Below are 56,145 nucleotides of genomic sequence, written 5' to 3' on the forward strand. Positions count from 1 at the left end.
GCAGAAATATAGGTTTTTAAATGTTTTTATAGTATTTTATAAATTATCTAAATAATTATTTGTATCCAATAATTTTAAACAATGATATAATTTTGAAGAGGGGTAAAAAACAGATAAATTACAGTCATAGGGGTGAATTACATGGAACAATTAATGCGAAATTCGTTTCTTTTCTTATCTAAAAATAAAGCGCTAACAAAACTGGCTAAAAAGTACGGTTTACGCTTTGGTGCAGGTCGCTTCGTCGCAGGGGAGACGATTGAATTAGCGACAGCTGCCATTCAACAATTAAATAAGCAAGGTCTTTGTGTAACAATCGATTATTTAGGTGAATTCGTTGATAATGAAGCGGAAGCAAATGAAATGGCTAACCAATCGATTGAAGCGATCCGTGCAATTGGAAGAGAAGGTCTTGATTCACAGCTTTCTTTAAAGATGACTTCTATGGGATTAGATATCTCTGATGAAATCGTAATGAACAATATGCGCCGTATTTTAGAAGCTGCAAAAGAAAATGGTGTGTTCGTTACAATTGATATGGAAGATTATACACGCTGCGGAAAGACAATTGATATCTTTAAACAGTTAAAATCTGAGTACGATAATATTGGTACTGTTATTCAAGCTTACCTATATCGTACAGAAAAAGATATTGAGGATTTAAATGCTTATAAACCTAATTTACGTCTTGTAAAAGGAGCTTATAAAGAACCTGAAGAAGTGGCGTTCCCGGACAAGAAAGATGTAGATGACAATTATAAAAAGATTATTAAAATGCACTTATTAAATGGAAATTATACTGCAATTGCTTCACATGACGAAGCGATTATTGAATATACAAAAAAACTTGCTGAAGAACATAATATTCCAAGGGATCAATTTGAATTCCAAATGTTATATGGTATTCGTAATGAGCGTCAACTTGAGCTAGTAAAAGAAGGTTACAAAATGCGTGTTTACGTACCTTATGGAAACGATTGGTATGGATATTTCATGCGCCGTCTAGCAGAGCGTCCAGCAAACGTTGCGTTCGTATTAAAAGGTATGGTTAAAAAATAACCAAGGAGAAAATACTCCTTGGTTATTTTAATTGCTGAAATGCATAATGTGCCATTTTCTTCGTATCAGGATATAGTTGCGCGCGAGTAGAAGATAATACGACGTTAATGACGCGTTTACCGTCTTTTTCATCCACTGTTACGACTGTATATTTGCCAAGTGCTGATAGACCGCTTTTACTTCCAATCGCATATGGATCGTCATATAGTTCTTCTCGTCCGTAGTTTGCGATGTTTGGAGAGCGTTCTGAAGTATGTAGAGTTGTACGTGTTGAATTCATATATTCTAAAACAACTGGATACTTTAATGCTTCTTTCGTAATAATAGCAATGTCATATGGCGATACTTTATTTCCAAGTGCATCAGCACCACTTGCGTTCTTGAAAGTCGCATGCTTTGTACCGAGTTCCTTCGCTCTAGCATTCATCATTTTTACAAATTCATTTTTTGATCCTGCAATATGTTCTGCAATTGATTCAGCTATTGGATCTGCACTAATGATAAGCATCAGTTTTAATGCCTCATCACGTTTTAACTTTTCCCCAGCACGAAGTTTAATTTTCTTACTTTGACTTTCTGTTTTAATTGCGTTTTCTGTAACTGTAATTTCTTCATCCTCTTTTACATTCTCTAGTAAAAGAAGGGCTGTCATCATTTTGGCTATACTAGCCGGATAAGAGCGTTCGTCTTCGCGTTTTCCATACAAAACTTCACCTGTGTCTGCATCGATTGTAACTCCATATTGCCCAGTAATATTAGGTTGATCAGCTCTTACAGCTTGTTGCCTTTGTGCATAAGAGAAGAAAATCATCCCTGTAAATAGTGTGGCAATCATTACAATCATAACTATTGTTCGTTTCATTATAATTCCCTCATTTGTTACAAATAAATTGGGCAGAAAAAGCAGCCATTAATCATTATGCCACGTTCTCTGCCCAAAAATATAGCGTTATTTTTCGCCCATATTATGCTTTTTATATTGTTGGTTATTACCTTGACGTCCTTTTTCCACGCCGTGGTTATGCGGACCTGCGTTTCCAGTTACACTAGCTGCACTAATTCCAGCCTTTGAAGGGTTCTTCTTAAGTTTTGCCATATATATTCCTCCAGTTTCGTCAGATTATAAAAAGGGAAAGTGTATTTTAGTGAAGAAAATACATATATAGCATGGGCAAATAAAAGAAAAATATTTATTTCAGAAAATTTTATCAATAAATATATTGCGAAAATTTAAACAGTATCATATATTTATTAGTAGAGGCTCACTCATTGATTGCGACTTATGTCGAAAAATTGAATGAGCATTCATTCAAGAATAGGGGGAGAATTGGATGTTCCAAATTAAAAAGGCTGCTGTTCTAGGTTCAGGCGTAATGGGTTCGGGAATTGCGGCACACTTAGCTAATATTGGTATTCCGACATTATTGCTTGATATTGTACCACCTGCGCTTACGAAAGAAGAAGAAGCGAAGGGACTTACATTAGAACATAAAAGTGTGAGAAATCGTTTTAGTAATACGGCTGTGCAAAAACTATTAAAGCAAAAACCAGCTCCTCTGACAGTGAAAGGAAATTTAGCACTGATTGAAGCAGGTAACTTAGAAGATGACCTTGAGCGTCTAGCTGATGTAGATTGGATTATTGAAGTAGTAGTTGAAAACTTAGATATTAAAAAGAAACTATTTGAAAAAGTAGATGCGGTTCGTAAACCGGGTTCTATCGTAAGCTCGAATACGTCAGGTATTTCAGTTGAAAAAATGGCAGAAGGTCGTTCAGACGACTTCCAGAAACACTTCTTAGGCACACACTTTTTTAACCCACCACGATATTTAAAACTTCTAGAGGTAATACCGACGAAAGAAACAGATCCACAAGTATTAAGCTTCATGAAACTATTTGGCGAAGACGTTCTTGGAAAAGGCGTTGTTATCGCAAAAGATACACCAAACTTTATTGGAAACCGCATCGGTACGTACGGTTTACTTGTTACTCTTCAAGAGATGGTAAAACGCGGCTATAGCATTGGGGAAGTTGATTCTGTAACAGGCCCACTTATTGGTCGTCCGAAGAGCGCAACGTTCCGCACATTAGATGTTGTCGGTTTAGATACATTCGTACACGTTGCAAATAACGTATATGAAAATGTGCAAGAAGAAGAGCGTGATGTATTTAAAGTACCAGCTTTCATGCATGACATGCTGGAGAAAAAATGGCTTGGAAGTAAAACGGGTCAAGGCTTCTTCTTAAAACAAGGAAAAGAAATTTTAGAATTAAATCCTGAAACGATGGAATACGAAGCGCGTAAAAAATTAAAAGCTACATCCGTAGAGTTAAGTAAACAAGAAAAAGGATTAGCGAATAAATTGAAAGCGCTTGTATACGCAAAAGACCGTGCAGGAGAGTTATTATGGAACATCATTACACCAACTCTTTTATACTCTGCAAAACTTCATAAAGAAATTGCTGACGATATCGTTGCAATTGACCAAGCGATGAAGTGGGGCTTTGGATGGGAGCAAGGGCCATTTGAAGTGTGGGATGCAATCGGCGTTGAAAAATCTGTTCAAAAGATGGAAGAAAACGGCGTAGTTGTTCCTACTTGGGTGAAAGAAATGTTAGAGAAAGGTTTCACTACTTTCTATAAACATGATAACGGCGATAGCTACTATTACGATAATGGCGAATATAAACTAATCGAGCGTAATAAAAAAGCAATTTCTCTTAAGCAATTAAAAGCGAAAAATGGTGTATTAAAGAAAAATAGCGGAGCGAGCTTAATTGATTTAGGCGACGGCATCCTTTGCTTAGAGTTCCATTCGAAGAGCAATGCAATCGGTATGGATATTACGCAAATGATTAACTACGCTGTTGATGAAGTAGAAAAGAATTATAAAGGTCTTGTTATCGGTAACCAATCGAAGAACTTCTGCGTTGGTGCGAACCTAGCAATGATCTTAATGGAAGCACAAGACGACAACTACTTTGAAATTGAGTGGGTTGTGAAAAACTTCCAAGATGCAATGACGAAAATTAAGTACTCTTCTAAGCCAGTTGTAGCAGCACCATATGGTATGACGCTTGGCGGAGGTACAGAAGTTTGCTTACCAGCAGCGAGCATTCAAGCTTCTAGTGAAACGTATATGGGCTTAGTAGAAGTTGGTGTTGGCTTAATCCCTGGCGGAGGCGGTAATAAAGAGCTATACATTAAACACTTAAACAAAATGGCAAACGGTGTAGAGTTTGATCTGCAAAAAGTTGCAAATAAAGTGTTCGAAACAGTCGCAATGGCGAAAGTTTCAACTTCAGGACAAGAAGCAGTTTCTCATAACTTCTTAGGTGATAAAGATGGTATTAGTGTGAATGGTGATCACTTACTATACGATGCGAAACAGAAAGCACTTGCTTTATATGAAGCTGGTTATAAAGCGCCGATCCGCAAAAAGATACCAGTTGTTGGGGAAACAGGATATGCAACTCTTGCACTTGGTGCGGAAGCAATGCATTTATCTGGTTACATTTCAGAGTACGATCTTCACATTGCTAAGAAACTTGCATATGTCATTGCGGGCGGAAAAGTACCGTACGGAACAGAAGTTGATGAGCAATATTTATTAGATGTAGAACGTGAAGCATTTATTAGCTTAGTAAGTGAGATGAAATCACAAGCAAGAATGCAGCACATGCTTGTAAAAGGAAAGCCATTACGTAACTAATAACGAGGGGAGATATCGTTCATGAGAGAAGCTGTCATTGTTGCGGGAGCAAGAACACCAATTGGAAAAGCAAAGAGGGGTTCATTAAAAACAGTTCGTCCTGACGATCTAGGGGCGTTAGTAGTAAAGGAAACGTTAAAGCGTGCGAATTATGAAGGACCAATCGATGATTTAATTTTCGGTTGTGCGATGCCAGAAGCAGAGCAAGGTTTAAATATGGCTCGTAATATCGGCGGATTAGCAGGACTTTCTTACGATGTTCCAGCTATTACGATTAACCGTTACTGTTCTTCAGGTTTACAAAGTATCGCTTACGGAGCAGAGCGTATTATGCTTGGTCACTCTGAAGCTGTATTATCAGGCGGAGCAGAATCAATGAGTTTAGTTCCAATGATGGGACACGTTGTTCGTCCGAATAGTCGCCTTGTAGAAGCGGCTCCAGAATATTATATGGGTATGGGACATACAGCAGAGCAAGTTGCTGTGAAATATGGAATTTCTCGTGAAGAGCAAGATGCATTTGCAGTAAGAAGTCATCAACGTGCTGCGAAAGCATTAGCTGCAGGAAACTTTGCTGATGAAACAGTATCTGTAGATGTAACGTTACGTACTGTTGGATCAAATAACAAACTGCAAGAAGAAACAATCACTTTCGCACAAGACGAAGGTGTAAGAGCAGAAACAACGCTAGACATTTTAGGTAAATTACGTCCAGCATTTAACGTTCGCGGTTCTGTAACAGCTGGTAACTCTTCACAAATGAGTGACGGTGCAGCATCTGTACTATTAATGGATCGCGAAAAAGCAGTGAGCGATGGCATGAAGCCACTTGCGAAATTCCGTTCATTTGCAGTAGCTGGCGTACCACCAGAAGTAATGGGAATCGGCCCAATCGCTGCAATTCCAAAAGCGTTAAAACTAGCTGGCTTAGAGCTATCTGATATTGGCTTATTTGAACTAAATGAAGCATTCGCTTCTCAATCAATTCAAGTTATTCGTGAACTTGGTTTAGATGAAGAAAAAGTAAACGTAAACGGTGGTGCAATCGCACTTGGACATCCACTTGGCTGTACAGGAGCAAAACTAACACTATCTCTTATTCACGAAATGAAACGCCGCAACGAACAATTCGGTATCGTAACAATGTGTATCGGCGGCGGAATGGGAGCAGCGGGAGTATTTGAATTACTTTAAAAAAAGTGGAAGCGGCTCGCTCAGAATGAGAGGGGGATGGAGCTTCAGACGTAGAGGCGTTCTTTGCCTCGCAGGAAGAAGCGAAGCCACCGAACATTCTAGCCGCTGGAACTGGATTAGATAAAAAGTGCAGGTGGCTCGTTTAGAACAGGAGGGCGTTGGAAGCCCTGACGAAGAGGCGCTTTTTGCCTCACAGGAAGGGGTGAAACGACCGACTGTTCTAGCCACTGGAACTGGATTATAAAAAAAGTGGAAGCGGTTCGCTCAGAACGAGACGACGCTAAAGCAAAGAATGGAAGCAACAAAGGTTTATAAAAAAGGGGAGAGCCAGCTTCTTTCAAAAAGAGAGAAGCGGCTCATGAAAATATGAAGGAGGAAATTTTCATGGAAAAAACAGTAGGAAATGCGGTTAAAGGCGGTAGCTTTTTAGTAGATGAGATTACGATTGATCAAGTGTTTACGCCAGAAGATTTTTCATCTGAGCATAAAATGATTGCAAAAACGACAGAGGACTTTATTGTAAATGAAGTTCTTCCAGAGCTTGAATATTTAGAGCAACATGAGTTTGATCGTTCAGTTCGTCTTTTAAAAGAAGCTGGGGAACTTGGTTTATTAGGCGCTGACGTACCAGAAGAGTACGGCGGAATTGGTCTTGATAAAGTAAGCTCAGCGTTAATCGCAGAGAAATTCTCTCGCGCTGGTGGCTTTGCAATTACTCACGGTGCTCACGTAGGTATCGGATCTTTACCAATCGTATTATTCGGTAACGAAGAGCAAAAGAAAAAGTATTTACCATTACTTGCAACTGGTGAAAAATTAGCTGCATACGCATTAACAGAGCCAGGTTCAGGATCTGACGCATTAGGTGCAAAAACAACTGCACGTTTAAATGCAGAAGGTACACATTACGTATTAAACGGTGAAAAACAGTGGATTACAAACTCTGCATTCGCTGACGTATTTATTGTATATGCAAAAATCGATGGAGAGCACTTCTCAGCATTTATCGTAGAGAAAGACTACGCTGGCGTATCTACAAGCCCAGAAGAAAAGAAAATGGGTATTAAATGTTCTTCAACTCGTACGTTAATTTTAGAAGATGCGTTAGTACCGAAAGAAAACTTACTTGGTGAAATCGGTAAAGGTCATATTATCGCATTCAACATTTTAAATATCGGTCGTTATAAATTAGGTGTTGGTACAGTTGGATCTGCGAAACGTGCAGTAGAAATTTCAGCACAATATGCAAACCAACGTCAACAGTTCAAACAACCAATCGCTCGCTTCCCATTAATTCAAGAGAAACTTGCGAATATGGCAGCAAAAACATATGCAGCTGAAAGCTCTGTATATCGTACAGTAGGTTTATTCGAAAGCCGCATGAGCACATTATCTGAAGAAGAAGTAAAAGATGGTAAAGCAGTAGCAGCTTCTATCGCTGAATATGCAATCGAGTGCTCTTTAAACAAAGTATTCGGTTCTGAAGTATTAGACTATACAGTAGATGAAGGTGTTCAAATTCACGGTGGTTACGGATTTATGGCAGAGTACGAGATTGAAAGAATGTACCGTGATTCTCGTATTAACCGTATTTTCGAAGGAACGAACGAAATTAACCGCCTAATCGTACCAGGTACGTTCTTACGTAAAGCGATGAAAGGTGAATTACCACTTCTTCAAAAAGCACAAAAATTACAAGAAGAGTTAATGATGATGATGCCAGAAGAAGTAGGCGATGAGCCATTAGCACTTCAAAAGTATTTAGTAACTAATGCGAAGAAAATCGGCTTAATGGTAGCTGGATTAGCGGCTCAAAAATACGGTAAAGCATTAGATAAAGAGCAAGAAATTCTGGTAAATATCGCTGACATCGTAAGCAATCTATACGCAATGGAATCAGCTGTTCTTCGTACAGAAAAAGCAATCAAAACAACTGGTCTTGAAAAGAATAAACAAAAAGTGTTATACACTGAAGTATTCTGCCAAGAAGCATTTAACGAAATCGAAGCAGATGCGAAAGAAACACTTATCGCAGTTGAAAACGGCGACATGCTGCGCATGATGTTATCATCATTACGTAAATTAACTCGCCACACACCACTTAACGTAATTCCGAAGAAACGTGAAATCGCTGCGAAAATTTTAGAAGATGAGCGTTACACAGTTTAATATCTTTAAAGAACAGTAGTCGTTTATACGGCTACTGTTCTTTTTTTTGAAAAAAAGAAATTTTTAGTGACATAAAACTAATACCATTAGTATAATGAAACTAATGGTATTAGTTTTCGTGAAAAGGGAGATGGGACTATGAGGATGATACATGAAAAAACGTTATATCAATTGTCATTTTTGCCAAGAGCGTTTCCTGTAAATTGTTACTTTGTAGAGGAAGAAGATGGTTTAACTTTAATTGATGCGGCTTTGCCATATAGCGCAAAAGGTATTTTACAGGCGGCTGAGAAAATAGGAAAACCAATTACTAAAATTGTATTAACACATGCGCATGATGATCACATTGGTGCATTAGACGCATTAAAGGAAGTACTTCCTCATGTTCCAGTCTATATTTCTAAGCGGGACGCAAAGCTGTTAGAAGGAGATACGACGTTACAAAAGGATGAACCGAATATACCGATAAAAGGCGGTGTACCTAAAAAATTAAAAACGGTACCTGATGTTTTATTGGAAGATGGCGACCGAGTTGGATCGCTTCTTGCGATTATGACACCGGGACATACGCCGGGCTCCATGTCGTTTCTTGATGTAAGAAATAAAGCTCTTATTGTTGGGGATGCATTCCAAACAAGAGGAGGTATGGCTGTTTCGGGACAAATAAAATTTTGGTTTCCGTTTCCGGCGATGGCAACGTGGAGCAAAGAAATATCATTACAAAGTGCACAGAAGCTAAGCGAATATGAGCCTTCCTTGCTTGCAGCAGGGCACGGAAAAATGATAAAGGATCCAGGGGCTGTCATAGAGCTTGCTATTAAGGAAGCGAAGCGGAATATAGAAAGTAAGAAAGAGGGTTAATTTATGTCACCGAGAATCGGACTTACATTACAGAAAATTGTAGAAACAGCTGCAGAAATTGCAGATACAAATGGAATACAAGAAGTAACGTTAGCTTCATTAGCGCAAAGATTAGGGATACGTTCGCCCTCACTATATAATCATGTAAAAGGGTTACAAGATGTACGGAAACATCTTGGTATTTACGGAATAAAACAGCTGCATAACAAACTGGAAGAAGCAGCCGAGGATAAACGTATGGATGAAGCAATTCATGCATTAGGAGAAGCATATGTAGCATTTGTCCGAAAACATCCTGGACTATATGAAGCAACTTTTTTACGAGATGAAGAAGTAAGAAAAGCAGGTGACGGAATTGTAAAGCTTTGTCTTCGAGTTTTACAACAGTATGGCTTAGAAGGAGAGAATGCACTTCATGCGACACGCGGATTTAGAAGTATTTGTCATGGATTTGCTTCGATTGAACAACAGGGCGGATTTGGTTTGCCGTTAGATTTAGATATAAGTTTACATGTATTGTTGGAAACGTTTATTAAAGGGTTACGTGAATAAGAAGCGAGGCAAACAAAAACCTTAGAAGTGATTCTAAGGTTTTTTAGTGCATATAATTCGAAAAGAGCGGTAGGCTTTTTCTCATTACATGATATTATTTAGCAGGTTTGAAAAATGTGTATATGGCTAAGAAAAAGCAAACGAAACTGAATACGGTAGGATCTTGATATGGACTAGGCTCAGAGCCCTTCTGGATTTCTGTAAGGAAGTCATGTGTTTTCATGTTCATTGCTCCTTTAACTAATAAAATTTATATGATGCGAGGGTTATGGTGGATAGATAAGAAATTTTTGGAATTTCATCTAATAATTATTCTATAGTAATCTAATTCCAAAAACTATATAATACAAAGCTTTCATGATATGTAAAATTGCATATTATTCTTTTTGAAAAATTTGTTATATTATCTATATATTTGTATTAAAAGGTTTTTGTTAAGGTAATGAAAACAAATGGAGGAATAGTATGAGAAAAACAGTATTAGACGCGTATAATGCAGAAAGAGAAGTAGATAACATAACATATAAAAATCTAGTTGTAACGATTGCAAGCATTCTAGGGTTCTCACTCTTAGGGGGATTATTCCTTGCTTTAGCCCTTGGAATTTTTGGAGAAGAGGTATTACGTGCTAATTTAGAGGGCTATTATTTACTTCTATTTGATGCAGCTGTTGTTACTATTGTTTTATTTGCGTATAAACCAGTGCTTCATTTTATTAAGAACATATGGGATGTATCTATTTTAAAAAATGGGAAAACCTACTTGTATTTATTAATAGGTTTTATCATCATTGCATTAACTCAGTATGTAATGTTAGAGTTGTTTAGCTTTGAAAGTGCAGAGCAGCAACGAGATCAATTAGGGAGCTTAGGACTTCAAAATAGTCTACAAAGTATTATATATGTGTTAAGTGTTGCTATAATTACACCAATTAAAGAAGAAATTTTATATAGAGGTATTTTGTATCGATTTTTTGAAAAGAAATATAGTTTTCTAATTGGTATCATTATTTCTTCCTTTATCTTTGGGATTCTTCATGGTGGTTTTCCAGTTACGGCAATGATTATGGGGATTGTATTTGCTATGTTATATAAGAAAACACAATCTATTTTACCTAGCATCATTTTACATATTGTATGGAACCTACTTGTGAGTATAAGTATGATTGTTTCTTTATAAAATTGAATGAATATTTAGCATAAAAGATGAATGGCCTAGCTATTCATCTTTTATTTTGTTTATATGTGGGAAAAGTTGATGAATACAATCCAAAAAGAACCAAATACTAATGATGAATGAACAAAGAAAGGCGGGTATGTTATATGCAAAACTTAACAGAGCTTGAAGTAGAAAATTTACGTCATTTAATTGGTGGACACGCAACAATTATTAACAAGTTGGAGCAGTATGCACAGACGTGTACAGATCCACAACTGAAACAAATGCTACAAAAAGATGCGCAAGATGCACGAAATACGAAACAGCAATTAATGACTTTCCTAGGATAGGAGGAAGCGGAAAATGAATGAAAAAGATATGGTAAATGATTATTTAGCAGGATTAAATGCAAGTTTAACAAGCTATGCAAATTATATTGCTCAGTCTGATAATGAACAGTTACATCAAACGTTAATTCAAATTCGTAATCAAGACGAGGCGCGCCAACGTAATATGTATGAGTATGCAAAGCAAAAGAGTTATTACAAACCGGCAGCACCTGCTAATCCAATGATTGTACAGCAATTAAAAAGTCAATTAAGTGCGGAATAACAGGAAAAAGAAGACGAGCGAATTTATTCGCTCGTTTTCTTTTTGTATATGTCAATAAATACATAATAAATATTTTTCCAGTTGTAACAAATATGACGAAAATGGAATATAACAATTCACAAAAAGGACAAAAACTTTGTTCAATATTTCACAAAGTATCCATGGTTTCTATCGTGAGAACCTCTATAATTAGGATTGTAAAGAACAAAAGAAATAGATTATATGATCAATTAGGAGAGATTGCTATGAAAAGACATACAAGAAAAATTGCAATTATCGGTACTGGATTAGTTGGATCAAGTTGTGCGTATTCTATTGTGAATCAAGGTATTTGCGAAGAGCTATTATTAATTGATATAAATCATGAACGTGCAGTTGGGGAAGCAATGGATTTATCACATTGCATTAACTTTACAAATACAAGAACAAAAGTATATGCAGGAAGCTATGAAGACTGCAAAGATATGGACATTGTTATTATTACAGCAGGGCCAGCACCAAAACCTGGACAAAGTCGCTTAGATACTTTAGGAGCGAGTGCGAAGATTATGGAAAGTGTTGTTGGTGGTGTAATGGCAAGTGGATTTGATGGTATTTTCTTACTTGCATCGAACCCAGTTGATATTATTACATATCAAGTGTGGAAATTATCTGGATTACCTAGAAATCGCGTAATCGGTACTGGTACATCACTAGATTCTTCTCGCTTAAGAACAATTTTATCTGAAATGCTACATGTAGATCCTCGTAGTATTCATGGGTATTCATTAGGAGAACATGGTGATTCTCAAATGGTTGCTTGGTCTCATGTAACTGTTGGTGGAAAGCCAATTCTGCAAATTTTAGAAGAACAAAAAGAACGATTTGGTGAAATAGATTTAGATGAAATTGTTGAGAAGACTGCAAAAGCTGGCTGGGAAATTTATAAACGTAAAGGAACTACTTATTACGGGATTGGAAATTCTCTAGCATATATTGCGAGTTCAATCTTTAATGATGATCACCGTGTCATTGCTGTATCAGCCATTTTAGATGGTGAGTACGGTGAATATGATATTTGTACAGGAGTACCAGCTATTATTACTAGAGACGGTATAAGAGAAGTTGTAGAACTCAATTTAACAGAGGATGAAGAATCTCGATTCGCAAAATCAAACGATATTTTACGTGATTATATGAAAACAATTGGTTACTAACTTATAGGAGAAGGTGAAACAAATGAAGGAATATATAATGTCTCGTGTATTTAAAGCATCTGCTGGAATCGCACAAGGTATTTTCGTATCCCTCGGAATTGGTTTACTGATCGAAAATATAGGAAGAATTGTTGATATACCATTACTTATTACAATCGGAGTTGTTGCAAAATCACTAATGGCACCGGCAATTGGTGCCGGCATTGCTTTTATGCTCGGTGCAAACGGTCTTGTAATCTTCTCGGCGATGGTAGCCGGAGCGATTGGTGCCGGATCCATTTCAATTACTGAAGCTGGTCTAATTATTAAAACAGGTGAGCCAATCGGTGCATTATTAACAGCAACTTTAGCTGTATATATTGGTAAACGTTTAAGTGGAAAAACTGCGTTAGATATGATGCTCGTTCCATTTGCGGCCATATTAGGTTCTGGTTTAGTAGGCATTTGGTTATCTCATAATATTACTCCTGTTTTAAATGCAGTTGGAGCGTTTATTAAAGATAGCTCAGCTGGTAGCCCATTCATCGCTTCTATCGTCATTGCAGTAGTTTGGGGACTATTACTTATCTCTCCAGCTTCATCAGCTGCGTTAGCAATTGCACTTAGCTTAGACGGTGTTGCAGGTGGTGCTGCTCTTGCCGGCTGCGTTGCTCAGTTTATCGGATTCTCTGTCATCTCAGCGAAAGAAAACAATTTAGGTGGCATATTAGCTCAAGCACTTTGTACTCCGAAAGTACAATTGCCAAATATCACTAAAAATCCAATGATTCTCGTCCCAACTGTCGTCGCCAGTGCTATAGTCGGTCCAGTATCAGCATTAATTTTCCAACTGGAAGCAGGAAAGGAAATTGCAGGTCTTGGATTAAGTTCTCTTATCGCACCAATTAATTTAATTTCCAGCCAAGGATGGGAAGTTCTCCCGGCGATGGTAATTACTTATATCGTCATTCCAGTAGCTGTTTCTTATATACTTTACATTGCTCTTAAAAAAGCAGGTCGTATTCATTCTGGTGATATGACTGTACCGCAATCTTAAATTGAAAATCTCCTTAATAATAGATAAAAGCAGACTGAAGCCACAGTCTGCTTTTTTGTCATGCTACATTCTATGATTTTGTTTTACTGGAACTCTTATTGGTTCTTTGGCCAATAAGAGCTGAACGCCGAAGTAAAGTATGCTTGCAAGCGTCATTCCAGAAACGGCATCTACAAAGGCATGCTGCTTCGTAAATAGCGTTGATAAAATAATAAGTGTACCGAAGAAAGTAAGGATGTAATATTCAAAAACATGCTGTTCTCTACGCTTAAAGGCAGCTAACATAATTACAAATGTAGTAAGAACGTGAATGCTAGGGAAACAGTTTACTGGCTGGTCGATACTATAAATATAGCGAACTAGTTCAGAAAATACATCTGTTCCAACGACAGTCGGACGTGGTACAGTTGTTTGCCAAAAATAATAAATAGAAAAACAAGCAAGCTTTCCAAAAATAACACTACTTAAAGTAACATAATATTGCTTTCGGTCAGCAAAACAGTAATAAATAAGTGCGCCGTATAAGTATGGAAACCAAAGTAAATAAGGAATAATAAATGCTTTTACAAATGGAATCCAATCATCCACTACAGTTGTAACGTCTACTGCGTGAACAGTCGATTTATTTAATACGTCGTAAAGGGGACTTACGAGCACGAGTAGAAGTATATAACTTAACGGAAGAAAAGATGAAAGTTTAAATTTCTTCATGTTGATCTCCTATGTTTAGTAATGTAAGTAAATTCAATTGATTATAATATAGAAACGTGAATTGGGCTATCGATTTTACTTACATTTTCTTGAATTAACCTTACGTTTTTGTCACTTGACTAAAAAGAAGGGGAGGGTGCTAAATGAAGCGTTTATCGTATTTCTTATTTTTTATATTGATATGCCTAGTCGGTGCTGGGTGTGCAAAGGATAAAGAAGGAGAGAAATTAGAATATAACGGAAGAGCACTCGTAATTGGAGTTGTTGGAGAAAAACCGAAAGATACGTTTAGGAATATAAAGTTTGAGGAAATGAAGTTAGAGGAACTGGAAAAGAAATCTAAGGAAGTAGATGGTTTTCTAATAATGAAAGATCACTTTCAAGAAGCCTCAACAGAGCAATATAAAAATGTATTTTCATCACTAAAGAAACCAGTGTTTTTTATCGGTTTACAAGATAAATCATATTCGATTTTTATTACAAAAGGGATAGAGTATAACAGTGCCCGAAAAGATGTAAATGCTATGTATACGCAAGGGTTTGCGAATATCGGAAGTGGTGAAGGACAACAATGGGCAGTTGGTTTATCGAATGGTGGAAATACAGAAGAAAGTATTCATAATATGTATATCGTCGTATTTCAAACAATTGCAGATTATTTAAATAGATAATGAAGGAGCCTGCAAAAGAGGCTTCTTGTTTTTTTAAACAAACGTTTGTTTAAGCTGTATGTTCGGTAGGAAGAAACCGATGTAACTCAAGGGTTAACAAAGAAAAATAGAGAATTAATCAAACGTTTGTTTAAGCTGTATGTTCGGTAGAAAGAAACTCCTGTAGTTCAAAGGTTAAGAAAGAAAATGGAGAATTAATCAAACGCTTGTTTAAGATATATGTTTGGTGCAGAATCTAAAAAATTTATATATTTATTTTTTTCTTAACAAATGGCGGAAAAATAAGAAAAATTCGCAGGATTATTAAAAATTATCACGAAATAAGTAAAAGTTTAGCGAATAATGGTTTGAAATAATAAAACGTTTTCTATATGATAAAGGTAAAGGTTAGTAAAAAAGTAGGTGAATTTATGACAGTAACATTTTATTCATATCCAAAGTGTGGCACATGTCAAAAGGCAAAGAAATGGTTTGAGGCAAACGATGTAGCATATGAGATGATTCATATTGTTGAAAATCCACCATCAAAAGAAGATTTACGTAATTTACATGAAAAAAGTGAATTACCATTAAAAAAATTCTTTAATACAAGTGGAATGCGTTACCGTGAACTTGGTCTAAAAGATAAGTTGAAAGATGCAAGCGAAGACGAAATGTATGAGCTTTTAGCATCTGATGGCATGTTGATTAAACGTCCAATTGTAACAGATGGAACGAATGTAACACTTGGTTTTAACGAAGAGCAGTTTGAAAGTGTGTGGAAAAAGTACCAATAAGGTATTTTTACATAATTAATACATTCACTGGAGGTACAGTCATGAGCATTCCAAATAATTTACGTTACTCTGAAGAACACGAATGGGTAAAAACTGAAGGTAATGAAGTTGTTATCGGTATCACTCACTTTGCACAAGGTGAGCTAGGCGATATCGTATTCGTTGAACTTCCTGAAGTAGGTGCAACAATCGAAGCTAACGAGCCATTCGGAAGCGTAGAATCTGTTAAAACAGTTTCTGAGTTATACGCACCTGTAAGCGGTAAAGTTGTAGCAGTAAACGAAGAATTAAGTGACCAACCAGAACTTGTTAACGAATCTCCATACGAGGGTGCATGGATGGTTAAAGTTGAACTTTCTGATGCAAGCCAAGTTGAGAAGTTATTAACTGCAGAAAAATATGCAGAAATGACAAACCAAGACTAATTATAGTCGACTAAAGGACAGCCTTTGTGCTGTCCTTTTTTATTTTTTGTGAAATAATGAAATTCAAGTTATATGTAAATAAATAAGCTATTATGAGAAAAACTGTTTTGTGGTAAGGTTTCATAAGTCTTCACAATCTAAACGAGCCGCTTGCGCTTTTCATTGTCTAGCTCCAGCGGCTAGATTGTTCGGTGGCTTCGCTTCTTCCTGCAAGGCCAAAAGCGCCTTTACGTCAGAAGCTCCATCCCCCTCACAATCTGAATGAGCCGCTTGCGCTTTTCTTTTGCAAAAATAAACAGGAAACAACATGAAAATAACGAATATACTATATACTAAGTTCAAGGTTATATAGTATATGGTGATCGGGTGATGACATATGATTTATGTAGAAAAAGTCATTATTGTAGAAGGTACATCAGATAGAAGAAAGATTGAATCTATTATTCGTGAACCGGTGGAAATTGTTTGTACAAATGGTACAATTGGTTTGTCGAAAATGGATGAGCTCGTTGATCAGTTTTTTGATAAGGAAGTGTATGTGCTAGTGGATGCTGATGATGCTGGAGAAAAGTTAAGGAAACAATTTCGAAAAGAATTCCCGCAAGCCGAGCATATCTATATTGATCGCTCGTACCGAGAAGTGGCAACTGCGCCATCTACACACTTAGCAAATGTATTATGGGGAGCCGACATTGACGTTTATACAGAATATTTACGGTAAGGAATGATAGAAGTGATTGATTGGACAGGAGCCGAAGCTACAGCCCTAATAGAGAACGAAGAAAAAACAGTATTATATGTATATACTCCAATGTGTGGAACATGCCAATTAGCAAAAAAGATGTTAACAGTCGTTGAGATGACAATTGAAGGCCTCAAAATTGGGATGTTAGATTTAAATTATGCTCCGCATTTAGCGAAAGAGTATGGGATTGAAAGTGTACCTTGTTTACTTGTTTTTGAAAATGGGACACTGATGAAGAAGATATACGCATTTCATTCGGTTGAATATTTATATACGGAATTAAAGTAGGCGGCAAAATTTTTGCCGCCTCGACATATTTCTTGGGAAATATGTCGAGATGCAGGGTGGATACAGTATTTGTCGAGCGAAAATAACAGGATTGCTCTTTAGTGAGAGGGAATGGTATGTAATAGAAAGTGATATGAAGGATGTGATTTAGGGTGAGATTATATTCTTTGCTTCAATCATTTGTAAATTACGCTAATGCTCAATATCATTTAGAACCGCTTTTAAGACGAGAGGAGAAAACTGTTAATTTCCGCTTTAGAGATGAAAGTTGTTCGTTACAAATTTCAAGAGATTATATAGAGCTGCTACAAGAGGAAAGAGGAACGGAACAAATCATTTGCTTAGATGAAAAAGATATAGAGCAATTGGTGAATGGAAATGTACGATTGCAAATGTTAATGAACGATGGGCGTGTACAATATTCGGGAACGTACCAAACGATGTTATTAGTGGAATCGATGTTTCATATATGTAAACCGATGTCAGTAGGTGCTTAAAATTCTGAAGTTTCATTTTTTACGAAAATTTCTGTTGACATGGTAAGTGTATATTGATACAATTCAAGTCATAAAATATAGACAATTTCATAAATTTCAAATCAGACGAAAATTGAATCTGATTTCTCTTATCAAGAGAGGTGGAGGGACTGTGCCCTGTGAAGCCCGGCAACCGTCAACTTATGTTGAAATGGTGCCAATTCCTGCAAAGCGAATGCTTTGAGAGATGAGAGAGAGGGATAATGTTGTTATATACGCATATAAACCTTTCTGCTTCTCTAAAGCAGAAAGGTTTTTTTATTGTTTGAATGTGGAGGACATTCAAATAATAAAAGTAATGATAACAGTGGACTACACGCATTAAAAATAAAAAATTGCGGAGTCGACCTAAACAAAAAAGGGGTGAACATCATGATTCTATTAGAGAACGTAAAGAAAATATATAAGGCGAAAAGCGGTGATGTCACTGCTGTAGATAATGCCAATTTAAAAATAGATAAAGGTGAAATATTTGGTGTTATCGGATATAGTGGCGCTGGAAAAAGTTCTTTAATTAGATTGTTCAATCAGTTGGAGAAACCAACTTCTGGCCAAATTACAATTGCAAATCGTGTCATTTCAGCAATTACAGGAAGCGAACTTCGTAAGGCAAGGCAAGAAATCGGAATGATTTTTCAGCACTTCAACTTACTTTGGTCACGAACTGTACGTGAAAATATAGAGTTTCCACTTGAAATTGCAGGTGTTGATAAAGCGAAGAGAAGAAAACGTGTTGATGAATTAATTCATCTTGTTGGATTAGAAGGAAGAGGAGACGCGTACCCATCTCAGCTGAGCGGGGGACAAAAGCAACGCGTTGGGATTGCAAGAGCATTAGCTAACAATCCACAAGTGCTTTTATGTGACGAAGCAACGTCAGCTCTTGATCCGGAAACGACAGATCAAATTTTGGATTTACTATTAGACATTAATAAGCGCCTTGGTTTAACAATTGTACTCATTACACATGAGATGCACGTAATTCGAAAGATTTGTAATCGTGTTGCGGTAATGGAGAAAGGAAAGATTGTAGAAACAGGTCCAGTACTTGATGTATTCCGTAATCCGAAGCAAGATATTACGAAACGATTTGTACAGCAGTTAACGGATTCTGAAGATACAAATGAAACGATTGAAAGTTTAATTGAAAAATATCCAGATGGAAAAGTAATTCGTTTGCAGTTTATCGGTGAGGCTGTAGAAAGACCAGTGCTTCAACGATTGATGCAACGCAGTGACATAGAAGTTAGCATTTTGCAAGGAAATATCGCACAAACGAATAACGGTTCTTACGGTAGTTTAGTTGTTCATTTAAATGGTGAGGAAACAGCGATCCAGCAAGCAATAGAAGGAATTCATCAAGATCAAGTAGAGCTGGAGGTGATTGCACATGGATAAGTTACTCACAAATGTTGATTGGAATCAAATGTTAGAAGCAACTGGTGAAACGTTATATATGACGGCAATCGCAGCTCTTGCGACATTTGTTTTAGGACTCATTTTAGGATTGTTACTCTTCATGACAGCAAAAGATAATTTATGGGAAAACAAATCAATTAATACGGTGATTGGAGCATTCGTAAATATATTCCGTTCTATACCATTCATCATTTTAATTATTTTATTAATCCCATTCACAAAGATTCTTCTTGGAACAATTCTTGGAGCAAGTGCAGCTTTGCCGGCTTTAATTATTGGAGCGGCACCATTCTACGCGAGAATGGTTGAAATTGCACTTCGCGAAATTGATAAAGGTGTAATTGAAGCTTCAAAAGCAATGGGAGCAAAAACAAGCACAATTATTTTGAAAGTGTTAATTCCAGAATCGTTACCAGCATTAGTATCTGGTATTACGGTTACGACAATTGCTTTAGTAGGCTATACAGCAATGGCAGGAGTTGTTGGTGCTGGTGGCCTTGGAACACTTGCTTACTTAGAAGGATTCCAAAGAGGGAATAACGATGTAACAATCGTTGCGACAATTTGTGTATTACTAGTTGTATTTTTAATTCAGTGGATTGGTGATAGTTTAACGACTCGAATAGATAAACGATAATGAAAAACGGGAGGATGTTTCAAATGAAAAAATTGTTACTTACGGCACTTATTTCAACTTCAATTTTTGGATTAGCTGCTTGTGGCGGGAAAGATAAAGATGAAAAGAAACTTGTTGTTGGTGCTTCTAACGTACCGCACGCTGTTATTTTAGAAAAGGCAAAACCGTTACTTGAGAAAAAAGGAATTGAATTAGAAATTAAAAAATTCCAAGACTACGTATTACCAAATAAATCGTTAGCGGATAAGGAATTAGATGCAAACTACTTCCAGCATATTCCGTATTTAGAAAAAGAAATTAAAGATAAAAAGTATGACTTTGAAGTAGCAGGAAAGATTCATTTAGAACCAATTGGTGTGTACTCTCAAAAGTATAAGAGTTTAAAAGAGCTTCCAGATGGTGCGACAATTATTATGAGTAATTCAGTTGCTGACCACGGACGTGGTTTAGCAATTTTACAAAAAGAAGGTATTTTAAAAATTAAAGACGGAATAGATCCAGTTAAAGCAACTACAAAAGATATTGCAGATAATCCGAAAAATCTAAAATTCAAAACGGATATCGAGCCTGGTTTATTGCCACAAGTGTATAACAATAAAGAAGGCGACGCTGTTTTAATTAACTCTAACTATGCAATTGATGCAAAGTTAAATCCGGAAAAAGATGCAATTGCAATTGAAGGAAATGATTCACCATACGCAAACATAGTAGCTGTTCGTAAAGGCGATAAAGATAAGAAAGAGATTAAAGCTCTTGTAGAAGTATTGCATTCTAAAGAAATTGAAGACTTCATTAATAAAGAATATAAAGGGGCAGTTGTTCCTGTAAAAGAATAATTGCTGAAAAGGGCTGGTGTATGCCGGCTCTTTTTATAACTACATAACCATTGGGGAGAAGGGGAAATCATATGAAAAAGGTTCTACTGTCAGTTGTTACAGCGTTGTCTGTATTTACATTAGCTGCTTGCGGGAGCAAAGAGGAGAATAAGCTTGTTGTGGGAGCTTCTAACGTGCCACACGCTGTTATTTTAGAAAAGGCACAGCCGATATTAGAGAAAAAAGGCATTAAGTTAGAGATTAAAAAGTTCCAGGATTATGTACTGCCAAATAAAGCGTTAGCGGATAAAGAAATTGATGCGAACTACTTCCAGCATATTCCTTACTTAGATAAAGAAATTCAAGAAAAGGGATATAAAATTGTAAACGCAGGAAAAATCCATTTAGAGCCAATGGGTATTTATTCTAAGAAATATAAAAGCTTAAAAGACTTACCAGATGGCGGGACAGTGATTATGAGTAATAACGTAGCGGAGCGTGGCCGCATGCTAGCGCTGTTACAAAAAGGCGGCGTTATTAAATTAAAAGACGGAGTAGATGTTGTTAAAGCAACAGTAAAAGATGTTGTAGAAAACCCGAAAAACTTAAAATTTAAAACAGATGTTGAACCTGGACTTTCACCGAAATTGTATGAAAATAATGAGGGAGATGCTTTATTTATTAATTCAAACTATGCAATTGATGCAAAATTAAATCCAACAAAGGATGCAATTGCGATTGAAGGATCAGACTCTCCGTATGCAAACATCATTGCAGTTCGTAAAGGTGATGAGAAGAAAAAAGAAATTAAAGAGCTAGTAGAAGTGCTACATTCAAAAGAAATTCAAGATTTTATTAATAAAGAATATAAAGGTGCTGTACTTCCGGTAAGTGAATAAATATAAGGAAAGGGCTGGAAAATTACCAGTCCTTTTTTCTTTATATAAATAAGAAGAAAGGTGTATCATAGAAAGATGTGAAGGAAATACTTATATACATTTGTGAAAAAACGGTTACTTTTTTTCGTCGTTTGCGATATCATTTTATTTGATATAAAATTAGAATGAGAATAAAATGAGAATATGAACGTTTTAGGAATTTTTAAAATGTATATATAGGATTAATGGAGGTATTGAGATGGCTGGTTCTACATTAACGGTTAAAGACTTACACGTATCAATTGATGGCAAAGAAATTTTAAAGGGTGTAAACCTTGAAGTAAAAGGTGGAGAAATCCACGCAATTATGGGACCTAACGGAACAGGTAAATCAACTTTATCTTCTGCAATTATGGGTCACCCAAAGTATGAAGTAACAGAAGGTAGCATCATCATCGACGGTGAAGATGTATTAGAAATGGAAGTAGACGAGCGCGCACAAGCGGGTCTATTCCTAGCAATGCAATATCCAAGTGAAATTAGCGGAGTAACAAACGCTGACTTCTTACGTTCTGCAATTAATGCACGTCGTGAAGAAGGCGATGAAATTTCTCTTATGAAATTTATCCGTACATTAGATAAAAACATGGAATTCCTAGAAATGGATCCAGAAATGGCACAACGTTACTTAAACGAAGGTTTCTCTGGTGGAGAGAAAAAACGTAACGAAATTCTTCAATTAATGATGATTGAGCCAAAAATCGCAATCTTAGATGAAATTGACTCAGGTCTTGATATCGATGCATTAAAAGTTGTATCTAAAGGTATTAACGAAATGCGCGGCGAAGAGTTCGGTTGCCTAATGATTACGCATTACCAACGTTTATTAAACTACATCACTCCAGACTTCGTTCACGTTATGATGAACGGTCGTATCGTTAAATCTGGTGGCCCTGAGCTTGCACAACGTCTAGAAGCTGAAGGTTACGACTGGATTAAAAAAGAATTAGGTATTGAAGACGAAACAACAGAGCAAGAAGCGTAAGAGAGGAGCATAAACATGACAATCGGTACATTACCTTTCGATCAAGAAACAATCCGTCAACGCGCAAGCGAAGTAAACGAAGCAGCTTGGTTGACTGAGTTCCGCTTACAAGCTCTTGCACAAGCAACTGAACTTCCAATGCCAACGCCTGATAAAACGAAAATTGACAAATGGGACTTTATCGGAAAAGGCGACGCTGCTAAGCAAGAGCCTGTAAGTTCTTTAACTGAACTTCCAGAAGCAGTGAAAAACTTAATCGATGAAAATAACAGCGTATTAGTGCAACGTACTGGTACAACTGCATTCGTTTCTTTAGCAGACGAAGCAAAAGAAAAAGGTGTTATTTTTACAGACATCGTAACAGCAGCAACTGAGCACGCTGAACTAGTACAAAAGTACTTAATGAAAGACGGCGTGAAAGTAGACGAGCATCGTCTAACTGCACTTCATGCTGCATTAATCAACGGCGGTGCATTCGTATATGTTCCGAAAAACGTTGTTCTTGAAACTCCACTTCAAGCTGTATTTTTAGTAGACGGCGAAGAAGCTAACGTATATAACCACGTATTATTCGTAGCTGATGCGAACAGTACTGCAACTTATGTAGAAAACTACGTTGCAAATGAAAATGCTAAAGGTATTGCAAATATCGTAGCAGAAGTAATCGTGGAACAAGGCGCACAAGTGAAATTCGGTGCGGTTGATCTATTAGCAAAAGACGTAACAACTTACGTTAACCGCCGCGGCGTTGTAGGACGCGACGGCCGTATTGATTGGGCTCTAGGCCTTATGAATGACGGAAACACAATTTCAGAGAATGTTACGAACTTAATGGGCGACGGTTCATATGCTGATACGAAAACAGTAACAATTGGCCGTGGTAACCAAACACAAAACTTTACAACTAAAGTTGTTCACTTCGGTAAACACTCTGAAGGTTGGATTTTAAAACACGGTGTACAAAAAGATAGTGCAACATCTATCTTTAACGGAATTGGTAAGATTGAACACGGTGCATCTAAATCAAATGCACAACAATCTTCTCGCGTTCTTATGTTAGATGAAAAAGCACGCGGTGATGCAAACCCAATTCTTTTAATCGACGAAGATGATGTAATGGCAGGTCACGCAGCTTCAGTAGGTCGCGTAGATCCAGTCCAACTATACTACTTGATGAGCCGTGGTATTCCAAAACGCGAAGCAGAACGTTTAGTCATCCATGGATTCTTAGCACCTGTAGTTAATGAGCTTCCAATTGAAGGAGTAAAGGCACAGCTTGTTGAGGTAATTGAAAGGAAAGTTCGCTAATGAATATTCATGAAATACGCAAACAGTTTCCAATTCTTGATCAAAAAGTGAACGGCAAACAACTTGTTTATTTCGATAGTGCAGCAACTTCTCAAAAACCAATTCAAGTCATTGAAACGTTAGAACGTTACTATAAAGAATATAATTCTAACGTGCATCGCGGTGTTCATACGCTCGGTACGAAAGCTACCGACGCGTATGAAGGTGCACGTGAGAAAGTTCGCAAGTTTATTAACGCGAAATCAATGGAAGAGATTATTTTCACACGCGGAACGACAACTGCATTAAATACAGTAGCAGCTAGCTATGGTCTTGAAAATGTAAAAGAGGGCGATGAAATCGTTATTTCTTACATGGAGCACCATAGTAATATCATTCCGTGGCAACAAGTTGCGAAGAAAACTGGTGCAACTTTAAAATATCTTCCGCTTCAACCAGACGGTACAATTTCTTTAGAAGATGTTCGTCAAACAGTTACACCGAATACAAAAATCGTTTCTATTATGCAAGTATCAAACGTACTTGGAACGATTAACCCTGTAAAAGAAATCGGAGCAATCGCACACGAAAATGGCGCAATTATGGTCGTTGATGGTGCACAAAGTACACCTCACATGAAAGTGGATGTACAAGATTTAAACTGTGATTTCTACGCATTATCTGCTCATAAGATGTGCGGACCTACAGGTATCGGCGTATTATATGGTAAAAAAGAATTGCTGAACAATATGGAGCCAATTGAATTTGGCGGTGAAATGATTGATTTCGTAGATTTACAAGAATCTACGTGGAAAGAGCTTCCGTGGAAGTTTGAAGCAGGTACACCGATTATCGGTAATGCAATCGGACTTGGTGCGGCAATTGATTTCCTAGAAGAAATCGGTCTTGATAATATTGAAAAGCATGAGCATGAATTAGCGCGATACGCTTTAGAAAGACTATCAGAAGTAGATGGCGTTACAATTTATGGTCCAAAGCATCGCGCTGGTCTTGTTACATTTAATATTGAAGACGTACATCCTCACGATGTAGCGACTGTATTAGATGTAGAAGGCATTGCAGTTCGCGCAGGACATCACTGTGCACAACCGCTTATGAAGTGGCTAAAAGCTTCTTCAACAGCACGTGCGAGCTTCTATTTATATAATACAAAAGAAGAAATTGATACATTTGTTGAATCGCTAATCAAGACAAAGGAGTATTTCACAAATGTCATTTAATAATTTAGATACGTTATATCGTCAAGTTATTATGGATCATTACAAAAATCCTCGTAACCATGGCGTGTTAGAAGATAGTGTTACCGTTAACTTGAACAATCCAACTTGCGGCGATCGTATTCAACTTACGATGAAAGTAGAAGAAGGTATTGTGCAAGAGGCGAAGTTTGAAGGTGAAGGATGTTCAATCTCAATGTCTTCAGCTTCAATGATGACACAAGCAGTAAAAGGTAAGAAAATTGAAGAAGCACTTCAGCTTTCGAAAATTTTCTCTGACATGATGCTAGGAAAAGAGTACGATGACAGCATCGATTTAGGAGATATTGAAGCATTACAAGGCGTATGCAAGTTCCCTGCACGTATTAAATGTGCAACATTAGCGTGGAAAGCGTTAGAAAAGGGCTTAAACGAAGATAAGTAATGTTAAAGGTTCCTAAAAACGAGGTTATCTAAGGAGGGACACACCAACATGGCGAAGCAACTGCCAGATATCGGCGATTATAAATATGGTTTCAAAGACAAAGACGTTTCGATTTTCCGTGCTGGACGCGGTTTAACAAAAGAAATCGTTGAAGAAATTTCACGTATGAAAGAAGAACCACAGTGGATGTTAGACTTCCGTTTAAAATCACTGGATAAGTTCTACGAAATGCCAATGCCACAATGGGGCGGCGACTTAAACGACTTAGATTTCGATGAAATTACGTACTACGTAAAACCATCTGAGAAATCTGAGAAGTCTTGGGATGAAGTACCTGATGAAATTAAAGCAACATTTGATAAATTAGGTATTCCAGAAGCTGAGCAAAAATATTTAGCTGGTGTATCTGCACAGTACGAATCTGAAGTTGTATACCACAACATGAAAGAAGACCTAGAAGCTCTAGGAATCGTCTTCAAAGATACAGATAGCGCATTAAAAGAGAACGAAGATATTTTCCGTGAGCATTTCGGAAAAGTAATCCCACCAACAGACAACAAATTCTCTGCATTAAACTCTGCAGTTTGGTCTGGTGGATCATTCATCTACGTTCCAAAAGGTGTTAAAGTTGATACACCACTTCAAGCGTATTTCCGTATTAACTCTGAAAATATGGGACAATTCGAGCGTACGCTTATCATCGTAGACGAAGGCGCACACGTACACTACGTAGAAGGTTGTACAGCACCTGTTTACACGACTAACTCACTTCACAGTGCGGTAGTAGAAATCATCATTAAGAAAGATGCATATTGCCGTTATACAACAATCCAAAACTGGGCGAACAACGTATACAACCTAGTTACAAAACGTGCGGTTTGTGAAGAAAACGCAACGATGGAATGGATTGACGGTAACATCGGATCTAAATTAACGATGAAATACCCAGCAGTTATCTTAAAAGGCGAAGGCGCTCGTGGTTTAACATTATCTATCGCGATTGCTGGTAAAGGCCAACACCAAGATGCTGGTGCGAAAATGATTCACTTAGCACCAAACACGTCTTCAACAATCGTTTCTAAATCGATTGCGAAGCATGGTGGTAAAGTAACTTACCGTGGTATCGTACACTTCGGACCAAAAGCGAAAAACTCTCGCTCTAACATCGAGTGTGACACGTTAATCATGGATAACCAATCTACATCTGATACAATTCCTTACAACGAAATCAAAAACGATTACGTTTCACTTGAGCACGAAGCGAAAGTATCGAAAGTATCAGAAGAACAATTATTCTACCTAATGAGCCGCGGTATTTCTGAGCAAGAAGCTACAGAAATGATCGTAATGGGCTTCATCGAGCCATTCACTCGCGAACTTCCAATGGAATACGCAGTTGAAATGAACCGCCTAATCAAGTTTGAGATGGAAGGTTCTATTGGTTAAATAGAAATGCGGAGCCGACTGTTCAGACCCGTTGGCTAAGGTTCTTTCGCACAGAAGATGCTTTTTATCTTCTCGTGCGGAAGGTTCTTAGACATGAAGGTCTAGGAGGCGAAGCTGGACAATATTTAAAAGTGGCAGCGGCTTATTCTAGCCGCTGGAACTGGATAATATATGTATGAAGAAAGCGTCCTGCTGTGCAGGGCGCTTTTTTGTTTTGCGGATTTGGCTCGGCTTGGCTCGGGAGAGGATACCCGGGTGGGTGTTCAGCTAAATATATCAACGATTTTTCAAATATATCGATCATAAACGGGAATATATCAACGATTATTTCAATATATCAACGTTTCGACAAGGAATATCGATTTGTCGACAAGATAAGACAAAAGAAAATCCTCACATACCCCAAACATTTTATAAGAACAGAGAACGACTAGGTTTAAGACAAAGATACTGACAAATCCACTTGAACAACCACCCACTGAATTCTCTATTAAACTTTTTGACAAATCCACCCCCCTCCCTCCATTATCTGGAATTCTTTCCTGCATTAGCAAAAGTTTCTCATATAAAAAGGACAATCTTTTGCTTTTTCTCACAATGCGAGTACAATGTAAAATAGCAAGAAAAGACGAAAAGTATTTACAGGATTATTGTGTGCGCATAGCGTAAATGGCAGTAAGGAACTGAGAGGAGGTTTTTTCTCTGAATACAAATAAAGAAACAATCATCCACCTTTATCATACAAACGATATACATAGTCATTTTGAAAATTGGCCGCAAATTTCTCGGTTTGTTCTAGGGGAGAAAAAGCGAAGACAGGAAGCGGGAGAGACTGTTTTGACGATTGATATCGGCGATCATGTGGATCGTTTTCATAGTATTTCGGAAGCGACAAATGGGCTTGGGAATACGAAGCTTTTAAATGAGGCGTTATATGATTATGTAACGATCGGAAATAATGAAGGAATTACGTTAGCGAAAGAGCATTTAAATCGGCTCTATGATGATGCTGGGTTTGAAGTGCTTGTCGCAAATTTATTTGAAAAAGAAGGTGTACGTCCATCATGGGCAAAGCCTTATAAATTACATACAACGACAGATGGGATTACGATTGCTTTTATCGGGTTAACTGTTGCGTATCCAGAGTTTTATCAAATGCTCGATTGGCATATTGAAGATCCGCTTATCCATTTAGAGTCTATTTTAGAAGAAGTGAGAGATGAGGCTCATATAACAGTTGTCCTTTCTCACCTTGGAAAAAGTATGGATGAGTATATGGCAGAGCATTATGATATAGATGTTATTTTAGGGGCACATACGCATCATTTATTTGAGCGTGGTGTTCTAATGAATAATACTTTACTTTGTTGCTGTGAAAAGTGGGGACGTTACGTTGGGCACGTGCAGCTTACTGTGGATAAAGAGACGAAGAAGCTGTTGAAAAAGGACGGTAGAGCGATTAAGACGGAACGGTTAGGTGCTTATAGCGAGCCGTTATCCACAATTGAAATACTGCAGGAAGAAAGTAAGCATATAATGGCAGAGCCTGTCGTTCATTTAAAAGAGTCATTACAGGTTGATTGGTTTCATGAGACGCCGTTTTCTCATATGTTAGCAAGTGCGCTGAAAACATGGTGCGGTGCAGAAATTGGCATGGTGAATGCTGGTGTACTTCTTGAAGGGTTAGAAGAGGGTGTCGTAACGCGCGGAGATATTCACAGAATTTGTCCACATCCAATTAATCCGTGTGCTTTGAAAGTTCCAGGAAAGATATTAAGAGAAGTTATTTTGAAAGCACGTAAGCCGAATATGGAGAATCTTGAGGTGAAAGGATTCGGATTTCGTGGGAAAGTGATGGGGAAAATGATTTACGCGGGTGTAGAAGTAATTCCAGATACGATTCCTGGGAATAAAATTTTACTCGAAGATGTATTAATTAACGGGGAATCGCTGGAATTAGATCGTATATATACAGTAGGAACAATTGATATGTTTACATTTGGCTACTTATACCCAGAGCTATCCACACTTTCTGACAAACAATATTATATGCCAGAACTACTTAGAGATGTGTTAACAGATATGTTAATAACTTATACATCTTCCGTTAAACTATAGGCTAGTTAACTTGTAACACTCATTTTTCTCTTGTCATACAGATAAGAAAGAGAGGAGTGTGAACTATGGTTAATGTGGAGCCAATTATAATTGATAATTATACGTTTATTGCGGTTAGCGTGAAACTTCCAAAGACAAATTTGCTAGCTGTAATGAGCGATAAAGGATATATTATGTGTGGTGCATTAGATGTAGGTCTTTTAAATGAGAAGTTAGGTGATCGAGGAATTATTGCTGGCCGTGCGGTTGGTGTAAGAACGATTGAACAACTTCTTGAAGCGCCGCTAGAATCGGTAACGACTGGAGCTGAAGCATTAGGCATTCCAGCAGGAACGATTGGAAAAGAAGCATTATTAAAAATGAGATAAGCATATATCGTCCCTCCTTCTTGCATAGAAATGATATAAGAAGGAGGTTTTTTTATGAGTATATTTCGCTCGAAAAACTCGCGGTTTCGAAGGGGACCTATTGCCTTTCGGTATATACTGCTTATGTCGTTTATTCTTTTTATTATATTACTTACGCAAGGGTTGTGGATTGTGAATAATAGTATTCAGCCGACCTTAATTAAATATGGGGAAGTAGAGACGCATAAAATGGCGACGGCAATTATGACGAAGGCAGTAAAGGATCGAATTAAGGAAGGATTCGATGTAGATTCATTAATGAAAGTACAGAATGATAAAAACGGAAAAGTATCTACAATTAATTTAAATACAAAGCAAGTAAATGAAATCGTAACGTCAACGACCACGTACATAGAAAAATATTTGCAGCAAGTAGAACAAGGGAAGTTGAAGGAGCTAGGTATTTCTGAAAAAAACGGGGCGACTATGGCAGTTCCTTTTGGGCGTGTAACTGATAATGCACTTCTTGGTAATATAGGACCGGATATTCCGATTCATTTCACGCCAATTGGGCATGTGAATACAGATATTAAACAAAAAATTGAGCCGCATGGGATTAATACTACAGCAATTCAAATTGTTATGGAAATGGAAGTAACATTGCAAGTAATTATTCCATTTCATACGAAAGAGATAACGGTGAAACAAAATGTTCCGATTGCGACGCGTATCGTTCAAGGGGAAGTGCCTACGTATTATGGAAGTGGAAGTGTTGCTGTACCTGATAAAAAGAAAACAGATAGTTAGTTGTAAATACAGTGAAACCCGGCTCAGCCAGGCTTTTAATGGATAAAAAATAACCGTAGCAATGCAGCTACGGTTATCTTTTTGTATTTGCTCGTTCTTTGCGTTCCCAAAGGCTTAAATGCATGTATGGATCGAAGGCCCATTCTGTATAGCCATTGTCTTTATATATGCCAAAATGTAAGTGGGGTGGGAATTTTCCGGCTGTACCAGGAGGTCCATAACCAGTGCTACCAACAAATCCGATTACTTTCCCTGGCTCAACAATTTGTCCAAGCTGTATTTCTTTTGAGAACCCGCCTAAATGAGCGTAATAATGGTAATTGTTATGAAGGTCGCGAATACCAATGCGCCATCCACCAAGGCGGTTCCAACCTTTCGTTTCAATAATGCCATAGCAAGTCGATCTTACTGGCACTCCATATCCGGCGAAAATATCGGTTCCTTCATGAATTCGTCTTCCGCCAAAACTTCTTCCAGCGCCGAAAGTACTACGGTAGCTATGGTCACTACGAATCGGGAGAGGAAAAGCATTTCCTTCTAAATTAATACGTCCATAATGTTTATAAATTTGGGCGTACTCGCTAATTAAATCAACTGTTTTTGCACGTCTATAATATTCCCAAAGCATAATTTTAATACGGTCTTCTGACGTTCCTTGTTTCCTTAAAATAGTCGCTGCGGTATGCAGAAGATCACGGTCGCTATTTGCATTTGCAAATCCATCTTTGTCACCATCTAAACCTATTCCGCCAAATAGAGAAATTGTATGGGGGAGAGTATCGTTACTATTAACAGGTCCAGCCCATATTTCTGGTTTGAAATAAAGGGAAATGATGGCATCTGGTTTTTTTGGAATATCTTTTCTTACGCTCCGTATATTTCTTTCATATTGATCCATTGCAGCTAAGTAATACCATGGAATGCCTGAAGACTGCTCGGTTTCTTTATATAGTGCCATGCGCTTTTCGTATATGCTTTGCTGATTATCTTCACCGTAAGCGATGTTTTGGTGGAGAAGAAAACAAATAGAAAGCAAAAGAGAAATTTTTCGAAGCATGAAATAGACTCCTTTCACAACATCACTCTTTTTAGTGTGGGATATACGGAGTATTTCATTATAGGGAACGATTGGAAAAAATCTTAGAATCTTCATTTGAGCAAATCGCTTTCATACGTTAGAATAGATATGTTACATTGAAAGAAGCGAACACGGTAAACTATTTCATATTGTGCGGAGTTGATAACCATGACAAAACAAACAGAATATAAGCGCAAGCCCGAATGGTTGAAAATTAAGTTAAACACGAATGAAAACTATACAGGCTTAAAGAAAATGATGCGTTCTAAGAATCTTCATACCGTTTGTGAAGAGGCAAAATGTCCGAATATTCATGAATGCTGGGCTGTAAGAAAAACAGCAACATTTATGATTTTAGGTGCGGTTTGTACACGTGCTTGTCGTTTTTGTGCGGTTAAAACAGGCTTACCAACTGAGCTTGATTTACAAGAACCAGAACGCGTAGCAGATTCAGTAGTACAAATGGGCTTAAAGCACGTTGTTATAACAGCGGTTGCACGTGATGATTTAAAGGACGGGGGAGCAGCTGTTTTTGCTGAAACAGTACGCGCAGTACGTCGTAAAAACCCATTCACGTCTATCGAAGTATTACCATCTGATATGGGTGGAGTAGAAGAAAACTTAAAAATGTTAATGGATGCAAAACCAGATATTTTAAACCATAACATTGAAACAGTACGTCGATTATCTGACCGAGTTCGCGCTAGAGCAAAATATGAACGTTCATTAGAGTTTTTACGTCGAGCGAAAGAAATGCAGCCTGATATTCCAACTAAATCGAGCATTATGGTGGGCTTAGGTGAAACGAGAGAAGATTTAATTGAAGCAATGGATGACTTACGTGCAAACAATGTGGATATTTTAACTCTTGGGCAATACCTACAACCATCTAAGAAGCATTTACCAGTTCTTAAATATTACCCACCAGCAGAATTTGCAGAGCTTAAAGAAATTGCACTTAGCAAAGGATTTAGCCACTGTGAAGCTGGCCCACTTGTGCGTTCTTCTTACCATGCGGACGAGCAAGTACGTTCTGCAAAAGAAAAAACAGCAGAAGCTAAATAATGAAAAAAAGAGAGCTAATGATTAGCTCTCTTTTTGTTTGTACTCTAAAACGGTATTTGGACATGTTAATAAAATCTTTTTTAATTCTTCTGTGGATAATTCAATTGTAAATTCAGGAACACCAGGTGTAATTAAAATTTTATCGTACGTATAAATAGCGTTATCCACAATAATTGTTACATCGTGTGAATATCCGAAAGGAGCCACACATCCCGGCGTACAACCAGTTTTGTCTCGCAGTTCATCAGGAGAACAGAGAGATAAGCGTTCTCCTGATAGTTCTTTCATCTCGCCCCGGTTGAGCCTTGTGCCCTCTAACGTAAAAAATACGTAATAATCTCCAGACTTTGATTTTAAAAATAAGCTTTTACTTGGAGTGCCTTGTAAGCCAAGTCTCTCACGTACGATCCGATCGGTCTCATAATCGAGTACTGGTTCGTGTTCGAATTTTTCATAAGAAACATTTGTTTTATGTAGTAAAGCAAGTACGTCTTCGTACATATGAAATGATACCCCTTTCTATTGTTAGAACAGTCTCTTCTCGTGGCGTCAACTGAATGTTTTGGAAAGGGATATTACTTGGACGATGCTTCCCATAAGCGTTTTATGATACATTGTTCGTCGATTGTAATTTCGTAAATATCAGGATTCGTTAAAGTTCTCCATTCATTAAAGCCAATCGTATGATCAAAATGCTTTAAAATGAGTGTAAGTAAATTGCCATGTGTAACAAGTAGTGTTGTCGTATGGTTTAATTGTAAAACGTCTTGAATAAGCGATAGGGCCCGGTCTGTTGCTTGTTTTGTTGACTCTCCGCCTGAAAAGGCAATATCTATATTTGTAAAAGTAGATTCTAGTTTTTGCATCCAATCATCCATTGGAATGTTGCTCAATATGCGTTCAGTTAATCGTTCATCTTCTTGGATAGATAAGTTAGCTTGGAGCGCATAGGGCCGAATGGAATCGATAGCTCGGACAAATGGGCTTGAAATAATATGATCGATTTGTAGATGATTTTCTAAGAGGAATGTAGCAAGGGTGTTAGCTTGGTCTTTTCCATCGGTCGTTAATTCATCATCACGTTTTTGCCCAATTGCTGAACAATGTCGTATTACAATAATTTTCTTCATAATTCATCCCCATCTTTCAAGTTGACGCTATATACTTCGACAAATGTAGAAATAATTCCTTTTTATTGGAAACAGCATATTGATTTAAATATGTGGAAAAGTAATGTGGATAATGAACATTTGAGGTGCAATGATGAAAAAAATGATATGTATCGTATTCATTATTTGTTTTCTTGCGCAATTGTCCACAACATATGCAGAATCCAACCGAAAACTAAATTATCCAAGCAATCAAAATAAGTCATTTGTGAGTGAGGATTTTTTTTATAAACAGTTAGATAAGAAAATCTATAAAGAGTACAAAAATGCAGCATATAGTGTTCGTAAAAAAATTTCATTTAAAGAAGTGGCTGATGAGGAATTTTCTTTCCTGCAAAAAACAGCTGTCGGTTGTCGAAGTAGAGTGGTGCTTCAAGATTTTTTTGTTCACCCTGATCGCCAAGTTTATTTTTTCGCTTCTTTTACTCAAAATGAAGTAGAAGAGTTCCATAAGTACATCGTTATAGATGCAGAAACAAAGAGGGAGCTGCAAGAAGGAAAAAGCTATCACCATTGCGACAATCCATAAAAAATAACCCACCAATCGGTGGGTTATTTTTTACTCCGGCACACTCATTAATTTCGCTTTCATCTTGCGAATAAGAACGACAGCCCCAATTGTGAAGAGAAGGGTAATTCCTTCGGCAACAAAGATATTGATTGTTTTTGTTTGGTAAAGTGCCGCGAAAAAGTCTACAAATGCGTGGAATAGTATAGCGTATACTAGGAAGATATATTTCTTCTGTTTGACTGCGTATAAAACAAGCATTGTAAAGGCGATTTGAAGCACGAGTGCCATAATTCTTTCTAAGCTACCAAGGAAGTATAAGTAGGCAGGTTGCTGAATTAACATGTCCTGTAAAATGCTAAGCTCGGGTTTTTGTTCAATCAGTCGAGCGAAGCTACCATCGTTAATAGAATTAGCAAAGATTAATGCTTGTAATGCAGAAAAACCGCCAATTAAAATAGATTCAATTCCGCCGTGACCAATTCCATAAGCGAAGCCATCTTTATATTCTAGATATTTTTTTAGTAAGAAGAAGAAGGCAACGAAGCGTCCTAATTCTTCAAAAATACCAGCAGTCAATCCGCCATAAATTGCGAAGACAAACGGATTTTCTAAAAATGGAGCGATTGTTGGATTACCGCGCATAAATAGGTGGAATGGTGTTTCAAGAATTTGGGTGAATCCGATAAAGATAAGAACACCAACGCCGACCACTTTCCAATTCATATTATATTTTTTACGGAAATAAACGAGTACGATAATTGGGACCAGAATCGAGACAATAAGTTGAAAAATGATGCTGGCAATTACAGTATTTGAAACCATACTTTCACCGCTTTCTAATATATGTACATATCTATTATGCATGAAATATGGGAGAGATGAAACTTTTAGAAAGAAAATGAATTTACTTATTGACTCTAACGTTGCGTCATACTTTATCGTATGTACTAAGGGGGAGATACAAATGACAATGAGAGTAAAAGAAGTAGCTGATTTAGTTGGAATTAGTGTGCGCACACTGCATCATTACGATGAAATTGGGTTGTTAACCCCAGACGAGACGACAGAGTCTGGATATCGTCTGTATTCCAATGAAAATTTAGAGACATTGCAGCAAATTTTGTTTTTTAAAGAGCTTGGCTTCCCTTTGAAGAAAATTAAAGAGATTATCATGAGTCCATCATTTGATCGTGAAGAGGCACTACAGCTTCATAAGAAAATGCTTCTTGAAAAGCGTGCCAGATTAGATAAGGTGATTGCGACGATTGATAAAACAATTCAGCATACAAAAGGAGAGATTGAAATGACGAATAAAGAGAAATTTGAAGGATTCGATTTCAGCCATAACCCATATGAAGAAGAAGCACGTGAAAAATGGGGAGATGCAGCTGTAGATAAAGCGAACGAATATGCAAAAGGTATGTCAAAAGAGAACCAAGAAGAGTTTAATACTATTTATAGAAATTTAGCAACGCTTAGACACGATGCACCAGATTCTAAAGAGGCGCAGGCAGCTATTAAAGTATGGTACGATTACTTGCAAAACTTCGGTGAATATTCATTAGATGCTTTTAAAGGACTCGGTCAAATGTACGTCGCTGATGAGCGCTTTACGAAAAATATCGATAAGTTTGGTGAGGGGTTAGCGCAGTTTATGTGTGATGCGATGGAGGTTTATGCGGATCGTAATAAAAAATAAAAAGTAAAACAGATGGAGATTTTCTCCACCTGTTTTACTTTTTAATCATATCATTCAAAGTCTGATCTCCCGTATTGTTCAAATGAGGATTTTTACTCATTTCTCGTTTTAACATATCGAGGCTTTGTGTATATTCTGTATCATTTAATGCGCCAGATTGAAGCCCTTGAATTTGAGAAATCAACTTTTGGTCTGTTGATACATATGCTTTATAATAGCGAGGAACGATGGACAAAGCAGCTCTATATACTTGATCCGCTACGAGTTTTGGATCCGTTGTGTTTGCACGGTATACAACGAACACTTCATCATCAGTAACGAGTGTAGCAGCGTTTGTAACGTCAGGAAGTTTGACTGTCATGCTTGTAATCATTTCAGCGACCTTCTCGCGATTAATGGCCCCTACTTGTTTGTTAGATACTTCATGCTTTTGTTTAGAAGAATAACCGACTCTTGTGAGTCTTGTATTTGTATTTTCCGTATGATACATGTCGTTTTTATTGGAAACAAGAACACGGCTTCCTTCTTCACGTTCCATTTCAGCTTTGTTCGCTGATTGGCAGCCTGCAAATAAGGAAAGAGTGAGAAGGGAAAGTAAAATTTGTTTTTTCACGATGTATCACCTCCTTCTCCATAGCATGTACTAATTTGCAATTTTTTGTATTTGAAATTGTTGGTTGTTATGCTTTGTGATACGATAAAAAGAAGAATGCTTAGAGAGGAAGTTAATGATGGAGCAAAAGCAAGAGATTCATGCTACGGTGAGCATTAATAATGTTCAGTACGAAGTAATTAAAAACTTTCGTGACGGTTTTAGTGAAGAAGCATTTAAAGAGCGCTATGCAGAAATTTTAAATAAATATGATTACATCGTTGGGGACTGGGGATATGAGCAACTTAGATTGCGCGGATTCTTTGATGATAGTAACCAACGTGCGACATATGATACGAAAATTAGTACGTTAACGGAGTATTTATACGAGTACTGTAACTTCGGTTGCGCACATTTTGTATTACGAAAAGTGAAGAAATAAAAAAATCCTCTTACAATTGTAAGAGGATTTTTTCATAGCAGTTATACCAATTGTGAGGAGGCTGTTTACTTGAAAAGTAAACAGCACCTCGGCAAATATAATGATTCTTTTCATACAAACGTAATGAGACAGGATTGCCAGTGAAAGCATCTAATCGTATGCCGGTATAGTTTTTTCGTTTCGCTTCACTTTCCCAAAAGGATAAAAGTACTTTGCTATATCCTTTTCCTTGGGCGAAAGGATGGATGACGAAAGAATGGACGATAAGAAAGCGACCGTGTGTTTCTGACCAATCAATTAGCTCATATTCTGGAGATTGCCACTCATTCAACACAACAGCACCAACGAGCGAATCATGCTCAAATAGGCAGTAGAGTTCACCTTGTTCTAAGTGATAGGCAATATGTTCTCGAGTCGGATATGAATCATCCCATTGATAAATTTTCTTTTGTAAGAGCGCTTTTTTACATTCTGTATACATTGCATCTAATTCGTCTAATAAATTCATCGTACCTTTTCTCACATTTAGCATGAGACTCCCCCTTATAAACAAATTGAAATAGAATCGCCTTCAGAAAGTATTGTATTTGGCTTCATTTGTTGTCCGTTCAATTGAATATCCCCATTTTTAATTTTATCCACAATGCGTGTACGGCTCCAGTCGGAAATATATGTGGATAAGGCTTTATCGATGCGGTGGGAACCGAAAACGATATCTAATACGATCGTGATTTCGGTTATGCCGCTTTCTTGATGTTGCGTAATGGAAATGGTAGTAGTTGTTTCTGGCTGATCCTGCTGCGTCATATCGACTGTTTCAACGTGATCAGTAAATGCTTTATAAATACGAAGTTTTTGATTCCACGTATGGTCTTTCGGACATTTATAAATGGCAAAGCGGTATATGTTTTTTCCGTTGGCGTTATGCCTACGAATATTTGTATCGGTAAATAGGGTAGTACGTCTGCAATTTTTACAATATTTTTCGATTGTGTTTTGCTCGTTTTCATATAAACTCCAAGAAAGTTGTACTTTCTGCATTTTCCTTCACCTCTTATAGTAGTGGTAAAGGAACGTAATACAGCTATTTGGATGTCTTGTAGTATGAAGGCATGAGAAAAAGACAAAAATAAAAGGAGGTTCCCCAAAGAGGAACCTCCGTAAACATCATACTACAGATGCAATACGTTCCTTTGTAATGGGAATGGGCAGACTACTCCCTTGAAAAAGCACGGTGCTTTTTTGAGAGTAATGCTATCCAATTGCTGGTCCATTACAAAGTAGTTGTTGGCATACGTAGATAACGTCCTTTCTATCCAAATAGATTTATTCTTCATTATAACACAAAAGATTGAAAATTCAAAACTCTGTTAATGAAAAAACACCAGCTAAAATAGCTGGTGCATACGATAAATTATATAAGTTCAAATAAAAATGAGCGTAATTCTTCTGCAATTTCTTCAGTCATAGAAAATGCATGCTCTAAGTAGCCTGGTTCGTTTAAATCGTCAGCACCGATGATTGCAAATTTATTGCGTTGCATATCAAGGACAATTGTTTTACCGTAATGACGATCGGAGTATAATAGCGCTAAATCGTGACGCTCATTTTCTCCCATAAAGCTAACGAAACGAGTTTTTGTAGCGACAGTATCGTCGTACAGAAAGAAACGTTCTTCCATACACATGGCTCCTTTATTAAATATCTAAGTTTAAGTGTGGTTTATGATCTAAATGGTGATGTGTTTTAATGAATCGTACTGTTCTTGTTTTGTAACGCATTACGATAGAGTATGTTTCAGCTAAGTCTCCGCCAAGGAATTTAACACCGTCTAATAACTCACCAGCAGATACACCAGTTGCTGAGAAGATTGCATCATCCCCAGATACTAAGTCATCTAACATAAGAAGTTGACGAGGATCTTCTAATCCCATTTCACGACAACGAGCTTCTTCTTCTTCGTTCATTGGAACTAAGCGAGCTTGCATTTCACCTTCAAGGCACTTTAATGCTGCTGCAGAAATAACACCTTCTGGAGCTCCGCCAATACCTACGAATAAGTCGATACCCGTTCCAGGTAGTGCTGTTGCGATTGACGCACCAACATCACCGTCACCAAATAATTTTACGCGTGCACCTTTTGCACGAACACGGTCAATAATATCTTGATGACGTTCACGTTCTTGAACGATAACTGTTAGATCGCGAATCTTTTTATTGTTAGCTTCTGCTACAATTTCAATTGTTTTTTCAATTGGATCATCTAAGCTAATTTTACCAGCTGCTTTTGGACCAACCGCGATTTTTTCCATGTACATATCAGGAGCATGAAGAAGGTTCCCTTTGTCTGCGATTGCAATAACTGCCATTGCATTTGCAAGACCTTTTGCAACGATGTTTGTACCTTCTAATGGATCAACGGCGATGTCTACTTCTGGACCGTTACCTGTTCCTAGTTCTTCACCAATATACAACATCGGTGCTTCATCAAGTTCTCCTTCACCAATTACAACTGTACCTGCCATGTTTACTGAATCGAACATATCACGCATTGCTGTAGTTGCTGCATCATCTGCTTCATTTTTCTTTCCGCGGCCCATCCACTGTGCGGATGCTAAGGCTGCTGCTTCTGTTACACGGACAATTTCTAGTGCGAGTTCACGTTCCAAGATTCCATTCCTCCAATTTCAAAAATCATACAAATATAACTATAACAAATAACGGAGAAAAGGTGAATTCGAAAAATTGTCGATTTTTTCAGAAGAAAGCGTTACAATTAAAATGTAAATGCTTTAATTTCCAGGTAGGTGACATTCATGTATTTTGTAGACAGAAAGAAAATAGAACAAATGCTAGTATGTTTAGAACGAGCAACAAGTACATTTCAAGAGAAAAAGATATATGAAACCGAGTTTGAATTTTACGCATTAGAGCGCATAGCCCATCTTATTATTGATACTGTATTAGATGTAGGAAATGCGATGATTGATGGATTTATTATGCGCGATCCAGGAAGCTATGAAGATATTATTGATATTTTAATGGACGAGCGAGTGATAAGTGAAGAAGATGGACAAGGGATGAAAGAAATTATCCTTCTTCGAAAAATGCTTACGCAAGACTATATTCAAATGAATCATGATGAATTATATAAGACGATTCAAAAACATATTGCAGTGGTAGAGAAATACCCAGCAAATATTCGCAGTTATTTAGAAAAGGAATTAGGACCTGTATCTGCATTTGTACCAGAATAATTATGCTTATAAGATCCCCAGAGAATGCCTTTTGGGGATCTTATATTGTATGTGAGAAAGAAAAGGGAGAAGGGTGAAGTATGGGGGAAGCACGTACTACGAAAGACGAGATTGTACAATTGTTGAAAGTAAAGGGAGAGCACACGGTAGCGGAACTAGCTGACGTTTTAGAGATTACAGAAATGGCGATTCGAAGACATTTAAGTAATCTTGAGAAAGACGGACTCATTTATTCTAAGATGGTAAGGCAACATGTCGGAAGACCAACTTATTTGTATGGATTAAGCGAAAAGGGAGAAGATACATTCCCGAAAGAGTATAAGCAATTTGCGATTGATATGCTAGAAGATTTAGCTCGAATGGGGGATGAAAAAATACTTCGTTACGTTTTAAAAGAGAGAACGAAGCGAATGGAAGAACAGTTACAAAAGAGAGTGAGTAATCAAAAGAATTTAGCATATAAAGTGCAAGAGATAGCAGCTATGCAAGAGAAAAATGGTTATATGGTTCAAATAAAGAGAGATGGAGAGAAATCTTTCGTAATTGAAAAACAAAACTGTCCGTTAAAGGAAATTGCCGAGAGATTCCCGCAAGTGTGTGCAGATGAAAAAGAAATGTATAAGCGTTTATTTACGAACGCAGAAGTGAAAACGCTAGCAAATATGTGCGAGGGCGATTGTAGTTGTTCTTACCAAATAAAAGAGAAAAAATGAACGTTATGGGGCGCTTTAAGGTAAAGCGTTTTTTTCTTTTGGAAAAGCGGGTAATATAAGAGTGGTATGATAAGGTGAGAACGTTAGCATAGAAGGAGAGACATAATCGATGTATAAAGGTTACTTAATTGACTTAGACGGTACGATGTATCGCGGAGAAGAACAAATTGAAGAAGCAAGCGACTTCGTAAAAGCATTAGGAGAGCGCGGCATTCCATATTTATTCGTTACGAATAACTCAACTCGCAAACCGGAACAGGTGGCAGAAAAGCTTGTTCGTTTCGATATTCCAGCGAAAGCAGAGCAAGTATTCACAACGAGTATGGCGACTGCGAACTTCATTTATGAACGTAAACAAGACGCAACTGTATATATGATTGGTGAAGAAGGCTTACACGATGCACTTGTGGAAAAAGGATTTGAACTTGTGGATGAAAATCCTGATTTCGTTGTTGTGGGTTTAGATCGTGACATCACATATGAAAAATTAGCAAAAGCGTGTCTTGCTGTGCGTAATGGCGCGACGTTTATTTCTACAAATGGGGATATTGCCATTCCAACTGAGCGAGGATTATTACCAGGTAACGGCTCATTAACATCAGTTGTAGCAGTATCAACAGGTGTGGATCCAATCTTTATCGGAAAACCAGAATCAATCATTATGGAACAAGCTTTGAAAGTGCTTGGCATAGAAAAAAATGAAGCATTAATGGTTGGGGATAACTACGATACAGACATTTTAGCAGGAATAAATGCTGGTATGCATACCCTTCTTGTCCACACTGGAGTCACAACTGTGGAGAAGTTAACAGAATATGAAGTACAACCAACGCAAGTTGTGCATAACTTGACGGAGTGGATTGAGAAGATGTAATGAAGAAAGCTGTTCCAAACTTTGGAACAGCTTTTTTTCTGATATTTGCTGGCAGCCCGATTGGTGTGGGCTAACATTCAGTTGTGACTAGTGTTGATTTTTATCGGTAAGTCGATATATTTGAAAAATCGCCGATATAATCTGAGTTGCGCCGATATATTTAGAAAATCGCTGATATAATCTGAGTTGCGCTGATATATTTAGAAAATCGCTGATATAATTTTATTAGAACGCACGATTCACAACGTCTTTAACCTCTTCAAGATATTGTTTACGCACACTGTCATCCACAGAAGGAACACTTGTATAGAATGTATGCTCAATTGTTTCAATGCCTGTAAATTCAAAAATACCAACATCCGCTGTTTTTTTCATTGCATCAAACATGCCGCCTGCTGTGTATGCTTCTTTCGTATTGCCCATTGTAGATAATAACAATCCTTTTTTACCGCTTAATAACTTTTTAATGCCGTTTTCACCGTAAGCATAAGCAAATCCATGGCTAAATACACGGTCAACGTATCCTTTTAAAATAGCAGGAAGTCCCGCCCACCACACTGGATAAATGAATGTAATGCTGTCAGCCCAAGAGATATGTTCTTGTTCTTCTTTAATATCTTCTGGTGTATTTCCTTGAGAAAATGAGATGAAATCGGAAGCGCCTAATACTGGATTAAAGTTTAATTCGTATAGATCGCGAACGCGTACTTCGTGACCTTTTCCTTCTAATTCACTTTTTACCGTTTCTAAAATCGCATGGTTGAAGCTTTCTGTATTCGGGTGTGCATAAACGATTACATGTTTCATTTTTCTTCCTCCTATTTGTGGATATGTGAATAGCTATTTGTATTTCTGTAACTATTATGGTTACTGCCTTTGTAGAAGTCAAGTAATACATATGTATGTATAAAAAGACGCTCGAAAATCGCCTTTTTATACCCCGCTCATACAAAGTACAAAGAAGACGAATAAAATGATAACAATACCAATGCCAAAGTTAAATACGAGAGTACTATCCATATATGTAGCCTCCTTGTTTGAAAGTAAAAAGCACTCTAGTTAAGAGTGCTTTTTTATTTTGAATCTATTTTATAACTTTTAGAAAGTGATTCATGCGTGTCATGATTTACATTATTTTATGTATTTATACTTTGAAATGAGTAAGTCCTTGTTGGATATAGAAAAAAAGACACTCGTTGGAGTGTCTTTTAAGATGACAAAATGTGCCAATTGCTTGAGGTTGATAAGACGCTAATTTCCGTTTTAACGCCTTTTCTCTAATCAAGAAGTGTAGCAACAGCGATTCAAATAAATTGTACCATCTGTTTAATAGCTGTGCGTATGCAATTGTGCATATGATGATCATGAGGTAGGTAATGAACTGTGAATAATTTGAAGTGATTTATTTACGATTTCTTCTGCGGCATATATGCCGATTGCGTCTGTTTTTAAAATATGGGGTTGTAAGCTATCATGCATTGCCCCTAACTCACCATGAAGTGGTGCGAAGGCATGGTTCGCCTTTTCAAGCATGCATAAATCAAGTAAAGAATCCCCAGCTGTAATAATCGTATCTATTTGCAAAATTTCTTTTATATATTGCACGGCGTCCCATTTATTAATTGGTTTTGGTACAAAGTATAGCTTTCTACCTTGAAGTGAATGATTCCAGCCTTGTTTGTCTAACCAGGAAGTGAAGGATGATAATTCATCATAAGGAATGTTCTCCCGTTTAATAATGCAATAATGGAATAGATCATCAGCTGTTTTTTGCGATATAACCCAATCTTTATGAGCTATTTGTCCAAATTCCTTTAGTATGTCGTTTCTCTCTATACATTCAACCGATAGTCTTTCTTTTACTGTCCTGTTCCAAGTCCCATCTTGTTTCCCATTATGAAGGATATTGCCGCCGTTACTTGTAATGGCGTATTCGGGAATGATTTCGTTTTGGAATAAAGCAATACGCTGAAACTGCTTAATAGTTCTTGTTGTAACTGGGATGAAATGTGAGTGCAGTTGTAATTTTTTTAGTAGTGAAATGGTTTTATGTGATATGAAAGAAATTTCTTTCCCATCTAAAGTTTCAATGAGTTGAATTGATTCATCTTCTATAGGGGCACGAAACGATTTCCGGGAATAAATAAGCGTCTGATCAAGATCACTGGCGAAAATCATATTGTTTCCTTCCTAAGAGGCTTAATGAGCCCGCAACATGAATAAGCCATATTCTCATAGATTTCAATTGGGACATTCTTTTCTTTAGCGAGAAGTAAAATATGCTTTAAATCGGGATTGTTTTGCTTACGTATTAAAATTTTCCACGGTATTCTCCGGAGTAATACACGAGTTGTTTCACCGACTCCTGGTTTAATTAAGTTAATATCGTCAATTTCAAAGTGATTTTGGATAGACTGTATATCTTTTAATCCTTGCCAAGAGGGATCAGTGTAAGTTGAAGTAATATAACGTAATTGATTATCTATATGAGAATGAACAGAAGGGAATAACTCTGTTACCTCATCAACGAAGAAATTTGATAAGTCTTCTTGTTCTAGCTCTTTATAATATTTAACACCATGAAAATCATTTGGACCGATATAGGTGTCATTTAGTACAGTGCGGCTAATTAGTCCAGAGACTGTTGCATTTAAGCAAGCGCTAGGAATAAGAAAATCTTCACGTGTACCGTAAATTGAAGTACAGTAACCAGGATCAGCAAGCACAGCCATACAATGAGAAATGTGTGTATTATTTCGTTCGTTAAATGTGTGTACTGCATATTCTAATTCTTTTTTTATTGCACCTTTTCCAGTCCACCCATCAATGAATTGAATTGTTTCTTTAGGGTGATGTTCCAAAATATAATGGAGTGCATTTTCATCAATACCGCGTCCGCGAACAATAGAAATACAATAGTGAGGTACATCAAGGTTGTATTGATAGCGTATGTAGCGTTTGATAAGAATGCCAATAGGTGTACCAGCACGAGCTAATGAAACGAAGACAAGGTTAGTTCCTTTAGTTTGTATAATCTGTTCGGCGACAACTCCAACAGCGATGGCTAGTTTGTGTTTATATTGTTGCAGGGAAGAAAAGAATAAATCCATATACGCTTTAGATGGTTTATATTCCATTGGTAACATTTCGGAATAATGTGTGCCAGCTTGAATTGATTGTTCTCTAGTTTCCGTGGAACTTTCTTTCATTAAATCACTAATATCTTTTAATAGAAAAATAGCATCATTTGGATTGTAACTACTAATATGAGAATTTACTTTTACCATAATTATCAACCTTCCTTTTCTATGCTATTTGAAAATGAGACGATATGAATAAAAGGAATAACTGTTTGTAACTGCTGTAGAAGAGGAAACAGGGCTTCTTCTCCTAAATCACGCTCAATAAAAACAAATACTTCATCGTAATCATGAGGTGAAATATTATAAAAGTAATTTGTAATAGTAGAATTTTCAGGACTTGGATATGAGAAATGATTATGAATGGCGTAGTTCACATCATTTGAAACAGGATGGATAGGGCTTCTTGTTGTAGATTGATATAAAATATTTTCACCCATTTCAGCAGCAATTTTCATTGGGATATACATAAATTCACCCGTTCCGAGACAGAGTGTTCGTTTTCCCATTCTTTCTCTTTTTAAAGTTTTTCCTGCTTCTTGAGCGAAAGAATGAATGTGCTTTTGTTCATATGCTGAAATGCCAAATCGCCCAGTATATTTTATATAATTTGATGTATAGGGTGATTTTGGACAGGTAAGGGTATGCTTTTTGAAATCAGGTTTTGTTTCTTTAATTTGAATATCTGTTTTTGCAATATTTAATGGTTGGCCAGTTGTATGAATACTGCCTTCTAATAAAGAAATAACATGAATCTTAATTTGAAGTTCTTCTTCTAATTGTTTAAATTGTTTTCTATTAGTATGAGAACGCCAGTCTAATAAAGAAGCAATTATATATTCTTCTCGTGGGAATTTATTTTGAATAGATCTAATAATATTTAATGCTGTTTTTCCTGTTGTCATCTCATCATCTACGAGAACAATCGGGTTGTTGTTTTGAAAAAAGCTTTCATCTACATAACAACGGTGCGATGTTGCATGAGAATGTTCTTCCTCAAATGTAATGACAGATTCTAGGTGGGGTATCGATTCCCTAGTTGTATGCACATACTTTGCATTTTGAAAGCATTGAAACATAGAATGACCAAGTGCTGTCGCTGTTTCAGCGAATCCGATGAACAAAACTTCTTCTTGCAGAGGATATTGATAACGAAATACTTCCTCTGGGATTTCATCAATTTCTAATGAAATGAGATTTAAAATTTCTTTTTGAAATGGATGAGAAATATTATGTAGTATTTCCAAATATCTTGCAGCGAGAGCAACTCCACTTGATAGAGAGACTGCAGGTTTAATAGGAAGATGCTTTCCAAGGATTGTACTCACAAATAAAAAACTACGTTTCTTATTTATTCTCGCAGCCATTTGAAAAAGATTGTCTAGCGCTAAATTATATGGATTATCACGTACTTCTACATGGACTTGTATATTATTTAAAACGTTATACGTGTTGCTTTGCGTTTGTAATAAGGAGATCGGTGAATTGTTTGTTTTCATGTAGCACCCCGTAAATATTAGATTTTAAAATGGTTTTGCGAGCCCAGCTATAATGAGGTTTTACTTCATTCATTTTGTTAGAAAAACTGCTTTTTAGCACTCCATTATACGTATCTGCATTTTGTAAAATTGATCTCGCATCTAAATAATCTTCCATTGTGACAATGTGCATTGCCTGTACAACTTTAATATGAGATGGGTGAATAACTGTCTTTCCGATTAAGCCATTTGCATGGTCAAGTGATACCTCTTGAATAAGCCCTTCTTCATGATCATTAGAAAAATATTCCCATACACATCCTGAAATAATATATTCATTTGTTGCCCTTGAGAAAACGTTAATAATGTCTGAAATACAATCACGGACAACAGTAATATGATAGATAGGTGTGTATTTATTGCGCCGAATACTAAATATACTTGAAAAATCAGTAGCACCAATACGTACATTTAAGATGTAATCGTGATAAGAATCTAGTAAATCCTTTATTTGTAATAATGATTCTGCCCGTGTTTCCTTATATATAATTTCGGGTGATTCTAAAATCGGCATGCCATATAGCGATAATGAGTATAACTCGTTTATATATGCAAGCTGATCGATATAAGTCTTTCCGTTAATCGGTGTGAATTTTGGAAAGACAAAACCACATAAACAATGAACAGCACTACCTAATTCAGTAACAATTGTCTTCATTTGACTTGGCTGTCGAACTCTAATAAAAAGAAGTGGGATGTCTGCTTGGTTTAGTATGTTGGCACTGACTAAGTTAGCGATTTGCTGTATTTGAACGACGATGTTTTGCTCTGCAAGTTTTACTTCCTCATCGCTGATAGCGTCCTCTAGACAAAGAATAATTGAGGTAGCATCCACATGTTTCTTTCTAATTATATCTTCCGCAATCGTTTCTTTCGTGCCGGGAGTATATAGTGTGGCACCTAGTGCGTAAGCTAGTTGTTCTTTCCCTATATTTTTTGAAAAACTAAGAGGTTCTTTATAGAAAAAATTTTGCCGTTCTTCCGAGGAGAGATAAGAAAAGTAATTCAAATTGTCACCACCTTATTTGTAATGATTCTGTTTAATCGTAACATAATAAGAAAAATCTTCCATAAAAATAAAGCGAGAAATTAAAAAATATATTGAGAAAGATGAATTATAAGATGAATATCGAATATTGTTAATAGAAATATAATAGGGGGAAAGAGAAAGTGGATATACATAAGTTAACAGAGGAAGAAGCAAATGAGATAAATACTTGGACGTACGAGGAACCTTATAGTTTATATAGTTTTTCAGGCGAGAAAGAAGTAATAGAAGAGCTATTAGATGGAACGTATTATGGCTGTTGTGACGATCAAGGAGAGTTCATCGGCTATTTTTGTTTTGGAGAAAATGCACAAGTACCAGGTGGAAGAGATGCTAATTTATATGGTGGAGAAGATGTGATTGATATCGGACTTGGCATGAAGCCGGCGTTAACTGGGAAGGGAATAGGGAAAGAATTCTTCCAAGCTGGAATAGCGTTTGCCACGAAAGAGTTTAATGCAAAAATGTTTCGATTAAGCGTAGCAACATTTAATAGAAGAGCGATTACGTTATATAAAAATATCGGATTTAAACAAGGGACTATTTTTTTGAGTCGCGGAAGAGAATTTATGCTTATGGAATACGAAAGGCCGTCAGCATGAAACTGACGGCCTAGAAAACATTATTATTCTGAGTGCTCAGCTCGGTGCGCTAAACGGCTTGAAGCTGCGGCAGCAATTCCGCCAACGATATCGTCAAGGAATGTGTGCACTTTTCCAGTTGATTTATCATTTAAGTATTCTAAAATACCAGGTTTTAATTTATCAATATATCCAAAGTTCGTGAAACCGATAGAGCCGTACACGTTCACGATAGAAAGTGCGATAACTTCATCAATTCCGTATAAGCCTTCATCACGTTTTACAATATCTTGTAACGGTTCACTTAGCATTCCCTTTTCAGCAAGGACATCAAGCTCGATACCAGTAATCAGTGCGTTTTGTACTTCACGTTTTGATAGTACACGTTCTACATTGTAACGGCATTCTGACATCTCTAAATTTGGATGATATTTTTTTTGAAGAAAATGAACAAGTTCAGCAATATCGTCAATTGTTACACCACGTTCTTGTAATAGTTGTAATGCTCTTTCTTGTAGTTGATTTGATTCTTTCATGTTTATCACCTTTTTTTCTTTTTAGTATTTGTATACGTTTCGTTGCTTTATCCTGTGCATAGGAATGAAAGGCGAGCACAAGCTCATATATATAAAGAAAAACCATAGGTGGCGACTGCGATGATTCAGCATATTTATGAGCATTATCACATGCATGTTAAAGAATTAATCCCCCTTGGCCCCTATAAAAGCTTTTGGATTCGCAACAAAATTTATGTACTTGTTCCAATTGGAGAAATGGAGGAAGAAGTACTTGTAGAGATGAAAAAGCTCAGTGACTATATGAACCAGCAAGGGGATATAACTGTAGCGACTTTCGTTCCAACTATACACGGCTACTATGTAAGTGAGATAGAAGAACAAAATTACTGCTTATTAAAAGGTATGCGAGCGTTAGAACGACATGCTACGTCATTAGGAAGTGAACTTTCTATATTCCATAAACGAGGTGCATTCTTTCCAGAAGAAATCGAGCAATTAAGCCGCATTGGTGAATGGAAAGCGTTATGGGAAAAGAGACTCGATCAGTTAGAAAAGTTTTGGCAATCACAAGTGATGAACCACCCTACAGACGTATTCGATCAATTGTTTATTGAATCCTTCCCGTATTACTTAGGAGTTGCAGAAAATGCCATTCAATATGTTGTTGATACAGAAATGGATGATACGCCGCAACTAACGGATGCAGCGACAATTTGCCAAGAACGATTCACACCTTTATTATGGCATCAAACGAAGCGTCTCAAACTTCCTTTTGATTGGGTGTATGATCACCCAACTCGAGATATAGCAGAATGGATTCGCTATATGATGATTGAAAAAAAGAAAGACTGGGATCAAACAATCGTTCAATTTGTTACAGATTATGAACGAAATTACTCGCTGTCCTCATTTGGTTGGCGCTTATTATTTGCAAGGCTCCTGTTCCCGCTTCACTATTTTGAAACGGTCGAACGATATTACCAAACTGGAAACGAAGAACAAAAAAGCATATATAGAGATCGCTTAGAAGCCATTTTACACGATGTGAACCGCTCAGAGCAATTTATGAAGCACTTTTATGGCTCACTTCGTTTACCAGTAGATAAGCTCGGGATTAGAAAATTAGATTGGTTATCTTAAAAATATAAAAAAGAGACCGAGTGAGGTCTCTTTTTTATATACCACAATTTTATGTAATACATTATGCCCCTACCTGTTGATCTGTACATATATTTAAAACGAATTGATGCCTTTCGAGCTTTTCATTTACTTTACCCAATAATTCTTGCTGGATTTCTTTAAATAAAAATTGATAGCTTGTATTCCATGTTGGTATAACGGATGAAAGGCCTAATAAATACTCTTTTTTCTTTTCTAGTTCTTGGATTGTTACAAAAGTGTTCCCCATTTTTGGCATCTGTCGTCCCCCTATGTTTTTTTACTGTATATGTGTGAACGATTCACTATATAGTATTAATTATCGCATTTTTTGAGAAGGATTTCCAATTTTGTTTTATGATGTTAACGGATAAATGTGATTTGAATAAAAAAAGGAGACCAAATTTGGTCTCCTTTTAGCAAGTGACTTTGAACGAGCCGCTTCCGCTTTTAGATTAATATCCAGCTCCAGCGGCTAAAATGTTCGGTGGCTTCGCTTCTTCCGCCGAGGCAAAAAGCGCCTCTATGTCAGAAGCTCCATCCCCCTCACATTTTGAACGAGCCGCTTCCGCTTTTAATTAATATCCAGCTCCAGCGGCTAGAACAGTCGGCCATTTCGCGCCTTCCTGTGAGGCAAAAAGCGCCTCTTCGTCAGGAGCTCCAATGACCTCCTGTTCTGAACGAGCCGCTTCCGCTTTTAATTAAAATACTTGTTCTACTTCGATAACGCCTGGTACTTCTTCAAGTAACGCGCGCTCGATACCAGCTTTTAGTGTGATTGTAGAACTTGGGCAGCTTCCGCAAGCACCCATAAGGCGTAATTTTACGATACCTTCTTCAATGTCTACTAATTCAACGTCTCCGCCATCGCGAAGTAAGAATGGACGTAATTTATCTAATACTTCTAATACTTGTTCTTGCATATGTGGGTTTTCCATTTTTATCGACTCCTTTCATCAGTTTTATTATAATCAAGATAGAGGGGAAAATCTATTTTTTCTCTTCTTGTTTTATTGTCGAAATATTGTATCGTGTTTTTTCAGTATAGGGGTATGGAATAAGTTTGTAAAATGATGTGCTTATGTAATAAGACATCTGAATATACTGTTGGAACAAGAAGTGGGGGAGAAGAAATGGTTAATGTGCAAGTGTATGGGACGAAAGTAATTTGTGCGAGCTGCGTCGGAATGCCATCTTCAACAGAAACGTTTGAATGGTTACAAGCGGCAATTGGTCGTAAATATGAAGGACAAGAAAATAAATTTAATTTCGAGTATATTGATTTCCAAGAAGAACAAGAAGATGAAGATAAAAAAGCATTCGCAGAGCGCGTAGTGGAAGAAGATTTATTTTATCCGGTCGTTCTTGTAAATGGAGAAATTGTTGGAGAAGGAAATCCTCGTTTGAAGGATGTTTACGAAGAAATCGAGAAATATTTATAAAACAAGAAGTCTTTGCGAATTTGCAAAGGCTTTTTTATTGGAGGGATAGATATGAAAAATGGAGTGAAGCATGGGTTACCAACGGAAGTACAAAAGTTAATGGAGCGGTACACAGTAGAATTAAAAGAAATTTTTTTGGATGAAAAAATAGTCGGGGTATATATTTACGGATCCATCGCACTAGGTGCATTTCATAAGGAAACGAGCGATGTTGATTTTGTTACAGTGATAAATGATTCCGTGAATGAAGCTGAAAAACAGCAGCTTGTGGAACTACATAATAAACTTAGTGATAATACGCTAGGTAAAAGAATGGACGGTATGTATATTCCGCTTGCTGACTTAGGGAAATACAATGATGAAATGAACGAGTACGTGTATTGTGCAGATGGTAAAGCTAATGTTGGTCATTGGGACATTAATGCGGTCACATGGTGGACGTTGAAAAATCAAGGCATTACAGTTACAGGAAAAGAAGCAGAAGATCTTCCGCTGCAAATAAAATGGAATGATGTAGTAAATACAATGAAATATAACGTAGAACAGTACTGGAGTGAAAAGGCGAAGAAGCCATATTTATTTTTTATAGAAGAGTGGGTAGAATCAGCTGTCGTTACGATGGGACGTATTTTATATACACTAGATCATAAAACAATCGTTTCAAAAGATAGAGGATTGCAATACTTGTCAGAACGTTCAGCGGAAGAGTGGGAGCTCTTATTAAAAGAAGTAGCGAGAATACGGCACAATCCAAAAGAAAAGCGAATGCTCTCAAGGTGGAGAAGAGCAGATATGACGAAGAGGTATTTACTGCATTTAATTGAGACGTGTAGAGAGAAATGGTAGGGAAGAAAATGGACAATACAGTGGGGTGTATTGTCTTTTCTTATGTTTTATTTGGTATATAGTGGTTAAAAAGGTTTAATTATACTGGGGAGATAGGATGAATATAGAATTAGTTACATATGAAGAAAAGAATGAACAAATGAGTATGCGCCAAGTAATTAGCATTCTAGTAATTATTTTTGGGGTCATGCATGGAATTGGTTTTTTGAACCTTTTATATGATTCTTCCTTATACCCATGGTATGTAGATCATCTTATTCCATCTTTCACGTTTTGTATGATTATCGTAATGTATGCACCGGCAAGAAATTGCTGCTTACATTTAATAAAATCATTACAATTCAATAATTTTAAACATTATGTAACGATAGTAATGACAACGATTGTAATGCTTATGTATCTTGCGGTATTAAATGTAGTTTTACCACATGGGCTTGGTGTGGATGAATCTAATATAGTAATAGAACCTACTACAAGTGAAATCATTCTATACGTAGTTGTGCTCACAATTTTTGCGCCTATTTGGGAGGAAATTGTATTTCGAGGTATGTTTTTTATGAAATTATCTCAGCGCTTCTCTACACTTACTAGTGCCGTTATAAGTGCTTTCATATTTAGTTTTGGCCATCCCCTTACAGTAGGTAGTATTTTATATATTTTGGGTATGGGTATATGTTTAGCATACACATATAAGAAAACAAAGAATTTACTCGTTCCAATTGGGATTCATTTATTAAATAATTCGTTTTATTTATTATTGAATTTTCAACCATAAAAAGGCCCCTTTTTGAAAAGGGCGTCTTTCGTATTTTGTAGTAAGTAGAAAGGGCTTTATACGCATTGTGTAGAGGCAAGGTAATACAAAATATAAATAGTTTCATGTGAAACATTTTTATTATCAAATATACAAAATGATTAACTTAGTGTATTAAACGTATCATTCATAAGTATTCTAATATATTTAAAAGTAAAATGAAATAAGAAACGGATAATTGTCGGAATATATTCGATTTCCGTTCACTTTTATGAAATATGTGTACTTTTTGTTAGATTCCTTCATTTTGTCCATATACAATAAATGTATATAGAAATAAGAAAAGGATGATGTACGTGAAGGACACGGTTTTACAAGAAACGATTTCTCCACAAGAATTACATAAAGTTGTTCAAAAGAATACAGCTTATTATGACTTTAAGTGGGGTAAAGTAGAAAATCCAGCGCAAGGGAATACATGGAATTGGGTAGCCTTTTTCTTCCCAACTTTTTGGTTAGCTTATCGTAAAATGTATAAGTTATTTATTATATTTGCGTTATTGGCTATACCTAGTATAGTTATACCCCCTTTTATAGATATTCCAGATGGGATTTATGTAACATTTAGTTTAGCTCTTCAATTAGGAATGATGATATTTACTGGATGGCAAGGAAACCGTTTATATTATAAGCAGGCTGTTCGTGTTTTTCGTAAGGGAGAAGATGCGTCTGATCATGAGAAGGCGTATTTCTTACAATCAAAGGGCGGCGTGAGTATTGCTGGTATGATTGGTTTACAGATTATAGTCGGGATTGTGTATGGATTAGCTGCGTTCGGGCTGTCCTTTTTACCAACTGAGCCGAATATTAAAAACGTTGTTCGTTCAAGTGGCGAAGGGGTTACTTTAGAGATTATGACTGATAATCCAACTTGGAAGTTTGTGAAGAAAGAACAAGATTATGACGTAGTAGAGTTTACTGGTTATGATTATACAGAGAAGAAAAACGTGAAAATTAAATTTGCTGTTTATTTCGATGAAGATGATTTCGAGTGGCAAGAGGTATATGAAAATAATAAGAAGTTAAGTGAAGAAGAAGTAGAAGAATATCAAATTTACATTGAAGAAAATAATTGGGGTTTCTAGAGGGAACTCGTTCATTTTGAAAAGAAGAATCTTGTGAAGGTTCTTCTTTTGTTTATTAGGGGGAGAGAAATAATTTCAGCAGTAATAGAAGCTCTAATAGGATCGATTAGTTTAAGTACGGGTTTACACACGAAAAAGATTGATGCTAACATACGTTACTTGCAGCAGTATGAATGGTTTCGAATGATATATGAAGACGAAAAGTATCGAAAGTTATTTATTACGAACTACAAAGTTCGCTCATATTTACAAAGTAAGCTAAGAGTTCGATTGCTTGTAAAAAATAAAAATGCACAACGAAGATTTTTAAAATTAGTAGAAGAGCAAATAGAAAAACGGCATACAAATTGAAATTTTGTAAAATACAATAAAAAATGAGAATTTGAGGTAGGCTTGTCAATAACGTGAGACTATGGCACTATAAAGAAATGCTATACAAATTTTATTTATCGAGATGTAAACATCAACTTTGATTTTTACGTATAAATAATGAACGGAGGAAATGAATTTATGGCTACTTTACCAAATTGTCCAAAATGTAATTCAGAATATACGTATGAGGATGGCGTTCTTTTCGTATGTCCAGAATGTGCTCATGAGTGGGGCCAAGACGCAGAAGCTGAAAATAATGATGGTGCAAAAGTTGTAAAAGATGCGAACGGAAACGTTCTTCAAGACGGCGATGCTGTTACTGTTATTAAAGATTTAAAAGTAAAAGGAACTTCTTCAGTTGTGAAGATCGGTACGAAAGTAAAGAGTATCCGTCTAGTTGATGGCGATCACGATATCGATTGCAAAATTGACGGCTTCGGAGCTATGAAGTTAAAATCACAGTTCGTTAAGAAGGCGTAAGTAAATAGAAGAGGAGGCGAATAGCCTCCTCTTTTTATTATGTCACTTTTTGTCGGTAAATCGATATTTCGTACAAAATCGTTGATATATTCTGAGTTATGATAGATATATTTGAAAAATCGTTGATATATTGCAAGTTATGATAGATATATTGAAAAAATCGTTAATATAATTTCATTCATCGTGAACTACGCACGATTCACCGTGCACCATAGTCAATTTCTTTCAATTGACATCGCTTATTAAAGAACGTTTTATATCCAAGCTGTAAAAAGATAATGACAGAAAAGGCAGTACTTCCAGAAATACCGAGTATGATGGCGATTTGATATTGAATGGCTGTGAATGGTGATACACCGGATAATATTTGACCAGTCATCATGCCTGGTAAGCTTATAATTCCCATTCCGACCATAGAATTAATTGTTGGTAAAATAGCAGAGTCGAAAGCGTCTCGAATGAGCGGAGCAGCTGCTTCTTTCGGTGTTGCGCCGAGCATAAGTGCACCTTCAATTTGACCTCTTTGCGATTTCATATTGTTTAAGAACGTATTTGCGCCGAGAGAAACACCAGTCATGGCATTCCCAACTAACATTCCTGTAATAGGGACGATATATTGCGGAGCATACCACGGATCATGTCCGATAATAACAAAGATAAATAGTAGAAGTGGCCCAATTGATCCGGCGACCATGGAAAGGGCGGCTACTCGTTTTAATTCTTTAGACATTGGGATGTTAACTCGTTTATAAATATTAAAAATTGCAAAGGTAGTAATAGAAGTAATGAGAGCAATTGTATAAAATGGATTACTGTTTTCAAATACGTATGTAAGGACATATGCAACAAGTACGAGCTGAATCGTCATACGGAATGTTGCGAGCGCGATTTGTTTTTCGCGAGGTATTCCTTTTAATTTTACAAGTCCAATTAAAATAAGAATGAAAATATAGGCAGCTGCAAGTTGCCAAATTTGGAGTTCAATAACGCCCTTCAACAGAGAGCACTTCCTTTCTAGTTGCACCGTTTGCTTTACTAATCTCAATAATGTCGTCTGCAATTTCTTCTGGAAGTTGTTGTGAGTGTGTGATGAAGATAATTGTTTTTTTCTTTTTTCGTGCTAGTTCAGTAAATTGTTTCATAACGCGGCGTTCTGTATCACTGTCTAATGCTGAAGTAGGTTCATCTAATAAATAGACAGGCGGATCCATAAGTACGATACGTGCAAAGGCAAGTCTTTGTTTTTCACCGCCAGATAGTGAGGAGGCGCTATTTTCTAATTGCTTGTCTAAGCTAACGGTTTGTAATGCACTCCGCAGGGCATCATCATTTGGAAATGGTTTTTCAGAAAGACGAAGTCCCATTAATAGGTTGTCTTTAACGGTTCCATCAAAAATAGGTGGAGTTTGCCCAAGCATAACTACGTCACGACGTAATTGAATAGGGTGATAATCAGAAATTAATTTTCCGTTATATTCAATTGTGCCGGATGTTGGAGATTGTAAATCGTTTAACATGCGAAGCAACGTGCTTTTTCCGCTTCCGCTTTCACCGATAATG

The 56,145-nt window shown here is 36.9% G+C and carries 67 protein-coding genes and 1 riboswitch (1 of these 68 only partly in view); of the genes, 44 read left to right on the forward strand and 23 right to left on the reverse strand.

All coding sequences use genetic code 11. The features are described from left to right. The first annotated feature begins 141 nt into the window (after positions 1–141). Positions 142–1,059, forward strand: a complete 918-nt coding sequence (locus tag GBN91_RS24560; protein WP_000436783.1) for a proline dehydrogenase family protein — start codon at positions 142–144, stop codon at positions 1,057–1,059. Positions 1,060–1,081: 22 nt separating this feature from the next. Here the strand turns inward: GBN91_RS24560 and GBN91_RS24565 are convergent, their stop codons facing one another. Next, positions 1,082–1,921, reverse strand: coding sequence for a D-alanyl-D-alanine carboxypeptidase family protein (locus tag GBN91_RS24565; RefSeq protein ID WP_152122568.1), 840 nt, complete (start codon positions 1,919–1,921; stop codon positions 1,082–1,084). An 87-nt stretch (positions 1,922–2,008) separates the two neighbouring features. After that, positions 2,009–2,155, reverse strand: coding sequence for a YuzL family protein (locus GBN91_RS24570; protein ID WP_001096344.1), 147 nt, complete (start codon positions 2,153–2,155; stop codon positions 2,009–2,011). Positions 2,156–2,390: 235 nt separating this feature from the next. On the opposite strand from GBN91_RS24570, the gene GBN91_RS24575 reads away from it, so the two are divergent. From GBN91_RS24575 to GBN91_RS24620, 10 genes are all read left to right on the forward strand, one after another. Beyond that, entirely contained in the window at positions 2,391–4,772 is a 2,382-nt protein-coding gene (locus tag GBN91_RS24575) for a 3-hydroxyacyl-CoA dehydrogenase/enoyl-CoA hydratase family protein (protein ID WP_152122570.1), read from the forward strand. A 21-nt stretch (positions 4,773–4,793) separates the two neighbouring features. Next, positions 4,794–5,966: an acetyl-CoA C-acetyltransferase gene (locus tag GBN91_RS24580; RefSeq protein ID WP_001206345.1), complete on the forward strand. Its 1,173-nt coding sequence runs from the start codon at positions 4,794–4,796 to the stop codon at positions 5,964–5,966. Between the two features lie 384 nt (positions 5,967–6,350). Next, positions 6,351–8,135 (forward strand): acyl-CoA dehydrogenase family protein, encoded by a 1,785-nt coding sequence (locus GBN91_RS24585; RefSeq protein ID WP_000416282.1) that lies wholly within the window; start codon positions 6,351–6,353, stop codon positions 8,133–8,135. A gap of 138 nt (positions 8,136–8,273) precedes the next feature. Beyond that, complete coding sequence (locus GBN91_RS24590; RefSeq protein WP_001242322.1) at positions 8,274–8,996, forward strand: MBL fold metallo-hydrolase; 723 nt, start codon at positions 8,274–8,276, stop codon at positions 8,994–8,996. Positions 8,997–8,999: 3 nt separating this feature from the next. Then, positions 9,000–9,548, forward strand: coding sequence for a TetR/AcrR family transcriptional regulator (locus GBN91_RS24595; protein WP_000074934.1), 549 nt, complete (start codon positions 9,000–9,002; stop codon positions 9,546–9,548). Positions 9,549–10,013: 465 nt separating this feature from the next. Beyond that, positions 10,014–10,727 (forward strand): CPBP family intramembrane glutamic endopeptidase, encoded by a 714-nt coding sequence (locus GBN91_RS24600; protein ID WP_149150014.1) that lies wholly within the window; start codon positions 10,014–10,016, stop codon positions 10,725–10,727. 143 nt (positions 10,728–10,870) lie between these two features. Continuing rightward, positions 10,871–11,056 carry a hypothetical protein gene (locus GBN91_RS24605; RefSeq protein WP_001180555.1) on the forward strand — a complete coding sequence of 62 codons (186 nt, stop codon included), beginning with the start codon at positions 10,871–10,873 and terminating at the stop codon, positions 11,054–11,056. Between the two features lie 13 nt (positions 11,057–11,069). Next, positions 11,070–11,318, forward strand: a complete 249-nt coding sequence (locus GBN91_RS24610; RefSeq protein ID WP_001002981.1) for a spore coat protein — start codon at positions 11,070–11,072, stop codon at positions 11,316–11,318. Positions 11,319–11,563: 245 nt separating this feature from the next. Next, positions 11,564–12,514, forward strand: coding sequence for an L-lactate dehydrogenase (locus tag GBN91_RS24615; RefSeq protein WP_000820649.1), 951 nt, complete (start codon positions 11,564–11,566; stop codon positions 12,512–12,514). A gap of 22 nt (positions 12,515–12,536) precedes the next feature. Continuing rightward, a complete protein-coding gene (locus GBN91_RS24620) occupies positions 12,537–13,550 on the forward strand; it encodes a PTS sugar transporter subunit IIC (RefSeq protein WP_000666172.1) in 1,014 nt (337 codons plus the stop codon). A gap of 63 nt (positions 13,551–13,613) precedes the next feature. Here GBN91_RS24620 and GBN91_RS24625 read toward each other — a convergent pair whose 3' ends face one another. After that, positions 13,614–14,261, reverse strand: coding sequence for a phosphatase PAP2 family protein (locus GBN91_RS24625; RefSeq protein ID WP_000713775.1), 648 nt, complete (start codon positions 14,259–14,261; stop codon positions 13,614–13,616). Positions 14,262–14,404: 143 nt separating this feature from the next. On the opposite strand from GBN91_RS24625, the gene GBN91_RS24630 reads away from it, so the two are divergent. The 3 genes from GBN91_RS24630 to gcvH all read left to right on the forward strand — a co-directional run bounded on the left by GBN91_RS24630 (position 14,405) and on the right by gcvH (position 16,133). Beyond that, a complete protein-coding gene (locus GBN91_RS24630) occupies positions 14,405–14,932 on the forward strand; it encodes a hypothetical protein (RefSeq protein WP_000826874.1) in 528 nt (175 codons plus the stop codon). Positions 14,933–15,342: 410 nt separating this feature from the next. Then, positions 15,343–15,708 (forward strand): arsenate reductase family protein, encoded by a 366-nt coding sequence (locus tag GBN91_RS24635; RefSeq protein ID WP_000218968.1) that lies wholly within the window; start codon positions 15,343–15,345, stop codon positions 15,706–15,708. Between the two features lie 41 nt (positions 15,709–15,749). After that, positions 15,750–16,133, forward strand: coding sequence for a glycine cleavage system protein GcvH (gcvH, locus tag GBN91_RS24640; RefSeq protein ID WP_000026897.1), 384 nt, complete (start codon positions 15,750–15,752; stop codon positions 16,131–16,133). 159 nt (positions 16,134–16,292) lie between these two features. Here the strand turns inward: gcvH and GBN91_RS24645 are convergent, their stop codons facing one another. Beyond that, positions 16,293–16,442, reverse strand: coding sequence for a hypothetical protein (locus GBN91_RS24645; RefSeq protein WP_175425286.1), 150 nt, complete (start codon positions 16,440–16,442; stop codon positions 16,293–16,295). A gap of 67 nt (positions 16,443–16,509) precedes the next feature. Here GBN91_RS24645 and GBN91_RS24650 point away from each other — a divergent pair, with 67 nt between their 5' ends. From GBN91_RS24650 to yunB, 15 genes are all read left to right on the forward strand, one after another. Next, entirely contained in the window at positions 16,510–16,854 is a 345-nt protein-coding gene (locus GBN91_RS24650; protein WP_000640870.1) for a toprim domain-containing protein, read from the forward strand. Positions 16,855–16,857: 3 nt separating this feature from the next. After that, complete coding sequence (locus GBN91_RS24655) at positions 16,858–17,166, forward strand: thioredoxin family protein (RefSeq protein ID WP_002025020.1); 309 nt, start codon at positions 16,858–16,860, stop codon at positions 17,164–17,166. 152 nt (positions 17,167–17,318) lie between these two features. After that, positions 17,319–17,663 (forward strand): hypothetical protein, encoded by a 345-nt coding sequence (locus tag GBN91_RS24660; RefSeq protein WP_152122573.1) that lies wholly within the window; start codon positions 17,319–17,321, stop codon positions 17,661–17,663. A gap of 125 nt (positions 17,664–17,788) precedes the next feature. After that, positions 17,789–17,896, forward strand: a riboswitch (SAM riboswitch). Positions 17,897–18,074: 178 nt separating this feature from the next. After that, complete coding sequence (locus tag GBN91_RS24665) at positions 18,075–19,100, forward strand: methionine ABC transporter ATP-binding protein (RefSeq protein ID WP_000601754.1); 1,026 nt, start codon at positions 18,075–18,077, stop codon at positions 19,098–19,100. Beyond that, complete coding sequence (locus GBN91_RS24670) at positions 19,093–19,758, forward strand: methionine ABC transporter permease (protein ID WP_000359557.1); 666 nt, start codon at positions 19,093–19,095, stop codon at positions 19,756–19,758. The genes GBN91_RS24665 and GBN91_RS24670 overlap by 8 nt, the downstream gene beginning before the upstream one ends. Before the next feature lie 23 nt (positions 19,759–19,781). Continuing rightward, on the forward strand, positions 19,782–20,594 hold the full coding sequence (gene metQ, locus GBN91_RS24675) for a methionine ABC transporter substrate-binding lipoprotein MetQ (RefSeq protein WP_000735102.1): 813 nt from the start codon (positions 19,782–19,784) through the stop codon (positions 20,592–20,594). A gap of 71 nt (positions 20,595–20,665) precedes the next feature. After that, the gene (metQ, locus tag GBN91_RS24680; RefSeq protein WP_006918828.1) at positions 20,666–21,472 is read left to right on the forward strand and encodes a methionine ABC transporter substrate-binding lipoprotein MetQ; all 807 of its coding nucleotides are present in this window, start codon (positions 20,666–20,668) and stop codon (positions 21,470–21,472) included. 238 nt (positions 21,473–21,710) lie between these two features. Next, on the forward strand, positions 21,711–22,496 hold the full coding sequence (gene sufC, locus GBN91_RS24685) for a Fe-S cluster assembly ATPase SufC (RefSeq protein WP_000929160.1): 786 nt from the start codon (positions 21,711–21,713) through the stop codon (positions 22,494–22,496). A 15-nt stretch (positions 22,497–22,511) separates the two neighbouring features. Beyond that, positions 22,512–23,804 carry a Fe-S cluster assembly protein SufD gene (gene sufD / locus GBN91_RS24690; RefSeq protein ID WP_000152167.1) on the forward strand — a complete coding sequence of 431 codons (1,293 nt, stop codon included), beginning with the start codon at positions 22,512–22,514 and terminating at the stop codon, positions 23,802–23,804. Then, positions 23,804–25,024: a cysteine desulfurase SufS gene (sufS, locus tag GBN91_RS24695; RefSeq protein WP_086411340.1), complete on the forward strand. Its 1,221-nt coding sequence runs from the start codon at positions 23,804–23,806 to the stop codon at positions 25,022–25,024. The genes sufD and sufS overlap by 1 nt, the downstream gene beginning before the upstream one ends. Beyond that, positions 25,014–25,445: a Fe-S cluster assembly sulfur transfer protein SufU gene (gene sufU, locus GBN91_RS24700; RefSeq protein ID WP_000009523.1), complete on the forward strand. Its 432-nt coding sequence runs from the start codon at positions 25,014–25,016 to the stop codon at positions 25,443–25,445. The genes sufS and sufU overlap by 11 nt, the downstream gene beginning before the upstream one ends. A gap of 48 nt (positions 25,446–25,493) precedes the next feature. After that, positions 25,494–26,891: a Fe-S cluster assembly protein SufB gene (gene sufB / locus GBN91_RS24705; protein ID WP_001118827.1), complete on the forward strand. Its 1,398-nt coding sequence runs from the start codon at positions 25,494–25,496 to the stop codon at positions 26,889–26,891. Between the two features lie 726 nt (positions 26,892–27,617). After that, positions 27,618–29,009: a bifunctional metallophosphatase/5'-nucleotidase gene (locus GBN91_RS24715; RefSeq protein WP_080348338.1), complete on the forward strand. Its 1,392-nt coding sequence runs from the start codon at positions 27,618–27,620 to the stop codon at positions 29,007–29,009. A gap of 65 nt (positions 29,010–29,074) precedes the next feature. Continuing rightward, positions 29,075–29,377, forward strand: coding sequence for a YunC family protein (locus GBN91_RS24720; RefSeq protein WP_000248466.1), 303 nt, complete (start codon positions 29,075–29,077; stop codon positions 29,375–29,377). A 54-nt stretch (positions 29,378–29,431) separates the two neighbouring features. After that, positions 29,432–30,163 carry a sporulation protein YunB gene (gene yunB, locus GBN91_RS24725; RefSeq protein WP_152122575.1) on the forward strand — a complete coding sequence of 244 codons (732 nt, stop codon included), beginning with the start codon at positions 29,432–29,434 and terminating at the stop codon, positions 30,161–30,163. A 73-nt stretch (positions 30,164–30,236) separates the two neighbouring features. Here yunB and GBN91_RS24730 read toward each other — a convergent pair whose 3' ends face one another. After that, the gene (locus GBN91_RS24730) at positions 30,237–31,220 is read right to left on the reverse strand and encodes a M23 family metallopeptidase (RefSeq protein WP_000944681.1); all 984 of its coding nucleotides are present in this window, start codon (positions 31,218–31,220) and stop codon (positions 30,237–30,239) included. A 189-nt stretch (positions 31,221–31,409) separates the two neighbouring features. Between GBN91_RS24730 and lipA the strand changes: the two genes are divergently transcribed. Next, positions 31,410–32,306: a lipoyl synthase gene (gene lipA / locus GBN91_RS24735; protein ID WP_000166372.1), complete on the forward strand. Its 897-nt coding sequence runs from the start codon at positions 31,410–31,412 to the stop codon at positions 32,304–32,306. A 21-nt stretch (positions 32,307–32,327) separates the two neighbouring features. Here the strand turns inward: lipA and GBN91_RS24740 are convergent, their stop codons facing one another. Then, entirely contained in the window at positions 32,328–32,807 is a 480-nt protein-coding gene (locus GBN91_RS24740) for a YbaK/EbsC family protein (protein WP_000272746.1), read from the reverse strand. A gap of 74 nt (positions 32,808–32,881) precedes the next feature. Further along, entirely contained in the window at positions 32,882–33,436 is a 555-nt protein-coding gene (locus GBN91_RS24745) for a histidine phosphatase family protein (RefSeq protein ID WP_000721022.1), read from the reverse strand. Positions 33,437–33,569: 133 nt separating this feature from the next. Between GBN91_RS24745 and GBN91_RS24750 the strand changes: the two genes are divergently transcribed. Then, positions 33,570–34,004, forward strand: coding sequence for a hypothetical protein (locus GBN91_RS24750; protein WP_152122577.1), 435 nt, complete (start codon positions 33,570–33,572; stop codon positions 34,002–34,004). A 30-nt stretch (positions 34,005–34,034) separates the two neighbouring features. On the opposite strand, the gene GBN91_RS24755 is transcribed toward GBN91_RS24750, so the two are convergent. Further along, complete coding sequence (locus tag GBN91_RS24755) at positions 34,035–34,850, reverse strand: YhfC family intramembrane metalloprotease (RefSeq protein ID WP_002164635.1); 816 nt, start codon at positions 34,848–34,850, stop codon at positions 34,035–34,037. Between the two features lie 100 nt (positions 34,851–34,950). Between GBN91_RS24755 and GBN91_RS24760 the strand changes: the two genes are divergently transcribed. Continuing rightward, positions 34,951–35,685, forward strand: coding sequence for a MerR family transcriptional regulator (locus GBN91_RS24760; protein WP_006918851.1), 735 nt, complete (start codon positions 34,951–34,953; stop codon positions 35,683–35,685). A gap of 34 nt (positions 35,686–35,719) precedes the next feature. On the opposite strand, the gene GBN91_RS24765 is transcribed toward GBN91_RS24760, so the two are convergent. Further along, positions 35,720–36,298, reverse strand: a complete 579-nt coding sequence (locus tag GBN91_RS24765) for a YhcN/YlaJ family sporulation lipoprotein (RefSeq protein WP_000744132.1) — start codon at positions 36,296–36,298, stop codon at positions 35,720–35,722. 118 nt (positions 36,299–36,416) lie between these two features. Here GBN91_RS24765 and GBN91_RS24770 point away from each other — a divergent pair, with 118 nt between their 5' ends. Then, positions 36,417–36,719, forward strand: a complete 303-nt coding sequence (locus tag GBN91_RS24770; protein WP_000435943.1) for a YutD family protein — start codon at positions 36,417–36,419, stop codon at positions 36,717–36,719. A gap of 10 nt (positions 36,720–36,729) precedes the next feature. Here the strand turns inward: GBN91_RS24770 and GBN91_RS24775 are convergent, their stop codons facing one another. The 4 genes from GBN91_RS24775 to glpX form a co-directional block, all read right to left on the reverse strand. Next, positions 36,730–37,251, reverse strand: a complete 522-nt coding sequence (locus GBN91_RS24775) for a GNAT family N-acetyltransferase (protein ID WP_152122579.1) — start codon at positions 37,249–37,251, stop codon at positions 36,730–36,732. 11 nt (positions 37,252–37,262) lie between these two features. After that, positions 37,263–37,760, reverse strand: coding sequence for a cytoplasmic protein (locus GBN91_RS24780; RefSeq protein ID WP_086385640.1), 498 nt, complete (start codon positions 37,758–37,760; stop codon positions 37,263–37,265). Positions 37,761–38,133: 373 nt separating this feature from the next. Beyond that, entirely contained in the window at positions 38,134–38,400 is a 267-nt protein-coding gene (locus GBN91_RS24790) for a DUF3055 domain-containing protein (protein WP_000392606.1), read from the reverse strand. A gap of 16 nt (positions 38,401–38,416) precedes the next feature. Continuing rightward, positions 38,417–39,388: a class II fructose-bisphosphatase gene (gene glpX / locus GBN91_RS24795; RefSeq protein WP_000439090.1), complete on the reverse strand. Its 972-nt coding sequence runs from the start codon at positions 39,386–39,388 to the stop codon at positions 38,417–38,419. 147 nt (positions 39,389–39,535) lie between these two features. On the opposite strand from glpX, the gene GBN91_RS24800 reads away from it, so the two are divergent. The 3 genes from GBN91_RS24800 (at position 39,536) to GBN91_RS24810 (ending at position 41,563) form a co-directional block, all read left to right on the forward strand. Continuing rightward, complete coding sequence (locus GBN91_RS24800; protein ID WP_000274010.1) at positions 39,536–39,976, forward strand: DUF86 domain-containing protein; 441 nt, start codon at positions 39,536–39,538, stop codon at positions 39,974–39,976. 80 nt (positions 39,977–40,056) lie between these two features. Continuing rightward, positions 40,057–40,689, forward strand: a complete 633-nt coding sequence (locus GBN91_RS24805) for a helix-turn-helix transcriptional regulator (protein ID WP_144597239.1) — start codon at positions 40,057–40,059, stop codon at positions 40,687–40,689. Positions 40,690–40,798: 109 nt separating this feature from the next. Then, on the forward strand, positions 40,799–41,563 hold the full coding sequence (locus tag GBN91_RS24810; RefSeq protein WP_000276467.1) for a TIGR01457 family HAD-type hydrolase: 765 nt from the start codon (positions 40,799–40,801) through the stop codon (positions 41,561–41,563). Between the two features lie 225 nt (positions 41,564–41,788). On the opposite strand, the gene GBN91_RS24815 is transcribed toward GBN91_RS24810, so the two are convergent. The 5 genes from GBN91_RS24815 to GBN91_RS24835 form a co-directional block, all read right to left on the reverse strand. After that, entirely contained in the window at positions 41,789–42,370 is a 582-nt protein-coding gene (locus GBN91_RS24815; RefSeq protein WP_017674508.1) for an NAD(P)H-dependent oxidoreductase, read from the reverse strand. Between the two features lie 555 nt (positions 42,371–42,925). After that, positions 42,926–43,741, reverse strand: coding sequence for an HAD family hydrolase (locus GBN91_RS24820; protein WP_049107544.1), 816 nt, complete (start codon positions 43,739–43,741; stop codon positions 42,926–42,928). Further along, a complete protein-coding gene (locus tag GBN91_RS24825; RefSeq protein ID WP_152122581.1) occupies positions 43,738–44,850 on the reverse strand; it encodes a cysteine protease StiP family protein in 1,113 nt (370 codons plus the stop codon). Before GBN91_RS24825 ends, GBN91_RS24820 begins: the two co-directional genes overlap by 4 nt. 5 nt (positions 44,851–44,855) lie before the next feature. Continuing rightward, positions 44,856–46,202, reverse strand: coding sequence for a phosphoribosyltransferase family protein (locus tag GBN91_RS24830; protein ID WP_086385636.1), 1,347 nt, complete (start codon positions 46,200–46,202; stop codon positions 44,856–44,858). Then, on the reverse strand, positions 46,147–47,250 hold the full coding sequence (locus GBN91_RS24835) for an HpcH/HpaI aldolase/citrate lyase family protein (protein WP_088053802.1): 1,104 nt from the start codon (positions 47,248–47,250) through the stop codon (positions 46,147–46,149). The genes GBN91_RS24830 and GBN91_RS24835 overlap by 56 nt, the downstream gene beginning before the upstream one ends. A 161-nt stretch (positions 47,251–47,411) precedes the next feature. Here GBN91_RS24835 and GBN91_RS24840 point away from each other — a divergent pair, with 161 nt between their 5' ends. Continuing rightward, entirely contained in the window at positions 47,412–47,891 is a 480-nt protein-coding gene (locus GBN91_RS24840) for a GNAT family N-acetyltransferase (protein ID WP_152122583.1), read from the forward strand. Positions 47,892–47,914: 23 nt separating this feature from the next. Here the strand turns inward: GBN91_RS24840 and GBN91_RS24845 are convergent, their stop codons facing one another. Further along, positions 47,915–48,406: a phosphatidylglycerophosphatase A family protein gene (locus GBN91_RS24845; RefSeq protein WP_000665103.1), complete on the reverse strand. Its 492-nt coding sequence runs from the start codon at positions 48,404–48,406 to the stop codon at positions 47,915–47,917. A 120-nt stretch (positions 48,407–48,526) separates the two neighbouring features. Here GBN91_RS24845 and yutH point away from each other — a divergent pair, with 120 nt between their 5' ends. After that, a complete protein-coding gene (yutH, locus tag GBN91_RS24850; protein ID WP_000614215.1) occupies positions 48,527–49,528 on the forward strand; it encodes a spore coat putative kinase YutH in 1,002 nt (333 codons plus the stop codon). A 61-nt stretch (positions 49,529–49,589) separates the two neighbouring features. Here yutH and GBN91_RS24855 read toward each other — a convergent pair whose 3' ends face one another. Continuing rightward, the gene (locus GBN91_RS24855; protein WP_001125507.1) at positions 49,590–49,805 is read right to left on the reverse strand and encodes a hypothetical protein; all 216 of its coding nucleotides are present in this window, start codon (positions 49,803–49,805) and stop codon (positions 49,590–49,592) included. 442 nt (positions 49,806–50,247) lie between these two features. Further along, positions 50,248–50,484 carry a NifU family protein gene (locus GBN91_RS24860; protein ID WP_000431159.1) on the reverse strand — a complete coding sequence of 79 codons (237 nt, stop codon included), beginning with the start codon at positions 50,482–50,484 and terminating at the stop codon, positions 50,248–50,250. A 195-nt stretch (positions 50,485–50,679) separates the two neighbouring features. Between GBN91_RS24860 and GBN91_RS24865 the strand changes: the two genes are divergently transcribed. From GBN91_RS24865 to phnA, 6 genes are all read left to right on the forward strand, one after another. Continuing rightward, complete coding sequence (locus GBN91_RS24865) at positions 50,680–50,988, forward strand: YuzD family protein (protein WP_000248590.1); 309 nt, start codon at positions 50,680–50,682, stop codon at positions 50,986–50,988. A 51-nt stretch (positions 50,989–51,039) separates the two neighbouring features. Beyond that, complete coding sequence (locus GBN91_RS24870) at positions 51,040–51,834, forward strand: nucleotidyltransferase domain-containing protein (RefSeq protein WP_152122585.1); 795 nt, start codon at positions 51,040–51,042, stop codon at positions 51,832–51,834. Positions 51,835–51,931: 97 nt separating this feature from the next. Beyond that, on the forward strand, positions 51,932–52,609 hold the full coding sequence (locus GBN91_RS24875; protein ID WP_070180637.1) for a CPBP family intramembrane glutamic endopeptidase: 678 nt from the start codon (positions 51,932–51,934) through the stop codon (positions 52,607–52,609). A gap of 326 nt (positions 52,610–52,935) precedes the next feature. Then, positions 52,936–53,733 (forward strand): DUF2628 domain-containing protein, encoded by a 798-nt coding sequence (locus GBN91_RS24880; RefSeq protein ID WP_152122587.1) that lies wholly within the window; start codon positions 52,936–52,938, stop codon positions 53,731–53,733. A gap of 69 nt (positions 53,734–53,802) precedes the next feature. Then, entirely contained in the window at positions 53,803–54,084 is a 282-nt protein-coding gene (locus tag GBN91_RS24885; RefSeq protein WP_048534699.1) for a hypothetical protein, read from the forward strand. A gap of 159 nt (positions 54,085–54,243) precedes the next feature. After that, complete coding sequence (gene phnA, locus GBN91_RS24890) at positions 54,244–54,585, forward strand: alkylphosphonate utilization operon protein PhnA (RefSeq protein ID WP_000212735.1); 342 nt, start codon at positions 54,244–54,246, stop codon at positions 54,583–54,585. Between the two features lie 199 nt (positions 54,586–54,784). Here phnA and GBN91_RS24895 read toward each other — a convergent pair whose 3' ends face one another. Together GBN91_RS24895 and GBN91_RS24900 are read right to left on the reverse strand one after the other, a co-directional pair. Then, positions 54,785–55,582, reverse strand: a complete 798-nt coding sequence (locus tag GBN91_RS24895; protein WP_152122589.1) for an ABC transporter permease — start codon at positions 55,580–55,582, stop codon at positions 54,785–54,787. After that, positions 55,566–56,145, reverse strand: partial view of an ABC transporter ATP-binding protein gene (locus GBN91_RS24900; protein WP_070179541.1) — the 3' portion only. Its footprint extends 80 nt past the window's final position; only the last 580 of its 660 coding nucleotides appear in the window; its start codon lies off the right edge, out of view; the stop codon is at positions 55,566–55,568. Before GBN91_RS24900 ends, GBN91_RS24895 begins: the two co-directional genes overlap by 17 nt.

The organism is Bacillus sp. B1-WWTP-T-0.5-Post-4 (assembly GCF_009183795.1).
GTDB lineage: Bacteria > Bacillota > Bacilli > Bacillales > Bacillaceae_G > Bacillus_A > Bacillus_A cereus.

Excerpts from the sequence above, each read along its gene's own strand:
- gcvH (WP_000026897.1), top strand. The coding sequence starts at position 15,750 with ATGAGCATTCCAAATAATTTACGTTACTCTGAAGAACACGAATGGGTA.
- sufS (WP_086411340.1), top strand. The coding sequence starts at position 23,804 with ATGAATATTCATGAAATACGCAAACAGTTTCCAATTCTTGATCAAAAA.
- GBN91_RS24780 (WP_086385640.1), bottom strand. The coding sequence starts at position 37,760 with ATGCAGAAAGTACAACTTTCTTGGAGTTTATATGAAAACGAGCAAAAC.
- GBN91_RS24605 (WP_001180555.1), top strand. The coding sequence starts at position 10,871 with ATGCAAAACTTAACAGAGCTTGAAGTAGAAAATTTACGTCATTTAATT.
- GBN91_RS24760 (WP_006918851.1), top strand. The coding sequence starts at position 34,951 with ATGACAATGAGAGTAAAAGAAGTAGCTGATTTAGTTGGAATTAGTGTG.
- GBN91_RS24650 (WP_000640870.1), top strand. The coding sequence starts at position 16,510 with ATGATTTATGTAGAAAAAGTCATTATTGTAGAAGGTACATCAGATAGA.
- GBN91_RS24845 (WP_000665103.1), bottom strand. The coding sequence starts at position 48,406 with ATGAAAGAATCAAATCAACTACAAGAAAGAGCATTACAACTATTACAA.
- GBN91_RS24720 (WP_000248466.1), top strand. The coding sequence starts at position 29,075 with ATGGTTAATGTGGAGCCAATTATAATTGATAATTATACGTTTATTGCG.
- GBN91_RS24560 (WP_000436783.1), top strand. The coding sequence starts at position 142 with ATGGAACAATTAATGCGAAATTCGTTTCTTTTCTTATCTAAAAATAAA.
- GBN91_RS24635 (WP_000218968.1), top strand. The coding sequence starts at position 15,343 with ATGACAGTAACATTTTATTCATATCCAAAGTGTGGCACATGTCAAAAG.
- GBN91_RS24815 (WP_017674508.1), bottom strand. The coding sequence starts at position 42,370 with ATGAAACATGTAATCGTTTATGCACACCCGAATACAGAAAGCTTCAAC.
- GBN91_RS24770 (WP_000435943.1), top strand. The coding sequence starts at position 36,417 with ATGGAGCAAAAGCAAGAGATTCATGCTACGGTGAGCATTAATAATGTT.
- GBN91_RS24820 (WP_049107544.1), bottom strand. The coding sequence starts at position 43,741 with ATGATTTTCGCCAGTGATCTTGATCAGACGCTTATTTATTCCCGGAAA.
- GBN91_RS24790 (WP_000392606.1), bottom strand. The coding sequence starts at position 38,400 with ATGGAAGAACGTTTCTTTCTGTACGACGATACTGTCGCTACAAAAACT.
- GBN91_RS24595 (WP_000074934.1), top strand. The coding sequence starts at position 9,000 with ATGTCACCGAGAATCGGACTTACATTACAGAAAATTGTAGAAACAGCT.
- GBN91_RS24860 (WP_000431159.1), bottom strand. The coding sequence starts at position 50,484 with ATGGAAAACCCACATATGCAAGAACAAGTATTAGAAGTATTAGATAAA.
- GBN91_RS24590 (WP_001242322.1), top strand. The coding sequence starts at position 8,274 with ATGAGGATGATACATGAAAAAACGTTATATCAATTGTCATTTTTGCCA.
- GBN91_RS24800 (WP_000274010.1), top strand. The coding sequence starts at position 39,536 with ATGTATTTTGTAGACAGAAAGAAAATAGAACAAATGCTAGTATGTTTA.
- GBN91_RS24750 (WP_152122577.1), top strand. The coding sequence starts at position 33,570 with ATGAAAAAAATGATATGTATCGTATTCATTATTTGTTTTCTTGCGCAA.
- GBN91_RS24615 (WP_000820649.1), top strand. The coding sequence starts at position 11,564 with ATGAAAAGACATACAAGAAAAATTGCAATTATCGGTACTGGATTAGTT.
- GBN91_RS24830 (WP_086385636.1), bottom strand. The coding sequence starts at position 46,202 with ATGAAAACAAACAATTCACCGATCTCCTTATTACAAACGCAAAGCAAC.
- yunB (WP_152122575.1), top strand. The coding sequence starts at position 29,432 with ATGAGTATATTTCGCTCGAAAAACTCGCGGTTTCGAAGGGGACCTATT.
- metQ (WP_000735102.1), top strand. The coding sequence starts at position 19,782 with ATGAAAAAATTGTTACTTACGGCACTTATTTCAACTTCAATTTTTGGA.
- GBN91_RS24775 (WP_152122579.1), bottom strand. The coding sequence starts at position 37,251 with ATGCTAAATGTGAGAAAAGGTACGATGAATTTATTAGACGAATTAGAT.
- GBN91_RS24670 (WP_000359557.1), top strand. The coding sequence starts at position 19,093 with ATGGATAAGTTACTCACAAATGTTGATTGGAATCAAATGTTAGAAGCA.
- GBN91_RS24810 (WP_000276467.1), top strand. The coding sequence starts at position 40,799 with ATGTATAAAGGTTACTTAATTGACTTAGACGGTACGATGTATCGCGGA.
- GBN91_RS24630 (WP_000826874.1), top strand. The coding sequence starts at position 14,405 with ATGAAGCGTTTATCGTATTTCTTATTTTTTATATTGATATGCCTAGTC.
- GBN91_RS24585 (WP_000416282.1), top strand. The coding sequence starts at position 6,351 with ATGGAAAAAACAGTAGGAAATGCGGTTAAAGGCGGTAGCTTTTTAGTA.
- GBN91_RS24600 (WP_149150014.1), top strand. The coding sequence starts at position 10,014 with ATGAGAAAAACAGTATTAGACGCGTATAATGCAGAAAGAGAAGTAGAT.
- GBN91_RS24625 (WP_000713775.1), bottom strand. The coding sequence starts at position 14,261 with ATGAAGAAATTTAAACTTTCATCTTTTCTTCCGTTAAGTTATATACTT.
- phnA (WP_000212735.1), top strand. The coding sequence starts at position 54,244 with ATGGCTACTTTACCAAATTGTCCAAAATGTAATTCAGAATATACGTAT.
- GBN91_RS24855 (WP_001125507.1), bottom strand. The coding sequence starts at position 49,805 with ATGCCAAAAATGGGGAACACTTTTGTAACAATCCAAGAACTAGAAAAG.
- GBN91_RS24875 (WP_070180637.1), top strand. The coding sequence starts at position 51,932 with ATGAATATAGAATTAGTTACATATGAAGAAAAGAATGAACAAATGAGT.
- GBN91_RS24880 (WP_152122587.1), top strand. The coding sequence starts at position 52,936 with ATGATGTACGTGAAGGACACGGTTTTACAAGAAACGATTTCTCCACAA.
- GBN91_RS24580 (WP_001206345.1), top strand. The coding sequence starts at position 4,794 with ATGAGAGAAGCTGTCATTGTTGCGGGAGCAAGAACACCAATTGGAAAA.
- GBN91_RS24575 (WP_152122570.1), top strand. The coding sequence starts at position 2,391 with ATGTTCCAAATTAAAAAGGCTGCTGTTCTAGGTTCAGGCGTAATGGGT.
- GBN91_RS24565 (WP_152122568.1), bottom strand. The coding sequence starts at position 1,921 with ATGAAACGAACAATAGTTATGATTGTAATGATTGCCACACTATTTACA.
- GBN91_RS24620 (WP_000666172.1), top strand. The coding sequence starts at position 12,537 with ATGAAGGAATATATAATGTCTCGTGTATTTAAAGCATCTGCTGGAATC.
- lipA (WP_000166372.1), top strand. The coding sequence starts at position 31,410 with ATGACAAAACAAACAGAATATAAGCGCAAGCCCGAATGGTTGAAAATT.
- sufB (WP_001118827.1), top strand. The coding sequence starts at position 25,494 with ATGGCGAAGCAACTGCCAGATATCGGCGATTATAAATATGGTTTCAAA.
- GBN91_RS24870 (WP_152122585.1), top strand. The coding sequence starts at position 51,040 with ATGAAAAATGGAGTGAAGCATGGGTTACCAACGGAAGTACAAAAGTTA.
- GBN91_RS24730 (WP_000944681.1), bottom strand. The coding sequence starts at position 31,220 with ATGCTTCGAAAAATTTCTCTTTTGCTTTCTATTTGTTTTCTTCTCCAC.
- GBN91_RS24610 (WP_001002981.1), top strand. The coding sequence starts at position 11,070 with ATGAATGAAAAAGATATGGTAAATGATTATTTAGCAGGATTAAATGCA.
- sufC (WP_000929160.1), top strand. The coding sequence starts at position 21,711 with ATGGCTGGTTCTACATTAACGGTTAAAGACTTACACGTATCAATTGAT.
- GBN91_RS24570 (WP_001096344.1), bottom strand. The coding sequence starts at position 2,155 with ATGGCAAAACTTAAGAAGAACCCTTCAAAGGCTGGAATTAGTGCAGCT.
- GBN91_RS24655 (WP_002025020.1), top strand. The coding sequence starts at position 16,858 with ATGATAGAAGTGATTGATTGGACAGGAGCCGAAGCTACAGCCCTAATA.
- GBN91_RS24825 (WP_152122581.1), bottom strand. The coding sequence starts at position 44,850 with ATGGTAAAAGTAAATTCTCATATTAGTAGTTACAATCCAAATGATGCT.
- GBN91_RS24865 (WP_000248590.1), top strand. The coding sequence starts at position 50,680 with ATGGTTAATGTGCAAGTGTATGGGACGAAAGTAATTTGTGCGAGCTGC.
- GBN91_RS24645 (WP_175425286.1), bottom strand. The coding sequence starts at position 16,442 with ATGTTGTTTCCTGTTTATTTTTGCAAAAGAAAAGCGCAAGCGGCTCAT.
- GBN91_RS24665 (WP_000601754.1), top strand. The coding sequence starts at position 18,075 with ATGATTCTATTAGAGAACGTAAAGAAAATATATAAGGCGAAAAGCGGT.
- GBN91_RS24740 (WP_000272746.1), bottom strand. The coding sequence starts at position 32,807 with ATGTACGAAGACGTACTTGCTTTACTACATAAAACAAATGTTTCTTAT.
- metQ (WP_006918828.1), top strand. The coding sequence starts at position 20,666 with ATGAAAAAGGTTCTACTGTCAGTTGTTACAGCGTTGTCTGTATTTACA.
- sufD (WP_000152167.1), top strand. The coding sequence starts at position 22,512 with ATGACAATCGGTACATTACCTTTCGATCAAGAAACAATCCGTCAACGC.
- GBN91_RS24755 (WP_002164635.1), bottom strand. The coding sequence starts at position 34,850 with ATGCATAATAGATATGTACATATATTAGAAAGCGGTGAAAGTATGGTT.
- yutH (WP_000614215.1), top strand. The coding sequence starts at position 48,527 with ATGATTCAGCATATTTATGAGCATTATCACATGCATGTTAAAGAATTA.
- sufU (WP_000009523.1), top strand. The coding sequence starts at position 25,014 with ATGTCATTTAATAATTTAGATACGTTATATCGTCAAGTTATTATGGAT.
- GBN91_RS24805 (WP_144597239.1), top strand. The coding sequence starts at position 40,057 with ATGGGGGAAGCACGTACTACGAAAGACGAGATTGTACAATTGTTGAAA.
- GBN91_RS24745 (WP_000721022.1), bottom strand. The coding sequence starts at position 33,436 with ATGAAGAAAATTATTGTAATACGACATTGTTCAGCAATTGGGCAAAAA.